This is a genomic window from Staphylococcus sp. HMSC62B09 (assembly GCF_001839115.1).
In the GTDB taxonomy this organism is placed as follows: domain Bacteria; phylum Bacillota; class Bacilli; order Staphylococcales; family Staphylococcaceae; genus Staphylococcus; species Staphylococcus haemolyticus.
Genome location: NZ_KV840121.1, coordinates 6,913 through 64,583, shown reverse-complemented (window position 1 = coordinate 64,583; position 57,671 = coordinate 6,913). Strand labels below are relative to the sequence as shown.

Sequence of the window (57,671 nt, the reverse complement as noted above, 5' to 3'; positions counted from 1 at the left end):
TAATACGAACAGAACATTTGTTCGTATCTAGATAATAATACATCTTGGTATTATTTTCAAGTATTCATGCATTAGCATTTGAATTATGCTACTATGTATACGGTAATTTATTACAAATGAGGCGATTAACCTTGAATCCAAAAGTTAAAGGTATTATTGCAATTTTAATTTCAGCTGTCGGTTTTAGTTTTATGTCAGTCTTTTTTAGACTCGCCGGAGATTTACCTGTATTTCAAAAATCCCTAGCTCGAAATTTTGTTGCAATGTTCATACCATTATTCTTCATATTTAAATATAAACAACCTATGTTTGGGAAATTAAGTAGCCAACCCCTTTTAATTTCTCGATCTACACTAGGCCTTATAGGTGTCTTATTAAATATATACGCTATAGATCATATGGTATTAAGCGATGCGGATACACTGATGAAACTTAATCCTTTTTGGACGATACTACTCAGTTTAATTTTTCTTAATGAGAAAGTTAGAAAATATCAAATCATTGCTATGATTGTAGCAATCTTAGGTATGTTATTTATCGTTAAACCAGAGTTTTCTTCAACAATGATTACTTCTTTAGCTGGATTATTTTCAGGTATCTTTGCTGCCTCTGCGTACACATGTGTTCGTGCATTAAGTAACAGAGAAGCACCATATACTATTGTTTTTTATTTTTCATTATTTTCAGTTGTCGTTTTAATACCGTTTTCAATCGCAACTTATGAGCCAATGACGACAATACAAATAATTTATCTTTTAGGGGCAGGTCTTTCTGCTGCAGTTGGCCAAATCGGTATTACACTAGCCTATAGTTTTGCACCTGCAAAAGATATTTCTATCTTTACGTATGCTTCAATCATTTTCACGGCTATATTCGGATTTATATTATTCGGTGAAACACCTGATTTCTATGCCCTTATCGGTTATGTCATTATTATTGGTGCAAGCTATTATATGTTCGAAAAGGCACGACGACAAAACCGCTATAACTAAACAACAATCTAACACTAAGGAGTGATTCAATTGACTCAAGGACGTCAAAAAGAAGAACTACAAGATATTACTTTATTAGGTAATCAAAATAATAAATATGAATTTGACTATACACCAGAAGTTTTGGAAACATTTGATAATAAACATCAAGGACGCGATTACTTCGTAAAATTCAATTGTCCTGAATTTACATCTCTTTGCCCAATTACAGGTCAACCAGATTTCGCAACGATTTATATTTCGTACATTCCAAATATTAAAATGGTAGAATCTAAGTCATTGAAATTGTACTTATTTAGCTTTAGAAATCATGGGGATTTCCATGAGGATTGTATGAATATCATTATGAATGACTTAATTGACTTAATGGACCCACATTATATTGAAGTTTGGGGCAAATTCACTCCACGAGGCGGTATTTCAATAGATCCATACACTAATTATGGACGCCCAAATTCTAAATATGAGAAGATGGCTGAACACCGATTAATGAATCATGATTTATATCCAGAAAAAATAGATAACAGATAAAAGATTAACTTAACCACTAAATTGTCAAACAATTTAGTGGATTTTTTCATTATTTGTGAGATTTTATTTAAATTTACTATTGCCTATTAGTGAATTAAAGCGTATTTTATTATTATCATTTAAAATTCCAAAAGAGTAAGATGATCTAAATAAAGCAACTTATTCTCATACAATTTTAAATCATCAACTCATTGACTGAAATTTCTAAAAATTTCTATTTTTAAGAAATTAATCAATTACACCTATCATATTCATGATTTTAAATTTCAGTCTTTAAAGAAAGAAAGGATTGGGATACATATGGCAACAAACAATTCCCATGAACAAGCTGTTCAAACAATACCTCAGCGAGGGTTCTTCGGACACCCTAGTGGTTTAGGAGTACTATTCTTTGTAGAATTTTGGGAAAGATTTAGTTATTATGGCATGCGTGCCATGCTTATTTTCTACATGTATGATCAAATTAAAAATGGTGGTTTAGGAATTGATCAAACGACTGCAATGTCTATCATGTCAGTCTATGGCGCATTAATTTACATGTCTTCAATTCCTGGTGCATGGGTCGCAGATAGACTATTCGGTACTAGAGGGGCAACCTTGATTGGTGCAGTACTCATTATCATCGGACATATTTGTCTAAGTTTACCATTCGCAATGTTCGGTTTATTTGCATCAATGTTCTTTATCATTATTGGTTCAGGCTTAATGAAACCAAATATTTCAAACATCGTTGGACGCTTATATCCTGAGAATGATACTCGTATGGATGCCGGTTTCGTTATATTCTACATGTCAGTTAACCTAGGTGCGCTTATCTCACCTATCATTCTGCAACATTTCCTAGACGTGAAAAACTATCATGGTGGTTTCTTAATTGCAGCGATTGGTATGGCATTAGGTTTAGTATGGTATATGATTTTCAATAAAAAGAATTTAGGTTCTATTGGTATGAATCCAACCAACCCGCTATCTTCTGAAGAAAAGAAAAAATATGGATTAATTGTAGGTATCATTGTAGCAGTCATTGCTATTGTACTATTAGTTACATATTTCACAAATACTTTATCATTCAATCTTATTAGTAATACGGTTCTAGTACTTGGTATAGCTCTACCAATCATTTACTTCACTACTATGATTCGAAGTAAAGATGTTACAGATGTAGAGCGTTCTCGTGTTAAAGCATTCATTCCGTTATTTATTTTAGGAATGTTATTCTGGGCAATACAAGAACAAGGATCAAACGTATTAAACATTTATGGTTTAGAACGTTCTGATATGAAAATGAATTTATTCGGTTGGACAACTAATTTCGGTGAAGCATGGTTCCAATCAATTAACCCATTATTTATTCTTTTATTCGCACCAATCGTATCTGCGATTTGGTTGAAAATGGGTAAAAAACAACCAAGCCTTCCAGTAAAATTTGGAATTGGTACGCTATTAGCTGGTGCTTCATACATTTTAATGGGACTTATCGGTATGAGTTATGGTGATACACACTTCTCAGTAAACTGGGTTATCCTATCATACGTTGTATGTGTGGTTGGTGAATTATGTTTATCACCTACTGGTAATAGTGCGGCTGTTAAATTAGCACCTAAAGCATTTAATGCTCAAATGATGAGTGTTTGGTTATTAACAAACGCATCTGCACAAGCACTTAATGGTACATTAGTTAAATTAATCAAGCCTTTAGGGCAAACGAATTATTTCATCTTCTTAGGAAGCGTTGCTATCGTAATTACAGTAATCATCTTAGCTTTCACTCCTAAAATTTCAAAAGCAATGAAAGGTATTCATTAATCACCTTTGTATTGTTAAAATATGACATTTAAACAAAACAAATAATTATCTTTAAGCATCTTCATAGTAATTTTATAGCTATGAAGGTGCTTTTTTTATTTAAATTATCCTTATTGAGAAGATGACAAGGCATTTAAAAAAATTCTATCTTGTCATTTCTTTGTATATCAACTAAAAAAATATAATGATAAATACTTAAGCATTTGTTTTACTCAAATTATAATTAAGCAAATAACATTTCGGGTAAATAAATGTTAAATCAGAGTAAATAAATGAAAGTAGGCATACGTATGGGTCAAAAATTTAATCATGGTGTTCTTTTTTACCATGAACATAGTGGTCTCAAAGATATATATGAAGGTTTAGGAGAAGTAACTAAATCACTTACTACTATGTGCAAACACCTATCAATTCAACTAAGTGAAAATGAAGGCGACATTATTAAGTATTGTGAAAGAATTAAAAATCAAGAATATAGTAGTGATGTTGATATCGTTTTTATCCTAGGTGGAGATGGTACAGTTAATGAATTAGTTAATGGCGTTTTAGCAAATGACCTAAATGTACCTATTGGAATTATTCCTGGAGGTACATTTAATGATTTCACTAAAACATTAAACTTGAACCCTAACTTTAGTAAAGCTAGTGAACAACTTAAAACGTCTCACTTGGAATCATATGATGTTATGAAAGTGAATGGCACTTATGTGCTTAACTTTGTGGGATTAGGACTTATAGTTCAAAACGCGGAAAACGTGCAAGAAGGTCGTAAAGATATCTTCGGTAAATTAAGCTATGTTGGTTCAACTGTTAAAACATTAATGAATCCAGAAGATTTTGATTATACATTAACTGTAGATGATAAAGAACTTAATGGTAATACCTCTATGCTAGTCGTTGCTAACGGTCCTAATATCGGTGGCAGTAGAATACCACTTATGGATTTATCACCTCAAGATGGTAAAGTGAATAGTTTCATTTTTAATAAACAAAATTTTACTATTCTCAATGATGTATTCAAAAAACGCGATAGTATGGATTGGAATGAAATTACAAACGGAATTGATCACATAGCCGGCAAACATATTACATTATCGACGGATCCAGTTATGAAAGTAGATGTTGACGGTGAAATTAGTCTTGAAACGCCAATTACAATTGAAGTTCTACCAAAAGCACTTCAGATTCTAACTTTTCCAGAGAATGCTGAACAATAAGAATTTATTATACTAATATAAAAGCGATTAAGGTTAATGATTGGATTATCATACCTTAATCGCTTATTTTAACTACTCCTATAGAAAGAATGCTTCTACATCTTTCCAACCGTTAACACGTTTAAAACGTTCTTCACTTACATTGTGAGACGCAGTAAAAATGATTGGTTCACCTTCAAATATTTGTAATTGACGAGGATTATCATCTATTAAATAATCAGTTTTCACTACATTTTTACGACCACAGAAGACAAATTGCTGCGGATCTAAAAATGGAAAGAATTCAAGTAACCAGTCATATTTATCATGAAATGAAGTTGGAACATCCATAGCTGCAGTAGCAATGTAAACATCATATTGCTCAGTCAATTTCTTAACGACTTCTTGTGCATGGGGCATAACAGTTAAGTTTCTAAAGAAGCCTGGCGCTCTTAAAATATCACGAACTAAACCATCATGCTCTGGTATTACATTTTTAAGCTTTTGTCCATTTAAAGACTCAACTGTAATTCCTAATTCCGTTTTTACGTTAACCGCTTCAATAATTGCACCTAACGTGTCTGCTAATACTTCATCCATATCTATTGCTATAGATTTTCTAGACATACTATCTCTCCCTTAATCATCACCTATATACTTCTAAAGTATAGCAAAAATTTAAAAGGGAGTGCTACAAGACATTTAGAATCTATTGTAGCCCCCCTTGCATAATCAACTTATGATGTACTTCTAAAACTCAACTAATCATTTTAAGTTAAAGAGCTTACGTATTTGACCAACTTAATAATCAAAATGTTTTAATACATCAATCATTCTGTCATTTTGTTCTGGGAATCCGATTGTAATACGAACGCCAGTTGGAAACGGACGTGTGATACAACCCACTTTTAGTAACGCTTCATATAATTCTTGTGCTTTTTTAGTTGCAACAAATACAAAGTTCGTCTGACTAGGTAAAAAATGTTCACTTTGTGGTATCTCAAAGAATTTTTCACGTTCTTTAGCATTTTTAGCTGTAATATCTTTCAAATAAGCTTGATCTTCTAATGCTGCAATCGCTGCGTATTCTGAAATACGAGTGACATTGAATGGTGGTCGAATGATGTTCCACTTTTCAATAGCTTCATTTGTAGCTACGACATACCCTACACGCAACCCAGCTAATCCATATGCCTTAGAAAATGTTCTTAACAAGAATGCATTATCAAAGCGTTCTTGCAATTTCAATGTATCTGGATAATCTTCTGCTGTCACAAATTCAAAGTAAGCTTCATCAATCAATACAGGCACATGACTAGGTACGCGTTCTAAAAAGTATTCCAATTCATCATGATTGAAATAGGTTCCAGTCGGATTATTCGGATTACATAACCACACTAAAGCAGTCTCTTCATCGACCTCTTTAATAATATTCTCTAAATCAAACCCACCACTTAGTAGAGGTACTTGAACAACTTCAGCAGATTCTACAATTGCATTATGATAATATTGTCCAAATGTGCCTTCACTTGTAACAATTTTATCTCCAGGCGTTAGCACTGCTCTTGAAATCATCAAGATGACTTCGTCTAACCCTGCACCAAATAGAATTCGAGAAGGATCCACGTTCAAATGTTCACTAATTGTCTTACGTAATGAAGGTGAGCCAGTCTCAGGATAATAAAATAACTCATCCAAATGTGCTTGAACTGCTTGCTTTGCTTTTGGAGAAGGACCGTATAAATTTTCATTTGAAGCAAGTTTATATAATTCTCCTTCTATACCGTGCTTTTCTTTAAGTGCTTGTGGTGATAATCCTGGTTGATATGCTGCTAATTGATTTAATTGTTGTTTCATTGCCAACCACTCCTTTTTCAAAAAATTAAAATGTTTATTTAATTATAAACCTGTTCCTCTAACATTGTTAAATTACAAGTCATTGACTAGTTAAAATTTATATTAACTTAATGTACACCATTCATCGCTCTCTTAACCATTGGAGAAATAGCTACTAAGATAACACCAATAAGCAGTGTAAACAATCCTGAGTATAAGAAGAACTCTTTCTCACTAATAATCTTAAATAATACAACGATTTGGCTATTGAGACTTTGTGCAGTGGCGTTACTGAGCATCCACAATGCCATCATTTGTGCAGAGAACTTTGCAGGTGCTAGTTTAGATGTTACAGATAACCCTACTGGTGAGATACATAATTCACCTAACGTGATTAAGAAGAAACTTAACACTAACCATATAGGGTGAATCAAATGCGCATCACTATTCAAAGGTATAATCATAACTAAATATGATAAACCTGCAAAGATGGCACCCAATGCAAATTTATATACTGTATTTGGATTATGTCTGCCTAATTTAGTCCATAAACTAGCAAAGACAGGTGCTAACATAATAATAAATACTGGATTGACAGACTGGAACCAAGCTGCTGGTATGTGGAAATCTAACACACCATTAGTCAATTTAACTAAGCTAAGTTCTGTCTTCTGGTCAGCAAAGTTAGCCAAAACGGTCGAACCTTGTTCTTGAATCATCCAAAATGCAACAGACGTAATAAACAACGGTATGTAACTATAAATTCTAGAACGCTCTTCTTTGTGCGTCTTATTACTTGATAACATATAAACAAAAATACAAATTGGTAACACGATACCTATAATCGTTACAATGACACTGAAACTAGATAAACTCAATTTTCCAATAAATTGCAAGATAAGTAGGATAATTGCGAAAATTATTACGACAGTACCAGTAATAATTGATAATTTTTTGATTTCTTCTTTTCGAAGTGGGTTAGGAACGCTTAAACCAGCCAATCCTAGATTCTTTTTATTTGTAATAAAATAAGTGACTAATCCGATGAACATCCCTATAGCTGCTACCGCAAAACCAAAGTGGAACCCTAGTCTTGTTTGTAAGTAACCTGTCGCAAATGGTGATAGAAAACTACCTAAATTGATACCCATATAGAAAATAGTAAAAGCAGCATCTAAACGTCTATCATTATGGTCATATAATTCACCAACTGTAGTTGAAATATTAGGTTTCAATAAACCTGTACCAATAATAAGAAGTAATAGTGCTATCATTACTACTGTTAAACTACCTGGTATCGTTAACATGATGTGACCAAACATAATTAATATGCCGCCATAAAATAATGCATGTCTTGTACCAATGATTCTGTCTGCTATCCAACCCCCGATGGTACCAGACATATAGATGAGTGCACCATATAATGATACGATTTGTAACGCTGTACCCTGCGGTAAGCCGAAGCCACCTTTACTAACTGAATAGTACAGATAATAAGCTAGAATCGCTTTCATACCATAGTAACTGAATCGCTCCCAAAATTCAGTAAAGAATAGTGTACTTAAACCTTTGGGATGTCCAAAGAATCCCTTTTGAGGCACACTCTTAACAATTTCTTGTCTCGAATAATTTCTAGTATTCACATTCTCCCTCCTAAAAACATACACGCTTTTTGTGTATTTATAGAATAGTGTAATTAAAAATAATTCAGATTACAATTGTATTTACAAATTTTGCTCTGTAAAAAAAGAACAAAACAACGAACTCATGATTAATTCGTTGTCTTGTTCCAACATTTTCACGTGACTATTTATTTTACTAAACCTTCTTTTTTAAGATAATGTTTCGCAACATTATATGGATCTTCATTTTTCACGGTAACTTTGTAATTCATTTCTTGCATCTCTTCATCTGAAATTTTACCCTCTAATTTGTTGAGCGGTTTTTTAATTTCTGGATGTTGTTTTAAGAATTTTTCTTTAAACATTGGTGCACCTTGATATGGTGGGAATACGTGTTTATCATCTTTTAAGACTACCATATCATATTGTTTTAATTCTGCATCTGTTGAATAAGCGTCAATTAAATTAATGTTATCTTTTTCTACTGCAGTATAGCGTAATTTAGGCTCCATTTTTTTAACATTAGATAAGTTGAGACCATAAGCTTTCGACACAGCTTTATAACCATCAGGTCGATCATTAAATTCCATAGTGAACCCTGGTTTAATTTTATCTTCAACCTTTTTTAAATCACCGATTGTTTTAATATTATTTTCTTTAGCAAAGTCTTTCTTCACCGCTAAAGCATACGTATTATTATATTTCATAGGTTTTAACATCGTCATGTCATATTTCTTCTCTAGACTTTGTTTAGCTTGTTGATATACTGCATCTTCTTTTTTGGATTTTAAATCTTCTTTAGTTAATTCACCTAAAACTGTCCCTGTAAATTCTAAATATCCATCGATGTCGTCTGATTTTAATGCATTAAATAGGAATGATGTTTTACCCATACCATCTTTAACATCAACTGTATCATCCGTTTCATCCTCAATTAAAATTTTGTACATATTCGTAATAATTGAAGGTTCTGAACCTAATTTACCTGCAAGCGTAATTGTGTCACCTTTTTTACCGAAAAGTGGTACAACAACGACTAATAGTATAATAAGAATCATTGCACCTACAGTGATTAGTAGTTTCTTATAAGATAATTTCTCCATATAACGTAGTATTAAATCAAACATAATTGCGAGTAGTGCAGCAGGAATCGCTCCGATAAGGATTAGAGACGTATTGTTACGGTCAATACCTAGTAAAATTAAATCCCCTAGTCCACCAGCACCAATTAATGCGGCTAAAGTTGCTGTACCGATAATTAGAACCATAGCAGTACGAATACCGGCCATCATCACTGGCATAGCTATTGGCAATTCTACTTTAGTCAAACGACGCATCGGTTTCATACCAATACCTTTTGCTGCTTCAATAAGAGACGGATCAACTTCTTTAATGCCAGTATATGTATTTCTCAAAATTGGCAACAGTGCATACACAACTAATGCAATAATAGCTGGCACGCGACCAATACCAAATATTGGAATCATTAACCCTAATAATGCCAATGACGGAATGGTTTGTAATATAGCAGCTATGTTCATAACGACTTCAGATAACCGCTTCGTCTTTGTTAAAGCAATCCCTAATGGCACGGCAATTAAAATTGCGATTAGCAGTGCAATAAATGAAATTTGGATATGTTCCAAGATGGTCGTAAGTACTTCGCCTTTACGATCATTGAGTGTGCTAAATAATTCGCTCATGCTTTAACCCCCTTGTCATTGTCTATCTCAGATAAATACTTAAAGATATCTTCACGTTTTAAGAGTGATTGCGTGGAGGTTGATATATCATTAACAATAACCGCTTCATGTTGGGTTAATGTAGAATAAACTGAACGTAATTGCACATCACTATTGATTTCCGGATAATCATGGTGTGTTTCTTTTTCTGTGAGTGGCGAAGTAATATTAAGATCTTTCAACTGTAATCTTTCTTTATCTTGTTCTAAATGGCTTCCCATAAACTCTTCTACAAATTTACCTTTAGGTTGATTACGGAATGCTTGTGGTGTATCTATTTGTTCAACATGTCCATTGTTAAGTAAACAAATTCGATCACCTAACTTCATAGCTTCTTGAATATCATGCGTTACAAATACAATTGTTTTTTTGATTTTAGTTTGTAATTCTATTAAATCATCTTGTAGTTTTTCGCGACTGATTGGATCCAGTGCACTAAAAGGTTCATCCATCAATATAACTGGTGGATCTACAGCTAATGCTCTTACTACACCAACCCTCTGTCTTTGACCACCTGATAATTCATCTGGTTTACGATTTCGATATTTTTCAGGTTCTAAACCAACCATTTCAAGTAATTCGTCAACACGTTGATCTATATCTTTATCTTTCCATTTTTTCATCTGTGGAACCTGTGCAATATTCTCTTTAATGGTCATATGAGGGAAAAGTGCGATTTGTTGCAACACATATCCAATATCCCATCTCATTTCATAAACAGGATAATCGCTTATTGGTTTATCTTTAAAATAAATATAACCTTCACTTAACGGAATAAGTCTATTAATCATTTTCAAAGTAGTTGTTTTACCACACCCTGATGGACCTATGATTACAAAAAACTCACCCTCATTTATTTTAAAACTTACATCATCAACTGCCACATTATCCCCATAGCGTTTTGTTACATTTTTAAATTCAATCATTTAGTCACCTTCATTTGCTCTACTTATTCAAATAGTCTGCATTCTTATTCCCTATTTAAACATGTTTAATGAGGAATTCATATTAAATTAATCTAAATATAGAAATTACATTTAAAATTAATAATGTGATAATAGAATAAAGGTAAGGTTCGCTACAGAAATAGTAACAACCTTACCTTTCACTTTATATACTCGCTTTATATGAATGTATAATTTCTAAGAATTTTGGACAATAATGTTTCAATTTATAGCTACCAACACCATCTATTGATATCATTTCTTGTTTGGATTCTGGCTTGCGTTTAGCAAACTCTTCTAACGTGTAATCAGAAAAAATACTAACCGGTGCAATATCCAATTTCTCACTTAACTTACGTCGAACTTCAACTAATTCACTGTATAATGCTCGATCTACGCCTTCAACTGTATTGATATAGACTTTTTCTTTGGATTTTTGTTTAAATGGTGTCGTAAATACTTTCTCTTTATTGTTAAGTAACTTTTTAACACTTTCATCACATATTAAGATTTCATCATTTTCGTTTAAAAACCCTTTGAAGCGCAATTCATCAATTAAATGACTTAATTCCGAAGTGGTATAATCTTTCATCAAACCATATGTCGTCAACTTATCATAATCATTATATTTAATATAATCACTTGTTTCTCCACGCAATACTTGAATGATTACGCTATAGCTTTCTTTTTGACGCATGCGTGCGATACAACTAATGATCATTTTAGCTTCTTGCGTCATATCATATGTTTTATTTTGTTGAATGCAGCTACTACATTGCCCGCACTCTTCTAATTTTTCGTTAGGTTCAAAGTAATGTACCACAGTCGCTTCAAGGCATTTTTTCGTTTTCGTGTATTGAATCATTTTAGTGAGTTTCTCACCCATTTTATCTTTATAATCTTCATCAGCCTGTGAAACTGTAATAAAATATTCATGCAATCCTTTATCACGTTCACTAAATAAAAGAATGCATTCACTTTCTAGTCCATCACGACCTGCACGGCCTGCCTCTTGATAATATGATTCTAAATCACCTGGCATATTATAGTGTATAACGTATCTAACATTTGATTTATCTATCCCCATACCAAAAGCATTTGTCGCTATAACAACCTTCACTTTATCATATACAAATTCGTTTTGAGCAGTCTCACGTTCTTTATTTGTTAAACCCGCATGATAAATTGACGAAGAAACATTGATAACATCTAATACTTCTTGTAATTCCTCAACTTGTTTACGTGTAGAGCAATAGATAATTCCTGCTTGTTCTTTATGTTTCTGCACATAATCTACAACAAATTTCTGACGTTGATAGGTAGGATTCACTTTAAAAATAAGATTCCGACGTTTCGTACTTGTTTTTACTTCATCTCGTCTATCGATGTTTAACTTTTCCATAATATCTTGTTGTACTTCTGCAGTAGCTGTTGCTGTTAGTGCAACGATTGTAAAGTTTTGAGGTAACGTGAATACTTTCTTAATTACACTTTGATAACTAGGTCTAAAGTCATGCCCCCACTTAGAAATACAATGTGCCTCATCAAATGCGATAAGATGAATATCAATTCGACTTAATAAACTTAAAAAATATTGATTATCGAAACGTTCTGGCGCAACATATAAAAACTGAATATGACCTTTCATTAAATCATCTTCGATTTCTTTTTGTTGCTTCTTAGTTAAACTACTATTTAAGAATGCTGCTTTAATCCCCATTGCTTTAAGTTGATCAACTTGGTCTTTCATTAAAGATATTAGTGGACTAATTACAATTGTCGTTCCACCTAACATTAATCCAGGAACTTGGTAGCAAATTGATTTACCACCACCTGTAGGTAATACACCTAAAACATTATGATGATCCATTATTTTAGTTATGATTTCTTTTTGACCAGGTCTGAACTTGTCATACCCAAAATAATGCGATAATGTTGCTTCCATACTTTACATTCCCCTTATTGCTCTTTTAGTTCTTCTAATTCACTCCATCTCGTGATATCTGTTTCATATGTTAGTTCTAATTGTTCTTTCTCTTCATTTAATTCTTTGATTATGGCATAATCAGCACTGGCCTCAATCATCTCTTCATCTATTTCTTCTAAGCGTGTTTCAGTTTGTTCTATACGATCCATTAAAGTTTCGTATTCTCGTTTTTCCTTATAAGACAACCCTGATTTTTTTCGCACCGTTGTTTTTTGTTTTGGTTGTTGTGCTTGTTTCTCTAGTGCAACTAATTTATCCTGCTCTTTCTTATAAGACTCATAATCTTCAAAGGCACCTACAATACGTTCCATCTTTCCGTCATGAATATACCAGTACTCTTGAGCGACTTTATTTAAAAAATAGCGATCGTGACTAACAGTTATAACTGAACCACCGAAACTACTAATATAATCTTCTAAAATAGTTAATGTTTCTGTATCTAAGTCATTTGTCGGTTCATCCAGTAACAGTACATTAGGTTGATGCACGAGTAATCTTAATAAATATAAGCGTTTTTGCTCTCCGCCTGATAATTTGTATATCTTCTTACCATGTGTTGAGCTTGGGAACAAGAAACGTTCTAGTAATTGAGTTACAGAAATTGAAGTTCCATCCTTCTCTTTAGCCACTTCACTCTCTTCTCGTAGGTAATCAATCATACGTATATCTCTATCTAACGTTTCTTCTGTTTGTTTAAAGTATGCTACTTTTACAGTTTGGCCAATTTTAAGTGTGCCTGTATAATCGTTCTCTTCTCCGCTTAAAATATTTAATAACGTGGTCTTTCCAGCTCCATTTGGCCCAACTATACCAATACGTTGTCCACTTTGAATAATTTCAGTAATATCTTCAAATAATGTTCTGCCGTTAATTTGTTTTGAAAGTTGTTCCAACTCATACACTTGTTTGCCTAATCTTGAATACGCTAGATTCAGTTGCCCTTTATCTTGAACGTGTTGAGCTTGTACTTCTGATTCCAAATCATTAAAACGATTGATTCGCGCTTGTTGCTTTGTCGTTCTTGCCTTGGCGCCAGCTCTCATCCAAGCTAATTCTTGTTTATATAAAGCCTTTTGTTTTTCTTGTTGTTTTTGTTCAATAATTTCATTTTCTGCTCGCATTGCTATGTAATCTTCATAATTACCTGGATAAGATTTTAATTTACCTCGATCTAATTCAATGATTCTACTCGCAATTTCATTTAAAAAGTAACGATCATGGGTTACGAACAATACAGTATGAGGGTACTGCTTCACATAATTAATTAGCCATGTTATGGATTCAAAGTCTAGGTGGTTTGTAGGTTCGTCTAATAATAATAAATCAGGTTGTTCAATAAGCGTTTTAGCTAGCACAACACGTTTTTGTTGACCACCTGACAGTTCGTTCACCTTTTTAGTCGTATCATTAATACCTAGTTTAGATAATATGGTTTTAATTTCAGCATTATAATCCCATGCACTATTTCGGTCCATAGCCTCTTGTGCTTCCATCATCTTTTGAAAATGCGCGTCATCTTGTTGTTGTGTATATGCATTAACTGCTTCTTCGTAAGCTTTTATAATTTGAAGAGTCGTTGTGTCTGAGCTAAGTACAGCTTGAAAAACAGTCATATCTCCATCTAGATCCTGCTTTTGAGAAGAATATCGTATACGATATTGATTAGGATGCGTAATATCAGCTGTATAATCATCATCTATATTCCCGATAACTTTAAGTAGAGTGCTTTTACCAGTACCATTTATTCCAACCAATCCTATTCTTTCATGTTCAGAAATAGATAGGTTTAAATCATCGAAAATGATTTTATCCGCATATGATTTATTTAAGTGCTCTATTTTATACGCTTCCATGCATCTACTCCCTTTTCCAAATCGAAATATCGAATTTTTTAAATATTTTTGATAAGCTTAAATCAGTTCTATATATTATACACCTTTTTAGGCTTAAATGATACAAGGAGACAAGAGTTATGATTGACTTTTTCGAAAATTTACCGCCTTATTTACAGGCGCTTTTAGCAGGTATTATTACTTGGCTACTCACAGCATTAGGTGCTGCTTCTGTATTTATATTTAAATCCGTAAATGAACGAATACTAACATCTATGCAAGGATTTGCTGCGGGCATTATGATAGCTGCCAGCTTTTGGTCTTTATTACAACCCTCTATTGACTATGGTAAAGATGGTAGTTTACCTGCTTGGTTACCTGCTGCAATTGGCTTTTTATTTGGTGGTATCTTTATACGTGTCCTCGATTCAGTTATTCCTCATTTACATCAAAGAATTGGCGATAAGAGTCAGTACCGCGAGGGTGTTAAGACTTCTTTAAGTAAGAATACATTATTAGTACTAGCTATTACGTTACATAATATTCCAGAAGGACTATCGATTGGTGTTGCTTTTGGTGGTATAGCAACTGGAAATAGTCAAGCTACATTCCTAGGTGCTTTAGGGTTAGCAATTGGTATAGGAATACAAAACATTCCGGAAGGTGCAGCATTATCTATGCCTATTAGAGCGGCAGGCGCGTCTCGTTGGAAAGCGTTTAATTACGGACAAGCTTCTGCGATTGTAGAACCTATCTTTGCTACTATTGGCGCTGCATTGATTTTAGTTATTACACCTGTTTTACCTTATGCATTAGCTTTTGCAGCTGGAGCTATGATATTCGTTGTTGTTGAAGAACTTATACCTGACTCACAATCTGGTAACAACACGGATTTAGCAACACTAAGTCTAATGTTAGGCTTTACAATTATGATGATTTTAGATGTAGCGCTTGGATAAAATTTGCAATTATCACAGATATTTAAATTAACTATTAATCAGCAATTATTTAAATTACAACATCATTTGAGACATGTATCTATAGCATCAACTATATATTGCAACTCAACATGTTGCACATAATCAAAATCATATTAAAAAAGACAATTTCTATTTATTTCAATAGAAATTGTCTTTTTTCATTAGTCTAAAAAATTTATATTATAGACTCTACTTGATTATTTTTGGTTCCCTTTAGGACCAGTTTTGTATTCATATTTAGACGGGTCAATTTTTTTGAAATCAGGATTTTTATAGAATCTGAGCAAGTCACCATTTAAGACATTGTCACTCATTTCTAAATCTTTCTCAACCTGTTTCTTATTCTTATCTAAATCTTTAGGTTCCGTTTCTAATAATTCATTAGTTTTATTAGAATATGCTTTACCGTTTACATATTTGTAATCTTTCGTAATGAAATCACCATTACGGAATGGAATTACATCATTATGATCTTTAGATAACATGTCAGTACCAAACATTAAGAAGTTTTTAGAGTCAATTCCTACTAAATGTAATATAGTAGGCATAACATCCATTTGACCAGCATATGTCTTATCTACTGTACCTTCTTTACCAGGAATTTTTAGCCAGAAACCTGTACGGTTTAAGTCCATAAATTTCGCTGGCGTAATCTTTTCACCTAATAATTTTTCCATCGCATTATTATGGTTCTCTGAAATACCATAATGGTCACCATAAATCATAATAACTGAATCGTCGTATAAACCTTTCTTCTTAAGATCTGTTACGTACTCTTCAAGTGCTTGGTCTAAATAATGCGCTGTTTGAATGTAACCATCAACAGTTGAATCACCTGTATTAGGTTTATCAATATCTGCATCTTCCTCACTCAATGTGAATGGGTAGTGGTTTGTCAATGTAATTAAGTGTGAATAGAATGGTCCTTTCATTTTAGATTGATATTCTGCTGACTCTTTAAAGAACGGTTTATCTTTTAAACCTAAATTAACAATATTATCGTCAGACATATCATAATATGTTGCATCGTAGAACTTATCAATACCAAAATGTTTATAAACTTGGTCACGGTTCCAGAATGTTTTGTAGTCACCGTGCATAACATCAGAAGTATAACCTTGCTTTTGATCTAATATAGCAGGTAATGATTGGTAAGTATTATCACCTTTTAATGAATATGCAGAACCTTGTGGTAAACCATAAAGGCTGTTATCCATTGTGAACTCAGCGTCTGATGTTTTACCTTGACCAGTTTGATGGAAGAAGTTTGGATAATATCTAAAATCTTCGTTACCTGTCGATAATTTATTTAAGAACGGTGTTACTTCTTTACCATTAACCTTTTTATTGATTAAAAAGGTTTGGAAACTTTCTAGATGTATTTTAATAATATTTTTCTTCTTAGCAGCACCAAAATACTCTGAATTTGGTGTTGTATTTTTTTGTTTCGTGTAATTCAATACTTTAGTTAGGTCATCTTCAGAAGCCAATGCTTTTTGTTGGTTATTCTGGATCGTTTTAACGCCATCATAAACTGTAAAGTTATATGGACCTAAATACTTCACTAAATATTTATGGTCAAACGTACGTGTTAATAACTCAGGACGATCTGTTTCAGCAAAAGCTAAGTTCAAGAAGAATAATGCTACTGAAGCAGCCATTACAACCGGTACAAACTTTTTACTGAAGACACGCTTATCTAACCAACTTCCTTTGAAAATAAGGATAAATAGATAAATAATAGTATCTATAAAGTAAACAAAGTCATACCATTTAAATGATGCCCCAACAGCACCACCCATAGACTCAACATTCCCCGCTTGATTAAGTGTACTAAATGTTAAAAAGTCTGAGAAGAATCTAAAATAAACTACATTTGCATATAGCAAGAATGATAGTAAAAATCCTCCAATAAAGATGAACCAATATGCTTTTTTTCCTTTAAAGAATAAGAACACACTTAAAATAAGCGCGATTAAACTATATGGATTCATCAATAGTATTAAGTTTTGAACTAGTCCTTTAACACCCAAAGAAAAATCAACATAATATGAAAAATACGTCTTCAATGTCACTGTAAAAACAGTCAGTAAGAAAAACGCAAAAAGACTTATTTTCTTTTTGTGTAAACTCATGTATGTTTCCTCCGTTTATAGTTATTCAACTTTGAAGAAATGTTAAAGACTTAACCGAAGACTTAAACACTTACTCAAATATGACCGTTATGCAATTACTTACTAATTTTTAAATTTCGCTATTTTAATTTATTAAGAATATGTCATACACATACATTAAATACAAACGATAATTCACTCTTACATATTTGTCCCATTGACGAACTATCCGTTAGTAATGCCTTATGTATACATTGTTGAATGCTATTCTATTTAATTATTAATAAAATATTAACAAATTATGAACTTTGTAATATTATTGTAATATTGCCCGTAGTTCAATATATAAATATATAGTATTTTTACTCATTTATCAAGAAAAAACATCTTTATATATCGACATCTCAATAGTTTGTCACAAATATATATAAGTATAATGATGACGCACTGATTTATTTATTATAGTTTCTTATATGATATTTTTAATCAGACTATAGACTTACTCAATCTATTTAAAAAAACGTTTAAATAAGTCGTACATTTAATTAATTATTAACAGTTATTTCATCATTTCTAATTGCATTCTGAATTCAATGCCGTGAAACAGTTGATTCATCCAATTGCTAAATTTTACAACATTTTTTTCAGCGGTTTCAATATCAATAAATTGGAATTTCAAACGTGACCCTTGTGGTTTCTGTGCAAGTTTAGTCAAATGATAACTCGCAATCGTTCCAATTTGGGGGTAACTTCCTATTGTATAATGATCGTTTAATAAGATAATCGGTGTACCATCTCTTTTAACTTGAATCGTTCCTCTTTTAACAGATTGATGTGCAGGCATATCATCGTAATATGCTTTTATCTTCTCACCATCTAATAACATACCAACACGATTTGATTTATTAGTTACTTTATATTCGCCTTTAATAAAATGGGATTGCGTTTCCTTATCAAAGTCTTCAGTACCTTTATTAGCGATAACATGAAACACGTCAGAGATATAGTTGAACGACAATGCATAACCATCAATCCCCCAATCAGTAGTACGCTTTTCTTTTAGATTTTCAAACAACTTATGATGACGTTCAGTATATTCTCTTTTCATTTCAACTTCATCGCCATTTTCAAGTTTACGCCCGTGATAGCCACCAATGTGAACATTTAAATCTGTAGAATTCGAACCTAGCCAATTGTCTAATTTAAATCCTCCACCTATAGCAAGATATACACGTGACGTTTTATTTGTTTCTTTAAAAGATAACACATCATCTTTACCTAAAAGGTATAGTTTATAAGGTTTTACTCGCAGGTTTTGTGTATAAGCTTCAAAATTTTGACCTGTTAATGCAATTAAAGTAGGTTCGGTGAATCGAATTTTCGCCATAATATGTGTCATTTCAAGTGTTGCTTCATTCTTGTCATTAGCGACAAGACGATTTGCTATTTCATGACCTAGCGTGTCTAAAGCTCCACACGGAATAACACCTGCATATTCATATCCATGACGCCCGAAATCTTGAAAGCTACTAAACAATCCGGCTTTTTCTATTATGATTGACATGGTTTAAATTCTCCTAATTCAATATCTTTGCGTTTTTCTGGTTTGAAAGTGACATTATCTCCTAATTTTAGCAGTGTAAAATCTTCTTGTTCAGGGGTAAATAACGTCATAGGCGTGTACCCTATCACTAACCAATCATTATATGTATCAGTTGTAACAATCCCACATTTTTTCCCTTCAATAATAACTGAACCTGCAGTAACAAGTTTCTTCTTATTACTTGTATGATTAACATACAATGCTTCATTCATTCCAGTTAAATATGGAAAACCAGGAGCATAGCCCATCATAGAGACAAAGTAAGCATTATCAGAATGTAATTGAATAAATTCATCTTTTGTTATTTTGTAATACTCTAGCAAGTCCTGTAAATCGGGACCAAATTCATCACCATAAATAATAGGAATTTCATAGGTCGTGCTCTCATCTTTGTTCATTTCTAATTGTTTTATTTCTTCCTGTATAGATGTTACTAATGCCTTCATATATTGAAAAGGTGAAGTAATATTATGATGTTTAATCATATCTCGAGCATCATAGCAAATCATCATATCTGATTCAGTAGGAACAATTTCAGTTATAAATGGTAAATCTTTCTTTAATAAATGATTACGTACTGCGATTAACTCAGTTGTTACATTTTTAGATACTTCTTTTTCAACCGCAATTACAATTGCTTGATCTCCCTGACTATAAATCTTCATAACTCCACCTCAAAATAATTATATTTAGTGATGATAAAATATATTTAGAAAATCAACCACATAAGGAATGATTGAATTAATTAAAAAATAAATGAATACACATTGAATTAAAACGGTAACGGTTGCCACAATACGTGCCTTAATGAGTGCATTATTATTTAAATATCGATCTGCTAAATATTTACTTATCACATTTAAAATCACAATAATTACAACCCATAATATTGCCATAATTCACTCCGTTAGTTCGTTTTTATCAATAAATACGCATATACTTCCAATATTATTTTATAGATAAATAGACACATCGGCAACCTCTCGTAAACTATTTAGTAAATAGATACGTACCTGCTGATTATTTAATTTCTCGCTGAGTTCTGTTTTAGTATAATTTTTGATTGAAAGTTTTCCTTCATCTATAAGAGATTGACGCATGCACCCCAATAAAAAGTCGTTGTCATAACTCGGCGTATAGTATGTACCATCTTCCTCTATCATGATATTACCAATATCAAATTCCAGAATTTTACCTTTTTCATCATATAATAATATTAAATCTGTCTCATGATTGTGTGCTAAATGCTGGCGTTCTGTAGTTTTGTTAATGATATATCGTTCGTTATAATGCGTTTGAACTTGCTGAAATTTAGCCGTAAACAGCGACTTTTGAGATAAAGGTTTAATTACATAATTCATATCGCCAGTTTTATCTATTTCTATTTTAAGCCGGAACGTGCCCTGTTGATGATTTTTTATAACCTCTTTTACAAGATGTAACCAGTTCTCCTTTGAAAAGGCATAACCCAAACGTCCACATGATTGTTGTATTCGATTAGTATGATATTGAAGTCTTGGAATTTCACCATTTTCCAGACGCATCGTTTCAAACAAGTTCATTTATAACATCTCCAATATCTTTGTTTTATCTCGAAACTCTTGTACTTCTTTTTCAGGTATAGAATCAATTGTAATACCTGCACCCACACCGTAATGAACTTTCTCATTTCGATACTCAAGCGTTCGAATTGGAATATTAAATATCATTTTATCATCCGGAGATAATAATCCAATTGTGCCACAATAAATATTTCTAGGATTAGGCTCAAGCGCTTTAATGTATGACATCGTATTAAGTTTCGGTGCGCCCGTAATGGAACCACATGGAAACAGCGCTTTTAAAATATCAGTCAAACTCGTTTCAGCTTCTAATCGACCCGAGACCATACTCGTCATTTGATAAACAGTCTTATAACTTTCTATAAAGAATGGCTTATTAACGTGTATAGTTCCTGGCTTAGAAATTCTAGAAATATCATTACGCAATAAATCAACAATCATTACATTTTCAGCACGATCTTTAAGAGAGTTCTTCAATATGTCATAATTCATCAAATCTTCATCTTTATTAATACTACGTGGCATTGTCCCCTTCATCGGTTTACTTACGACTACATTTTCTTGGTTATTAAATGCCCCTTTTTGAAAGAATAATTCAGGAGAAATTGAGGCAACTTTAATCTCTTCTACATCTAATAATGCAGTATAACCATCATTATTTGTCTGGGTTAAATAATAATATAAATCGGAGATTGGGTAATGGATATCACTAACTAAACGTGTTGTATAGTTCACTTGATACGTTTCTCCATCAGTGATTGCGTCTTGAACTTGTTTGATCTTATCTTGCATTTCTGCATCACTCTCCAAAAAGCGAAACTTATGTTTAGGTATGTAGCTTTGTGAAAGATTGTTAGACAGATGTTTAGCCATATTAGGATTGAAACTATATGCAAGAGCTATGACTTGATTATTATCCAATTCATGCGTAGCCATTTCTTGATTAAAAAATTTTGCCGCTTCATATGTAAGATAAAGTGCTACGTAACGTCCGTTTGATTGTTCATCTTGAGCAAAGCGAACTACTGCACCGATGTCATTCAAAGTGTAAGCCACCTTTTTAGAGGCATACGTGTCAAAATTCAATGCTACTGTTTCAAAATGGTCAGGTGTCGTATAGTATCGATAATTAAATGCGATTTTCATAGTCTATCCCCACTTTTTCTAAAAATAGTCGTATCTGTTCATGACCATATTCACTTAAAATAGATTCAGGATGATACTGAACGCCATAAATAGGATATTTATTATGTTCAAAAGCCATTATAATCCCCTCTTCGTTATAAGCTGTCATATTTAAAACGGTAGGAATATGATTTCTATCTGCAATGAGTGAATGATATCTCATTACTTCAAACGATTGAGGTAGTCCTTTAAATAGTCCAGTTCCTCTATGAGTTAATGTTGTGGTATGACCGTGAACCGGCTTTAATCCATGAATAATTGTACCTCCATAATATTCATAAATAAATTGGAAACCTAAACAGACACCTAATATAGGAATTTCACCCTCAAATTGATTCATAATTTCAGTTAAAATTGGATAGTCACTAGGTTTACCTGGACCTGGCGAGATGACAATTGCCTCTACGTTAGATGACCTTAATAAATCAACGGAAACGTCATCTACCCCGTATACAACTATCTCTTTATCAGTTTCTGTCTTAAAATAATCTATTAAATTATATGTAAATGAATCTTTATTATCTATAACTATAATCATTTATGTCGCTCCAACTCTATGTTAAATAACTTCATCTATAACCTTATTATAATTAATAATTATTTGGAAATGTAAGGGTTTACTATTTATATTGCTTTAAAATATAGCTTGATTTTAAGAAGTGAATATATTACGCTAACTAGCGTACTAAAAACTCAAAAGAGGTTCCTAGCTGAAACCCTCTATAAAAAACTAGACAATAATCGAAATATTTAGTTTGAAGGTAACATTACTTTTATATAACTAGTTGCAATGTTTCTAAGTCTATCTTTTTTATAGAGATAGACTTTTTTATGTTCTCATGGCTAGGTTAGAGACGGCATAAAGTATGATCTAATCTTTTCAAAAAAGGAGAATATTCATGACAAAGCAAAATTTAAACAAGGACAAAGCCATTGTAGTATTTAGCGGAGGGCAAGATAGCACAACGTGTTTATTTTACGCTAAAAAACATTTTAAAGATGTTGAATTGGTAACATTTAATTACGGTCAACGACATGATGCAGAAATTGAAGTTGCTACACGCATCGCAAAAGAGCAAAATTTAAAACATCATATTTTAGATATGTCACTATTATCACAATTAACTCCAAACGCCTTAACACAACATGATATGGACATTGAAACTGGTGAAGACGGTATTCCAAACACGTTTGTACCAGCACGTAATTTATTATTCTTATCATTTGCTGGTGCATTATCTTATCAACGCAATGCCAAACATATTATTACCGGGGTTTGTGAAACGGACTTTTCAGGTTATCCAGACTGTCGTGATAGCTTTATTAAATCAATGAATGTAACGCTTAGTTTATCTATGGATAAAGACTTTGTTATTCATACCCCTTTAATGTGGTTAGACAAAGCACAGACATGGGAACTTAGTGACGAATTAGGTGTTCTAGATTATATTCGACACAATACACTTACATGCTATAACGGTGTTATTGGTGATGGTTGTGGAGAATGTCCAGCATGTCAATTAAGACAACGTGGTCTACAACATTATTTAGAAATAAAAGGAGCGAATTAAAATGATTCAACAACTTTATCCATCAGTTACCCACCCCTATAGTTTTGAACTTAATAAAGATTTTAATTTTTCAGCCGCGCATTACATTCCAAGTGAAGATGCCGGTAAATGTATGAGAACACATGGACATACTTACTTTGTTAATTTAACAATTGCAGGGGATAAACTCGATCATAATGGTTTCTTAATCAATTTTAGTGATTTAAAAAAACTAATCCACGACCAATTCGATCACTACTTATTAAATGATTTAACTCAATTTAAAGATAAGAGTCCTTCAACTGAAGTTGTAGCTCAAACAATATATAAAATGGTCCAAACTCATCTACAAAACTGTGATAATCAACCTCAATGTGTTCAAGTTTATCTACGTGAAACGCCGACTAGTTATGTCGTATATCGCCCAAAGGAGTATAAATAATGGCTGCTAAAATTCCAGTACTAGAAATTTTTGGACCTACGATTCAAGGTGAAGGACGTGTTATAGGTCGCAAAACGATGTTTGTTAGAACTGCAGGCTGTGATTATCGTTGTAGTTGGTGTGACTCTGCTTTCACTTGGGATGGAAGTGCTAAAGAAGACATTCAGTTAATGACAGCTGAAGAAATATATAATCAACTGAAAAAAATCGGTGGTGACCGTTTTGATCACGTTACGATATCTGGAGGTAACCCAGCACTAATTAAAGGTATACAAGATTTAGTGGATTTATTTGAAGAAAAACAGATATACACTGCTTTAGAAACTCAAGGAAGTAAATTCCAACCATGGATGAGACAAATTAACGATTTAACTATAAGTCCTAAACCACCAAGCTCCAATATGAAAACTAACATTGACATATTAGATAGTGTAATCGAACAATGCATTGAATCAACACTTAATTTAAAGGTTGTTATTTTTGATGATGATGATTACGAATTCGCCAAAATGATACATCATCGATACCCAAACATTCCTTTTTACTTACAAGTAGGTAACCCCTACCTAGATGATGATGTTGACAACCATACAGAGAAACTTTTGAGTCGATATGAAGCATTAGTTGATAGAGTGATGGCTAGTAATGATATGAACCAAGTTTATGTTTTACCACAGTTGCATACGTTACTGTGGAGTAACAAAAAAGGTGTTTAATAATTACTTTATAAATGAAAAATATTTTTTAAGTGTTTTGAAATGATTAAGTTTGTTTTAATTGGTATAATGTTCTAATGAACTATGTGAGATAGGAGTACAGCATGATTATATATGTATTGATTAATATCGCCGTAGTGCTTGGTGTACTCGGCTTTGACTTATATAAGCACCAATTCAAGCAACTTAAATTTAGCTCCGTATTAATAGCAATAACGATTAACGCTTTAATTAATGCTATCGTCATCGACAAATTTAATTTTATAACATTATGCTCAATCGCTTTTTTTATATGTTGGTTGGGACTTCAATATTACTTGAATCATCAACACTATACACTTATTATTTATGAGTATAAATCGATTGCCTTGATATTTTCTATCATAATAAGTTGCTCATTATTTATTACCTATGGATCAAGTGATCAATCCATTTACATGTCTGTTCCATACTTAGCGCCAACAATATTCTTAATAGGTGCTAGTGCGATATTTTTAGGTACTTTCTCTAGAGGAGAACTTGGAATTTTTAAATTTATAAAAAAGCTTAAATTTCCAATTACTATAGGCTATATGCTTATTATAATTTCGATTGTATTATTAACTATTTTGACACCATTCTGGTATATCTTCTTAATCATTTATATTCTTTTAGGTATCTATCTAGCATGGCAACTTAAAAATACTAATTTAAAACATCATATAGAAAATAATTAAACGCTTGAAGTTTCATCATTTAAAACTTCAAGCGTTTATTTTGATTTTTATTAATGTACTTTTTCTTTCTCTTGCTCTACTACTTTGAGATCGTGCGTTGGTTCTTTTAAATTTGATGCTTGCACAATATATTTAGGTCGTTGCTTAACTTCATAGTAAATTCGTCCAATATATTCACCTACTACACCAATAGAAATCAATTGAATTCCGCCAATAAGTAATACCGCAGCTATCGTTGTAAAATAACCAGGATTATTAATGCCATTGACCATTATACCTATCAGCAGATACAAGATATAAACGATACTTAAACTGAATATCGTCATTCCTAGATAAATCATCGCACGTAAAGGTTTATTATTAAATGAAATTAGCCCATCAATACCATAATTTAATAATTTAGTGAATGTCCATTTAGAATGACCCGCTTCTCGTTCTACATTTTGATATGTAAAGATTTTAGTATTATAACCAATCCATTCAAATAAACCTTTTGAAAAGCGATTATATTCTTTAAGAGAAGCCATTGCTTTAACTGCACGCTGACTCAATAATCTAAAGTCACCGACACCATCTATGAATTCAATGTCTTCGACAAAGCTATTTATCAATTTATAATATAACTTAGTCATTGACTTACGGGCTATGTTCTCTCCTGTTCGATCTCGCTTAGCAATAACTTGGTCATACCCTTCTTGGAATTCTTCTATCATTTGTGGAATGAATTCTGGTGGATGCTGTAAATCTCCATCTACCATCACCACAGCGTCACATTTCACACTATGTTGAAAACCAGCTATCATTGCTGATTCTTTACCAAAATTTCGGCTGAAAGAAATATATTTAACATGCAGATCTAAGCTTGCTAAATGTTGAACATGGTCGATTGTGTTATCTTTACTACCATCGTCGACAAATAAAAGGTCATAATCATACCCTTTGTCCAAGCTATCTTTCATCAAAATTTCAGTCAATTTGTCGTAAGTTTTTGTTACGACTTCACCTTCGTTAAAACAAGGCACAATGACTCTGATTTTCATTAAATTACATCCTTTTCATCATTCTTAGTACTATTTTATCAATAAAATAAATAACTATTCTACTAAAAACTATGTAATTAACAAATAATTAATAAAAATTAAATAAAAAAATATACAATCATTCTATAATTTTCAATGTCTGATTCCATTTAATAGAAACCAATTTATTTTAAATCACCTATACTCACTTCATCAGGATCTTTACCTTGACGCGCATTGCGATTTAAACTATCTATTTCAGCTATTTCTGTTAGTTCTAGGTTGAAATCAAATATATCATGATTTTCTCTTATACGTGATGGTGTTTTAGATTTTGGAATGACAACACGATTATGTGCCACGTGCCAACGTAATACGATTTGCGCTGGTGTTTTATCATACGCTTTTGCTAGTTTTGTTATAGTAGGATCGTCTAACAATCCTCTGTTTCTCATTAATGGCATCCATGCAGTAACTACTATATCATGCTTATCACAGAAATCTTGGACTTCTTGTTGATTAAAGTAAGGATGTACTTCAATTTGATTAACTTGAGGTACAATATTAGTTTCACGCATTAATTTTTCTAAGTGATGCACTTTGAAGTTACATACTCCAATTGCTTTTATTTTACCTTCTTCATATAATTTTTCTAATGCCTTATATGTTTCAATATAAAGTTCATTTTTTTCGCAAGGCCAGTGAATTAAATATAAATCGATATATTCTAAACCTAAATTATTTAATGAGCGATTAAAATATTCAAGTGTACTATCATAACCTTGATGGTCGTTCCATAGTTTAGTTGTAATAAACAAGTCTTCACGAGGCACTCCACTATTTTTTAGTGCTTTACCGAGTGCTTTTTCATTGTTATAAAAATATGCTGTATCAAATGCACGATAACCATCATCTAATGCAGCTTGAATCGCTGTTTCCATTTCTTCATCTGTAACCTTATAGACACCTAAGCCAAGTCTCGGCATCGGATAACCATTGTTTAAAATTTGTGTGTCATTTACCATAATATATTCTCCTAACGTTCTTGATAATTTTTAATCTATTAATAATTAGGATAACTCTAATCGAGTGTATTGAACAATTAAAAGGACTGGGACTGAATTCTTTAGAATTCGTTGTCCCAGCCCTCAAAATTGAAAAGAACTGAGAAACACTTCATTTAGAGCGCCTTCTCAGCTCAGTCAGCTTATGCAAATTTGCGATATAGCTTTGTATAATATTAATTCATCCAATACTCTTTAAATTATTCACGACTTTCATCGCTATTATCTTTTTTATCTTCACTTTCATCTTCGACTTTACCGAATGTTAGTCTATTATCGATGAACTCATATTTAAGTACAACCCAAACTAGTTGATGATTGTCCATTTCAGACACAATCCAACGATCATATTGCGTATCGATATGATCTTCAACTTGTAAATTAGTGTTGTGGGCTTGGAGCCAACCACCTATTGTATCAATGTCTTCTGAATCTTCAAATTCAATGTTGAATTTTTCATTGAGGTCATCAAGAAGGACACGTCCATTAATCTGATACGTATCTTCACCAAGTTTAACGATGTCATTTACTTCATCATCATCAAACTCATCACGTATTTCACCGACAATTTCTTCAAGAATATCTTCCATTGTTAAAATACCAGCTGTGCCACCGTACTCATCAATAATTAAACTGATATGTACGTGTTCACGTTGCATTCTAACTAACGCATCACTAATGGGAGTTGTCTCTGAAATCATTGGTAATTCATGGATATAATTATTGATTTTGATAGGTTTCCCAGAAGCATACTCTGTTAAGAATTCTTTAACGTTAATGAAACCTTTAATATGGTCTTTGTCTCCATCCTCAGTAATGGGGTAACGTGTAAATTGATGTTCTTTAATCGTCTCTAATAATTCGTCAACATTAAATGGTTCATTTAAAGTCACCATCTGAGTACGTGGTACCATGATATCTTTTGCATGTCTCTCATCAAATGAAAAGATATTTTGCATATAGTTTAATTCTGTTTGGTTGATTTCTCCACCATTATAACTGTTGTTAATAATGATCTTAATTTCCTCTTCTGACATAGCATCAGTTTGAGCGTCTGGATCAACACCCAACATTCTAATTATCACACGTGCTGAACCATTCATTAACCAAATCAAAGGTTTCATTATATTACCGAAATAGTACAATGGTCTAGCGTAAGTTAGGGCTAATTTTTCTGTATGTTGAATTGCTATAGATTTCGGTGCTAATTCACCTAATACTACGTGTAAGTAAGTCACTACGATGAATGAAATTACAAATGAGATTGTTGTAGTTAATGCATCAGGTAACTGTAATAAGTTAAATAGAGGATGCAACAATTTTTCAAATGTTGGTTCCCCTAACCAACCTAATCCTAATGAAGTAACTGTAATACCTAATTGACAGGCTGATAAATAATAGTCAAGATTCGCAATCATCTTTTTGACAATTTTAGCGCTACGATTACCTTCTTCAGCTAATTGTTCAATACGCGTTGAACGTACTTTAACTAATGCAAATTCTGAACCTACGAATACTGTTGTTAATGCTATTAATAGAAAAAATATTACTAAATTTATTAAGGTCACTGTATCCAATTAATTCCCTATTCCTAGGGATTCACCTCCAAATAAATGTGTCCCATATGGGTAACACGAATTTAATTCGTAATGTACTTTGACGATATAAACACATGTTAAGACCTTCCCATTGCGACACCCCCGAAAAAATGTATTACTTTTATTTTATCATATATTAATTACCAATAGTTGATTGTAACGCTTTTGATTAAAAAGTTACAACTTATCATTTAAAACTAATATTGCGTAATAGTCAAGAGAGGACTACACTAAAGCGCTTGGAAGTCACAAAGCATAAATTCTTTATCACTAAAACGCTTTTCTTCCTATGACATACTCTCATATGTCTACCCATTTTTACATATTTTAATGACTCTATATCAATTTGAAATGATAATGTTTTATTATCACTGTAATTTATGACTAAGACAAAAATGAAGTAAGACATAATTCATAATGAATTCATTATCTTGTCTTAATCTTGATAATATAGACTCCTCGTCTAGTTATGAAGAATAAATTAAAGTATTAAAAAATCTCTTGCCCAATTATTAGGGCAAGAGATTTTTATTTCTATTCATCCATAGCTTTTGAAGCTTCAATTTCGTTTTTAGTTACTTTTGGTTTCAATAAACCATACATAATTGCTGAAACAAGAGTACCTACAATTAAAGCAATTAATGTTTGTAAGATATGACTAAAGTCAGTCGCTGCAATAACAATGATACCACCGTGTGGTGCATTGATTCTTGAACCTAATGCTAATGCAATTGCACCACCTACACCTGAACCTACCATCATTGATGGGATCACACGTAATGGGTCAGCTGCAGCAAATGGAATTGCACCCTCAGTGATGAATGATAAGCCCATCACATAGTTTGGCACGATAGAACCACGTTGTTCTTTAGTGAATTTACGTTTAAAGAATATCATTGCTGTTGCGATTGCTAATGGTGGAATCATACCGCCTACCATTGCTGCTGTAATTGGTGCGGCATTTCCTTCTGTCAATGCTGCTGTGGCGAATACATATGCTGCTTTGTTAAATGGTCCACCCATATCGATAGCCATCATTGCACCGATAACTAAACCAAGTAATACAATATTTGAACCTGATAAGCTATTTAATCCATTTAATAATAAGTTATTTAACCATGCTGCTGGCGGGTTAAATGCATAAATCATTAATAAACCAGTGATAGTTACACTTAATAATGGATAAATTAACGTTGGTTTTAAACCTTCAACTGCTTGTGGTAAGCCACGTGTAATATATTTAATACCTTGTGTTAAGTAACCTGCTAAGAAACCTGCAATAATACCACCGATAAATCCAGAACCACCAGAAATTGCTAACATACCGCCAACTAAACCAGCTGCGAAACTTGGTTTATCTGCAATACTACGAGCGATGAAACCTGATAAGATTGGAATGATTAAGGCAAAGGCACTCTTATTACCTATATTCCATAATTGTTCTGCAAAAGCGTTGTGCTCAGAGCTTTTAGGGTCAAATGAGTTAGCCCCGAATAAGAATACAATAGCCATCAAGATACCACCAGCAATTACTAAAGGTAGCATATTTGATACACCGTTCATTAAGTGTTTATAGAACGCTTTACCAAAGCTTTGTTTCTCATTACTTTCACTATCTGTAGATTTAGAGTTACCACCACGTGCTACAAATGGTTTACGACTTGTATCAAGTGCTGTGTTAATAAGTTCTTCTGGTCGTTTGATACCATCAGCAACTGGTACTTCAACTACGTTTTTACCGTCGAAACGATCTGTTTCAACATGAACATCTGCAGCTACGATAACACCTGTCGCACGTTCGATGTCTTGTTGAGTTAAATGGTTTTTAATACCGCCTGAACCATTTGTTTCAACTTTCATTTTAACGCCCATTTTATCGGCTTGTTTTTTCAATGCATCGCGAGCCATATAAGTATGTGCGATACCTGTAGGACATGCTGTAACAGCTAATACATAAGGCTCATTAGTATCTGTCGTATTTGCAGAACCACTTGTCGCACCAGCGGTCGCTGCCTCTTGTTCTTGTACTTCTTTTTCCTCTTCTTTAGTTGCTTCATCATCCGCATTATCAATAATTTGAAGCACTTCTTCAGGAGAGTTAGCATGTAGTAAGCTTTCTCTCACTTTATCATCCATTAAAATACCAGATAATTTAGCTAGTGCATCTAAGTGTGTTTGTGCGCCACCTTCTGGAGCAGCAATCATAAAGAATAAGTGTGCTGGTTGACCGTCTAAACTTTGGTAATCCACACCTTCCTTAGATTTACCAAAAGCAATGGCTGGAGATTTTACTGCTGCTACTTTTGCATGAGGAATAGCAATTCCTTCTCCAATACCTGTTGTACTTTGTGATTCACGATTATGGATTGCTTCTTTAAATTTAGCAATATCACTTAACTTGCCAGCTTTATCTAATTGATTCACTAATTTATCAATGACACCATTTTTATCAGACGCTGATAAATCCATAGCAATTGTATCTTTTGTTAGTAATTCTGTTATTCTCATTAATTTTACTCCCCATCAAGTACTGTAATAGTAACCTGTGATTTAATTTTTTCTATATCTTCTATTGTCGCTAAATCTTCAGTAAATGCTGTTGCTGTCCCAGAAGCAACAGCTTGTTGAAATGCATCTTCAAGTGATAATCCGGATTCAAGACCTGCCACCATACCAGCAACAGTGCTATCTCCTGAACCAACCGTATTAACAACTTGTCCTTTAGGATTTTGAGCTTTTATACTACGTGCTTTATCTATATAAATTGCACCATCTCCACCTAAAGATATAATGACTGATTGTGCACCTTCTTTTAATATTTCACGACCATACTTAACAACATCTTGGTCGCTCTCAACAGTCATATCAAACATTTCTTCTAATTCATCTTTATTAGGTTTAATAAATAATGGTTGATATTTTAGCACTGTGTTAACTAAATCTTTTTCAGCATCAACCACCAATTTTGCACCTGTGCTTTGAGTTATTTCTGCAATTTGAGCATACGCATCACTTGGAATACTCTTAGGTACACTACCAGCAACAATGACTGTATCTTCCTTTGTTGTCTGTTTAATTTGATTTAATAATGCTAGGAATTGGTCATCAGTAATAGACGGTCCAGGTGCATTAATTTCAGTTTCGTCACCAGATTTAAGTTTTACATTAATACGTGTATCATCATCAACTTTAATAAAGTCCGTTTTAATTTGACTTTCTTCTAATGTCTGAGCTATAAATTCTCCAGGAAAACCTCCAGCAAATCCTAATGCTGTAGATGATACACCTAGTGTTTTTAAAACACGAGATACATTGATACCTTTTCCACCTGCAAATTTATAAGTAGATGTCGCTCTATTTAACCCTTTTATTTCAAATCCATTAGTAAACATAATGTAGTCAATAGATGGATTGAATGTTACTGTATAAATCATGATTAACCTCCTATAAACACGTACTTCTCTTTATATTGTTCAAAATGTGAAAGTTCTATTGTTTGCTTTGAAACCACCATTTCAACATGGTTTTGACTAATTGGCACATGTGCAAAATAAACTTCATCTATTTTTGAATGATCAAGTAAAACATATGATTGATTTGCTTGTTCCATGGCCTTCTCTTTTATTAGTGCCTCTTTTTCATCTGGTGTCGTAAGACCATATTTTAAATCTAAACCATTCATTCCTAAAAAAGCCTTATCAAAACAATAACGACTCAAGGTATCAAGTGCACTAGCACCTACTGTGGCAAATGTTGTTTCTTTAACCTGTCCACCTATCATCAGAGTTTTGATGCCTTGGTTAAGTAACTTTTCAACATGTGTTAATCCATTTGTAACCACTACAATATTTTGTGCTTTAATGAATGGAATCATTTCAATCGTTGATGAACCAGCATCCATAAAAATGCAGTCATTATCTTCGATGAGTTTTGCAGCAAATTGACCAATTACTCTTTTTTCTTTTAAATTTTGCGACAATTTATCCGACAGAATTGGTTCATTATTTCTATTACTATTTAATGTTGCTCCTCCATGAACTCTTTGAAGTCGACCTTGTTGTTGCAATTTCGATAAATCTCTTCTAACAGTTGAAGCGCTGCAACCTGTTCGCTCTATTAATTCTTGGAGTGTGAGAAAATCTTTTTTCTTTAATTCCTGAAGTATTAAGTCATGTCTTTTTTCAGAAATCATTTAACCACCCCGCTTCAACTCACATTATAATGTGTACGATTACATTTTTCAATCACAAATTGTCAAAATCAATCAAAAACATTCATTTCGGTTTAAAAATTAACAGATATTACACAATTTGTCATCCCATTTGTAATATCTGTCACTATATTGCTATTTTTGAGTAATGTCTTCTACTTGTGCATTTGTCATTGAAACAAGCTCCTCAAGTTGTAACACAATTTGAATTCCTCGTTGTCCACCACTCACGATAATTTTTTCGCGTAAAGAAGCAGATTGATCAATCGTAGTTGGAAATAAATGTTTCATACCTACTGGAGAACAACCACCTCGTATATAACCTGTTACTTGTTTCAAATTATCTAATGGCATTAGCTGTAATTTCTTTTCATTAACGACACTTGCCGCTGCTTTCATATCTAATGACTCACTGACTGGAACTACAAATACGAAATGATCATGTTCAGCATTTTCTAATACAAGTGTTTTAAAAACATCATGGACATTTTCACCGACTAATTCTGCAACGCGTTCACCATCCATATGCCCATCTTCCAATTCAAATGTTTTGACTTCATAATCTATTTTGGCTCTGTCTAACATACGCATCGCATTTGTTTTCTTATGTTTCATACACGTTCACCTCAAATTCATCTTTAACTATAATCTTACTACGTTTTCTATGAAAAATAAAAAGAGCGCTCTTCTCTATTATAAGAAAAGGCGCGCTCATTGTGCGTTATTAGATAAGGCTTCTATTTTACCCGTTTTATTTACTGCAATATTACTACTTTGTGATTGATGGTTTGGATTCAATTGATACGTAATATCTTGATTCGTTTCACCACTACGTTCTAAATTGACCACTTTACCATATTGATGATTCGTATAATTTTGAGCAATTATTCTACATTCTTCAGAAGAATATTCATGCTTATTACTATTTGCATTGTCATGGGAAGTGGAATCTATTTTATTATAGTGTGTTTCCATTTTGCGTTCATCGGCATTTTTCTCTGATGCTTTAGCTGTGTGACTTGTAGTAATATCTAACATTTTTTCAGTTGCAGAGACACTACTCACCTTTGAAAATGTAGAAATTGTCTGATGCACTCTAGCTAAGGCATTTTGGTTTGTAGCTATAAATAATAAGAAAGCTAGACATAACGATAAAATTACAGCCACCATACCTAAAAGTATGTTTTTTAAATTCATCTCCTTACCCACATTTCTCTCTAAATTTTTATTTATCTTAACATATATATAGAGTAAAAATAATTATGTAGACTGCAATTTAAAATAACTGTAATCTTTGTAATACTTCTATTAATAATCGACGCTATATTGTTACAATTTAACAACATAAATGTAAAAACAAGCAATGACATCGTCAATTTTTCAATTAAAACCGAATGATGTCATTGCCTATTCCATTTAATATTCATATTATCTCTTACTTATCTATTCTATGGTCTTTACTTCGTTGTGTGTTTTCGACGTCTCGTTGCTTGCAGTGCTTTTTCAACAAAAATAATCACGATACCGAACAACATAACTATGATTGCCATATATAAAGGAAATTCCACGTTAACATCAAATAAAGCGCCTGCTACTAATGGACCTACAAAGTTCCCCATACTAGTAAATGTGGAGTTTAATCCACCCGCAAAACCTTGACGATTACCTGCAATGTTAGAGAAGTAGTTCGTAAGTGCTGGACGAATCAAATCGAATCCAATGAACACGATAAAACTAATAAACATGATCGTCCAATAACTATGCGACAAGATTAATAAACCAAGTACAATCGCTGAATAGAGTAATGACCAGATAATAAAGGTTAATTCAGTCATGTATTTCATAAATTTGTCGAAGAAAAAGACTTGGAATACCGCTCCTGCTACGCCACCACCAACAATTGCGATTGAAATATCACGTGGTGTATAGTTGGCTTTCTCAGATGTATAAAGTGAGAATAATGTTTCAAATGCTGATAGACCAAATGCCAGTACTAATGTCAAAATAATTGGCGTAATAAATACTTTCCAGTTAATTTTTGTAAATACTTCCGGTTCGATTGAATGGAATCCTTCAGTTGTTTCTTTGCGTGGGTTATGAATTAATAATAAAGACATGATAAATGCTAATACACTTAAAGTTCCCGCAAAGTAAAATGGAGCTCGATGAGAGAATTCCGCTAAAAATCCGCCAATTCCTGGACCTAGAATAAAGCCTGAATTGATAATAGCTGACATGTACCCAAAGTTCTTGGCTTTGTCTTTAGCTGGTGAAATATCTGCAATCATACCAGTTACACCAGGCATTACCATTCCTGCACTAAAACCACCTAATATACGAGAAGCGATTAATACAGGAAAATGATGACCGATAGCGAATAGAAACTCCGATATGGCAAATAGAACTAGACCAATGCAAATAATTAATTTTTTTCCAAGTTTATCAGCCATCGTACCACCGAATGGTGAAATAATCATTTGAGATAAGGCAAACACTGCTACCAATATGCCTAAGTCGCTACCTTTTAGACCTAAATCTTTCAAGTAAACGGGGAGTACAGGTATTACCAATCCGATACCTACAAAGATTAAGAAAATATTGAAGTACAATGTAAATAATTGTTTTTTCATGATGACACCTCATTTCATTTTTTGTTCGGTAAATTTCATCATTTCATTGAAGATCAATTTTATTCACGCTTCTGTTTAAATATAAATGAGCTACGTCTAATAATATAGTTGAAAATTACATAATATTAGGACATTGTATACTATTTAACTTCTATATTACAATAGTAAGATTTAAATTCTAAGCAATAAAACTTACTGGCTAGTATAATGTAGGTAACTTATCAAATTGAGGTGACGATGATGAAATATAATAAAGATGGTCAAACGTTTCTTTTAGTGCTAGACAAAGGCGAAGATCTTGTAGAAGTCCTAACACAATTTGCTGTGGAGCAAGAAATGAAATTCGGTTCAGTTAGTGGTATAGGCGCATGTGACAACGTAACGTTGAATTTTTACAATTTAGACACTCAAAAATATGAAGCACGTGAAGTTAATGAAGCTTTAGAACTAACAAGTTTACTTGGCAATATTTCACATATTGATGATAAACCATTTGCGCATTTACATGGAACATTCGGAACACGTGATTTCCAAACATTGAGTGGTCATTTAACGAAAGCTATTGTATCAGCTACGGCTGAAATAGTAATTCAAATGACTAACTTAGATGTTAATCGTACACATGATGAAGAAACTGGATTGAACTTATTAAGACCTTAATGCAATGTATAAATTAAATTAGCCCATAGATGACATATTTAGATATGCATCTATGGGTTATTATATGTATTCCTCATTTATTACATTAAAATAGCGTTTTATATCTTTAAATTTCTTTTGACTAGATAAACATAATGCTTAAATATTTGATTACCATTTAGGTAACCTTTATTATTAATCATTGACTAACTAAAATAAACTCTTATTTTTTCAAAGAAAGTAGTGTATAACATGACTTCGCGTTATATTGCCAGAATATATTTCATAATACTTTTCACATTCTCACTATTTGAAACACGTGTTTTTAATTTTATGAGTTTAAACCTCTTTTTAGCTTATATACCATTTGAGTTATGTTTACTATTAAGATTATTTAAGCCAAGAAAAAAATATGAATGGCCACTATTTTTAATATTTGGTTTAATTTTTGTATTGCTAGTGCCTAATACGTTTTATATGCTAACGGATTTAATTCATTTAAATCAATTTACATTTGATTTTTATGTTCAATTAAATATTATGGAATGGCTGTATTTTACTTACCTATTATTAGGCGTCTTTTTAGCAATGTATTGTATGATTCTTATATTTATAAATTTGATGCATTTCACTTCAAACTTATGGCTAAATCGTACTCTAATTGTAGTGCTTATGTTCTTAAATGGTTTGGGTATTTATATGGGTCGTTTTTTGAGATTCCATACTGTTCATTTAATCACTGAACCTTTCACTATTATTCATCAGGTGATTGCATCTTTAAATACACAATCCATAACATTTATTTTACTTATGGTATTACTACAAACCGTAATCATTATATTCGTGAAAGGAGTGAGAGTGGCAAAATGATTTGGCACATTATGATTCTTCTAATCATTATTATTGCTTTACAACTCATTATTGGACATTTCTTTCATAAAAATGGTTTTAGTATGACACATAGTATTATCCTTATGTTATTACCACTTGGTATTGGTTTGTATCTCGTTCAAATTTTTTATTATGAACGCCGTTATCCTAAATGGGAAGTGCCATTAAATGTCAAACTACGATTAAAATATATGTATTTGGTTACTTTCTTAGAATACGTAGCCGTATATATATGCTTATTTGCCTTAAAATAACACTCAAAACCTTGGTGAAAGTAAGTGTTCACACACTTACGTAAGTAGTTCTAATATAGGTAATGAAACGTAGTTGAGTGCGGGGCCCCAACAAAGAGAATTTCTTAAAGAAATTCCACGAGCTAAGCAAGTTGGGGTGCGGGGCCCCAGCAAAGAGATTTTCAACAAGAAAATCTACAAGCTAAGCAAGCTGGGGTGTAATAAATTTTGGAAAATATTATTTCTGCCCCACTCCCTTCTAACAAAAGTAAATTGGAGTGAGACAACATTTAATTTGATTGCTGTCTCACTCCAATTATTTTTTATATTTGTTTAAATACTGACATAACATGATCTCTTGCTTCTTTATGATCGACTAGTGGTTTTGGATAATCCTGACCTAGTTTAATACCTTCTTGTTCTAACTCCGCTTCATGTTTAATAGGTTCATGTAATAATTTAGGAGTAACATCATTTAACTGTGGTATAAACGTTTTAATGTATAAAGCATCTTTATCAAATCGTTCACTCTGACGACTTGGATTAAACATTCTAAAGTAAGGAACAGCATCTGTTCCTGTAGATGCAGACCATTGCCAACCATGTACATTTGATGCGGAATCAAAATCGATTAATTTTCTTCTAAAATAATCCTCACCCCAAGTCCAATCAATGAACAAATCTTTCGTTAAAAACTGTGAAACAACCATTCTCATACGATTATGCATAAATCCAGTTTGATTTAGTTCAGTCATTGCTGCGTCAACTATTGGAAAACCAGTATGTCCTTCACACCAACTTTTAAATTCATCCTTATTATACTCCCATTTAATGTCACGATATTTTTCATTAAATGCCTCATGAGCTGTGTTTGGATATTGTGTCATTAACACATAATAGAACTCTCTGAACATCAATTCTCGTATAAACTGTTCAATATTATGTTCGTCCTCTTCATAACGCTCTAACAATTGAGTAACAATTTGTTTAATGTCTATTATGCCATAAGCTAAAATGATACTTAACTGACTCGTTAAAACTTCAGGCAAATATTCACGATTGGTTTCATAATTTTGTATGTCTTGATCTATGTAATCATTCCATTTTTTAATTGCTTTTGATTCTGAAAGGCCAAACTTCGAATAATCTTGGTTTAACTTTTGCTGAGATTTCACGAATAAATCGGACAAGTCCTTTAATTTATAGGCATAAGAGTCATGCTTTCTTAGTTTGGAACGATGTGCCTTATAAAAGCTGGTAAACACTTTGTATGGTTCCCCTTGTTTGTTCATCGTAGCGCTTGGTTTGAAATAGTGATTGGCACGCACTGTGGTAACTGTAATATTGTGCTTGTTAAAAGCCTTTTTTAAATGACGAATATCATAACTTTCTTGATGATAACTCATAATATCGCCAGCAACAATAACTTCATTGATAGATTTATCTTCACAAAAATCTCCTAAATCACTATAGTCTAACAAGAAGGGTTCAATATCATACTGTCTTAAGTCATTTAGAAATGATTGCATTACACCAAAATAATAATTTGCTTTCATGTCTGTGTCATCTTCTTCGAATATTTCCTGTGGAATAATGAGGTAGCATTTCTCAATATCCTCTTTATTTTGATGAATATATTCAAATAATGGATTATTATTAATTCGGAAAACGCGATTTAGTATTACACCTATAGTCATCATTTCACTCCTGTTATTAAAGGTTCATTAACTTTACCCTTTTCCCAATAATTAAAATCAAAAACTTTATGTTTCGACCTAATGGAAAACCAAAGTCTTTAAACCAATCCTAACCATTTCCAATACGTCAAACTAAATATAATCACTAAGATATAGGCAATAACCGTTAGTGGTACACCTGTCTTTAGGAAGTCTTTAACTGTGAATGTACCCGTACCATAAGCAAGCATGTTTTGTGGTGCGCTAACGGGTAATAAGAAACCAAAGCTAATTACAAATTGTTGAATTAGAACAAATCCAATCGATTGATCACCTAAATGTAATGTAGCTGTAAGTGATATAAATACTCGTATAAGCGCCGAAGATAAACTTGTTGCACTCGCAAACCCAAGATGAATCAAGATATTAAATAGTGTTATAAGAGCAATAGTAGCTATGAGTGGCATATGTTGTAACCCCATAAGCCCGAAGGTTTGGTCACTCAGCCACTGTGCAGCGCCTGTTTTTAATAGTACATTCCCTAGTGAAATCCCTACTCCAAATACTATAATTGTTCCCCAAGGTATTGTTTTTTCTACACCTTTCCATGTAATAACACCAACTTTAGGTGTTAACATAATTGCCAAAGCAATTAAAGTAATGGACGCAGAGTCTATAGGATGTAGAATCTTTTCAGTAGACCAGAAGAAAAGTAATAACACAGATATCATTATCAGACGCCATTCTCTAAAAGAGACTGGTCCTAATTTATCTAATTCTTCTTTGATCAATTCTTTACCGCCTTCAATTTCTTTATGTTCAGGCGGCATCACTTTCATCATGATAAAGAATAACGCGATTGACATAAGGATAGACCATGGTGCAGCATATAAGAACCATTCTCCCCATGACACATCGTGTCCTAAGTTCTGATTAATAAAATTAGTAGCTACAATATTTTGAGCAGCCGCTGTTTTTATACCAATGTTCCAAATCGAAACAGCTTGGACTGCTGTAATAATTAAAAGTGATGCAAGTTTACTTTCCTTTGATACTTTGAATGCGGCAATCACACCTAATAAGATTGGTACAACTGCACCCGCTCTTGCAGTTGCTGAAGGAACAAAGAAAGCTAGTAAAATTGAAACTAAGATTGCACCGATAACAATATTACGTGTTTTATTACCTACAATTGATAGCACTAGTAAAGCCAAACGTTTATGTAATTGCGTCTCTTGCATCGCTGCTGCCAAAAATAATGCCGCTGCTACTAATGCAACCGCAGATGTCGAAAATCCACTAAAGGCATGCGTTAATGCATTTCCCGTGCCTAACCAATCTGTGCCAGATAATATTTTATCTCCCTCTTTTGGATTACCTAGTTTCTCTGACAGTTGTTGGACTGGACTAAATCCACAAATTAAAATGATTAAACCTAAAATCATTGTTGCTGATACTGGATACGTCACAGCTTCGGTTACCCACATAATAACGGCAAACGCTAAGATGGCAAGTGCTCCTTTTGCCATTATTGGTAACCCTGCTGGTGTTGGTAATAACAAGATAATTAATAAAATGGTAAAGCTTATAATAATCCAAAATGGCTTATAACCACTTTTACTCTTTTTTTCCTTTTTATTTTTTAAAAGGTTGTTATTCTCCTGTGTAGCCTGCACTTTTCCATAGTTACCACTCCCTTAATTCGTCAAATTCAGTATATCAAGAAAGCGCTTCAATGATGATGGAATGTGACAAAATACACAAAATATTCACTTTTCATATTATTTTAAGCATAAAAAAACTTTGTGATAACGTCTTACTGACTATCACAAAGTCTATGTCATTCTTAACAAAATTATTTAACCAAAAATTTCACGATTTAAGCCAAACACATATAATAGCGTAAAGAATGTAGCCGCACTCAAAACAGTCAAAATTAAAGATAAAATAAGTGTTCGTTTGAAGCGATTAATAAAAGCTATGAATAAAATACCTAAATTGTATGCAAAAAAGAGTCCGAATAAAGCCATTGTCACTTTAATGTTAGTATAAAATATATTAAACAATAGTACGATAATAGCAAAAACTGTATAAGGAATCGTAATACATCTAAATTCAAAACGAATTTGCTTCGTACGTTTATCCTCGTTATTCATGGTCAAACCCTCCTATTTTTATTATAAAACATAAAAAAGTAAACGCCTATGTCATAACTGTGACAAAACGATATTATGTGAATTGAATCATATCAAGTTGATTACGTAATCTATCTGTATCTAATGACTCTCCAATGATAACGATAGTCATCGGTACGTCTTTATCGATAATGCCATAATCAGGTAAGCCCATTGCATATTGAAATTCATATGTTACTTCTGGTAGATCTCTAAACTTCACAAATCCTTTTAAGCGAAGTACACTATCTGGCAAACGCATAATAAATTGATAAAATAACTGACGGTCTATTGCTGCTGTAAATGTATACTGCATCGACTGAATCCCATGATGATGTGTATGTTTATGTTGAATTTCATTATGTTGAATCACTTTACCGTTGATTTGTTCATCATTAAATTGACTATAAGTGGTAATAATTATAGGCGCTTGTGGATTGAGTTTATTTAAATTTTCTTTAACGTCGTTAAGTGCTTCTTCACCTATTAAATCAGTTTTATTTAGTATTATCGTATCACTATAACGTAATTGTTCTTCTAATAATTGAGTTGTTGAAGGACTATAGACTTCTTTTTTAGTGAATCTTTGTGCATCTACAATACCAATAATTGTTGGTTCATGAATATTTTTTATTATTGTAGGGTCTTGGCAAGCCGAATAAATCTCAAGGGGATGCGCTAAACCAGTTGCTTCTATAAGAATATGACTCGTATCTGTTTGATCAATCAACTGTTTCAATTGGTTAACTAAATCGTTATTTAAATCACAGCATACGCAGCCATTAATTAATGAATGAATAGAAACATCATTTCCAAGTAATAAACTATCAACGTCAAAAGATCCAAATTCATTCATTATAATTGTTATTTTCTCATCTTTTTTTAATAATTGCTCTATATAATGTTTTAGAAATGTAGTTTTACCACTTCCTAAAAAGCCATTTACGATTGTAATTGATATTTTTTCATTTTTATTATTTCTCATTTTAAAATCTCTTTTCTTTTTAAAATTAATTTGAATATGATAATATATGTATTTATTTTAGATTACACTTGATTAAAATAGAAATATCTTCTAGAATTTAAACATACTTTAATTTTAGCATGGCATTGAGACGAAGTGTGTTGCAAGTTATATTTTATACAACATAGACGAAATTTAATCCGAAACATAGAGAGACGGATAGAATGTCTGGAGGAGAACTTTAATGTCTGAACAACATAATTTGAAAGAGCAACTCTGCTTTAGTTTGTACAATGCACAAAGACAAGTTAATCGCTACTATTCAAATAAAGTCTTTAAAAAGTACAATCTTACGTACCCACAATTTTTAGTGCTAAGTATTTTATGGGATGAATCTCCTGTAAATGTTAAAAAGGTAGTTACAGAACTAGCTTTAGATACTGGTACTGTATCACCTTTATTAAAAAGAATGGAACAAGTTGACCTCATCAAACGCGAACGATCTGAAGTTGATCAACGTGAAGTATTTATTCATCTTACTGAGAAAAGCGAAAAAATCAAACCTGAATTAAGCGATGCATCTCAAAGTGTCGCGAATGCTTCTTCTTTAAGTAATGATGAAGTACATGAACTCAATCGTCTATTGGGAAAAGTCATCGATGCTTTTACCGAGTCAAAGTAAAATGACATGCTAATACTAAGCCAATTAAAGTTATTCGTTTCGAATCAAATTACTATATATTTATCAATAACGAAAAACCTGAGTTATCTATAACAGATACCTCAGGTTTTTCGTTTTAAGACAAGGTATGCGTATATTTAAACATTGTCTAATTCATTTTTAATAAACGACTTAAATAATGGTTGCCATGACTTAGTTCATCATAACTCCCTTGTTCTTTAATCTGTCCATCAATAAGAACAACTATCTTGTCGAAATATGGCAGTAATTTTAAATCATGCGTTGCAATAACCAATGTTTCAACTTGTTCATCAATCAATTGCATCACTTGTTTAGTATTATCCTCATCTAATGCAGTCGTTGGTTCATCTAATAACCATATTGGGGAACCTTTTAGAAAAAGTCGACCTAATGCAATACGTTGCATCTCACCACCTGATAATGTATTTCCATCTAAAGTGATTGTTTTTTCTAAATCTAGATAGCCTAAATTGAGGCTCGTTAAGACACGTTGAATAACATTATCATTTTTACTAGAGAACATATTGTAACGTAACGTACCATCAAATAATTGTTGTGATTGTAAAAGAACATTAAGCTTTTCAAAGCGAATGTCTTCATCTAGTTGTGATATGTTCTGACCATCGAGAGAAACTTGTCCTTCATCGATATCGTACAAACCACTCATAATTTGTAACAATGTACTTTTACCTGAACCAGATGGTCCAACAATCGCTACTTTTTCCCCTTTCCCAACAGTTAAATTAATATTGGATAACGTTGGTAATTCTTGATGTTCATAACTAAAGGATACATTCCTAATATTGTAGACGTTACTCTGTTTTGTTACAAATGATTGCTTAGATTGATCTACTGGATATGATAGAACATCATTTAAACTATTTAACGCTTCATCTGTATCTGCTTTATAATATGCAAAGTTACTCATAGGCACTGTTTGTTCGAATAGAGTTAACATCATCAAAACAATACTCGTTAAATACACAACATTTAATTGTCCTTCTTTAACTTGAATAAATCCCAATGCTAAGGTAGCAAATATAGCGATCATTGCGATTATATTTAGCATATAATCATATAAAGTTAAAAATCTCGTTTCTTTCGATTGCATTTTGTCATACGATTCTAATGCGTTCATTAAATCTTCACGATAGGCTTCTGCATTGTTAAAACGATTTAACTCGGCATAGCCTTCTTTATAATCATAAAATTGGGTAATCGTAGTTTGTTGCTGTTGTTCAACTTGTTGCTTCAATTTACCTGCACGTTTGGCACTCAACCACGGTACAAGCCAAAGTGAACACAACATACTTATAATGATAACTATAGCATGCATAACACTAAAATATACCAATGTTACTGCTGCAATAATTGCTGTGAAACCAATGACAACCGGTGGATAATAGACTCTTAAATAGATGTTTTGTAAAGCTTCGACTTTGCTTATCATTTTAGTCAATAAATCAGCAGATGAATATTGGCGATATAAATTAGGTACTCTAGGGATTAATGTTTCTAAAAATTGAACCCGAACATCTCGTAACATTGTAAATGTCGTTTTATGTGATAGTAAACGCTCCTCGTATCTTGCAATCGCACGTATAAACCCGAATAACTTAACTGATACAACTAACACCATTAATGCATATAAAGGTGCGCCTAAAGCACTTTGAGTTACCATGTACCCACTTAAGAAGAACATTGCTAATGCAACGACACTCCCAATAACACCCGTCAATATTGCTAATATTAAATATTTGTCAGGTCGAAATCGAATTTGTGGTTTCACACTAAGTCACCACCCTTTTCAAGTCTTACAGAAATCGTTTGATCATCTTCAACTAAGTAACCATCTTTTATAAACAATCGTCGCGTTGCTTGACGAATCGTTGAATCGCGATGCGCAATCATAATCATCGTTACCCCTTCAAAATGTTGTGCGATAACTTGTTGAATAACAGTTTCAGTCTCTATATCCAGGCCAGTCGTAGGTTCATCAAAAACAACAATATCAGGATTCATCAATAATACCCTTGATAACTCAATACGACGCATTTGTCCGCCTGATAGCATTTCTCCACCTTCACCTATTCTGCTATGAATACCATTTTTTAGAGACATAACCTTTTCTTTTAGCCCAACCATCTCTAACACATGAAGAATTTGGTCGTCATCAACTTTTTTAAACATTGCTATGTTGTCTTTAATTGATGCTGAAAAAATATAAGGATTTTGACTGAGCATTCCAATTTGATTAACACATTTGTTAAAGGACACATGCCCACTCGTCGGACGTACTATTTGAGTAAGTAATTTGGATAAAGTCGTTTTACCTGCACCACTTGGTCCTACAATAGCTATATTTTCACCCTTATCTATCGTGAGCGATATATCACGAATGGCATAAGAAGGACTATTAGGATATTGATAATTGACGTTGCGCATCTTAATAAGCGATTCTTGTTGCTCTTTTACTATTTCTCGATTAGTAAGCGGTGTATTTTCAGAATCTAAAAATTCAAAAACTACATCACTAGCACCCTCACTTTGTTTACCTGTGTGGAAAGCTTGTCCTAAATCTTTTATAGCATTATAAAATTCAGGAGCTAATATAATTGCAATAGCTGCTGTTTTAAAATCAATATTATGAAAAACAACAAGACTTAATGCTGCTTCTAATGCAACCAATCCAATACCAAGCATACTTATGAATTCGAGCATCAAACTTGATAAAAATGCACTCTTTAATATGCGCATCGTTAAATCTCGAAATTGTGTACTATCTTCGTATACTTGTTTTTTCGTGTGGGCTGTCTGTCTAAAAAGTTTAAGTGTAATCAGTCCCTTAGACACATTAAGAAAACGTTGGCTAAACTGATTTAAATACGTCATTTGATCTTTTGATTCATCACGTGTTTTAAGTCCAAAAATGATATAAAAAAGTGGAATAAACGGTGCTGTAACTATCATTATTAATGCAGTATTTAAATGAATAAAACACATTGCTATGATAATCATTAAAGGGATCATCATAGATTTAAAGACCTGTGGCAAATAATTTTTAAAAAACGGGGATAGTCCGTCTATTGTCTCTGTTAAAATATTAATTTGCGTTCCTGTAGCAATAGTTGATTCTTTCAAAACAACTTCTCGACGCAATTGATGTTTAACTTTGCCAGCTAACGTATCACCTAATCTTAAGTTAATCATATTCAATGTTGCTCTAAGAATTAAAACGATTAAGATGATAATCAATAATGAATTTACAGAACTCAAATGATTGTAAAGCACTCGATTTAAAAAACTCGCAATACTTATATTCTGAACCACTACTGTTATTGCTAAGAACATACTCACAATTCCCATAAATAATGGAAATACTTTATAATTAAAGACTAAATTTATTAGTTTTTTCACTTTATCTTCACCTAATTTATTATTATAAAAGGTTCTCAAATGTTTATCATTTAATATCTTTTAAAAAACAGTGACAATATAATGAACATAACATCTCATCCTTAAGTCCGTTGCGGTAAGTTACGTTATATCAGTAAATTAATAAAGGTACTGCGATATATTGTATATAAAATCAATTATTAGTTATCTCATTATTATTAGCGTTGATTTGATGCGTTATGATATTATAGAAAAGTGAATTTTGACAACAATATATTGAAAGACAACAATATTTTAAATTTTTAATAAAAGAAAGAGGTTACTTATGATTATTATCGAGTTTATCAAGGGCCTTATCTTAGGTATTGTCGAAGGTTTAACTGAATTTGCTCCAGTTTCATCTACAGGTCATATGATTCTAGTGGATGATATGTGGTTAAAATCGACTGAATTTCTAGGTCCTCATTCAGCTTTTACATTTAAAGTCGTAATTCAATTAGGTTCTGTTTTTGCTGCGGCATGGGTATTCCGTGAGCGTTATTTCGAAATGTTACATATTGGCAAATATAGAAACACTTCAATAAATGAAGAATTCCGTTCTAAACCACGTCGATTAAATTTACTACACGTATTAGTTGGTATGATTCCAGCTGGTATATTAGGTGTGTTATTCGACGATTTTATTGAAGCGCATTTATTTAGTGTTCCTACTGTAATGATTGGTTTATTCTTAGGTGCAATTTATATGATTATTGCAGACAAATATAGTAAAAAAGTTCAAAATCCTAAGTCAGTTGACCAAATCAATTATGTTCAAGCATTCGTTATTGGTATCTCTCAAGCGGTAGCAATGTGGCCTGGTTTCAGTAGATCTGGCTCTACGATTTCAACAGGTGTCTTGATGAAGTTAGATCATAAGTCTGCTTCTGACTTTACCTTCATTATGGCTGTACCTATTATGCTAGCTGCAAGTGCACTATCATTAGTTAAAAACTATCAATATATTGAACTTGCACATATTCCATTTTACTTAATTGGATTCTTGGCTGCCTTTATTGTTGGCTTGATTGCAATCAAAACATTCTTACACTTAATTAATAAGGTTAAGTTAGTACCATTTGCAATTTATCGAATCGTATTGGTAATAATTATAGCCATTCTTTACTTCGGCTTTGGAATTGGTCAAGGCATTTCAGGTTAATTATAAATCAATCTAATAGTGGCTTTACGTCACATAACATCGTCAAAGATTTAATCTTTGGCGATTTTTTTAGTCAATTAGCTGACTAAGACACTCTCTTAACCTACCTAGTTTTACTTAAGTTAATATAAGGGTTCTAGCTAGTTCCTTCGTTTAGTATGATGTATCATAGGGTAATGAAGATAAATAGTAAATCTAATGGAGGCAACGAGTATGGACAAAAAGAAAATCATTAAAACGGCGATTAATGTTTTACCGATCATTATTGTGCCACTAGTAGTAGAACGTAAGCGTATTAAATCTCATCCTGAGGTACAAAAAGCAACTCATGCAACGTCAAATGCAGGACAAGCGATTGCGAATAAAGCAACAGGTGCAAAAGAGTATTTAGGAGATAAAAAACAAGAATTCGACAACAAACGTGAATTAAAGAAAATTGCAAAAGAAAATGACCCTGAATACATTCAGAAAAAAGGCGAAAAGTTAGCTAAGAAAAACTATAAAGAAGCTGACAAAATGAATAAAAAACTTCAAAAAAATATCGAACAACGTCATAAAGCAGAAGAAAAAGAGCGTGAAAAAAACGAAAAACAACGCATTAAAGACATGAAGAAAACTCAAAAATATCAAGAAAAAGTTGGTTTAACTCCTGGTAAACTTGATGATGAGACAGAGAAAAAAGGCGAAAAACTCGAGAAAGATAATAAAAAAGACGTTAATAAGCTAGATAAAAAGCTCCAAAAAAATATTGATAAACGTCATAAAGAAGCAGAGAAATTACAAAAGCAAGAAGAAAAAGCACGCATCAAAGAAATGAAAAAGTTCAAAGATCATGAGGCTGAAAGTGTTGTTACACAAAATAAAAATGAAGATAACAATAAGGCGTAACGCTTTATGACACGTGTAATCATTGATGGAGATGCTTGTCCAGTAGTTGATTCAGTAATTGAATTAACTAATGGGACAGGCATTTTTGTTACCATTTTACGCAGCTTTAGCCATTACTCAAATAAAGTGCTCCCGAATCACGTTGAAACAATTTATATTGATGATGGACCTGATGCTGTTGACTATAAAATTGTAAAGCTAGCTACACTAGAAGACATTGTAATAACTCAAGATTATGGACTTGCCAGTTTATTACTATCTAGAGTTAAGATTGTAATGCATCATAAAGGGTATTTGTATCGTTCAAGTAACATAGATATGTTATTACAACAACGTTATAATAATGCACAGATAAGAAAGCAAGGCGGTCGTCATAAAGGGCCTCCCCCTTTTTCAAAAGAAGATAAAAAACAATTTGAGCGTGCATTTAAATCAGTTATCAAAAAACTATAGGAGGAAGAATAATGAAGCGAATTGCAGTATATTGCGGTGCTAGTAAAGGTAAAGACCCCATTTATGTTAAAGAAGCATACGAACTTGGTAAATATATGGCAGAGCAAGGTTATGAATTAGTTTTTGGTGCAGGTTCTGTAGGTATTATGGGTGCAATTCAAGATGGTGTATTAGATCACGGTGGACATGCTATTGGTGTAATGCCTAAGATGTTAGATGAAAAAGAAATCACTAGTCAAAAAGTGAGCGAACTTATTCTTGTAGATTCAATGCATGAACGCAAGCAAAAAATGGCGGAACTTGCAGATGCTTTTGTAATGGCCCCTGGTGGCGCTGGATCTCTTGAGGAATTTTTCGAGACTTATAGTTGGGCGCAAATTGGCATTCATGAAAAACCAATTGCCGTTTATAATTTAAATGGATTCTTCAATCCACTTCAACAACTTATAAATAGTATGATTGAAGAAGGATTTATTGATGAAAAATATAAACAATTAGCACCTTTATATAATTCTAAAGAAGATTTAATTAATGGGTTACTTAATTTTAAACCCTTAGGTATACGTACATACGATTAATTATAAAGCGACATGTTTTGGACTATTATATTTATAAAAGTGATTATTTATCACATAATATAACCATCCAATCTCATGTCGCTTTTAATCTTATATTGATAATTGTTTATAATAACGTACTTGTCTTTTTAACATATGATATTTGTTTAACTCTGGTAATTCAAAATGGTCATATAATGTCATGCCAATTTTTTCCATTACTTTTCTAGAAGGCAAATTATTTTCTGCAGTAAAGCTATAAATAGCTTCAATCCCCTTTTCTTTGGCAAATGCTAACACAGCTGTTGCACCTTCAGTGGCAAGTCCGTTACCCCATACTTCTGGAATAAGACGCCATCCAATTTCATATAGTGGTAATTCCTCAAATGGGTATTGGCTATCTTGAGGTATATAATTAACCCCAATAAAACCAAGCCATTCGCCAGTCTCTTTAAGTTCAACTGCAAATAAGCCTATACCGTTTTCTTTAATAATGTCATCCATTTTTTTCATATCTAATTCAGAACGTCGATAACTTAATAAACTTGGAAAATAGCGTCGCACTTGAGGATTAGCATTCATCTTTTGAAATGGCAATAAATCTTCTTGCTTCCAGTCTCGTAATTTAAGTCTTTCTGTTTCTACATATGTAGCCATTTTCAACACCCCATTTTAAAGAAATACATGAGTAAAAAAGTGCGATATGGATATAGACCATAGCACACTTTATCCGTCTTTAAATTTGATTGAGTAACTAATTAACCTCTAGATATATAACTAACGAGTTCAATGTGTACTGGAATCTCTTTTAAACGATCACGTTGATCTTTAGGTGCAACAAAAGTTGCATCTACAAAGTCATTACGATGGTTAAGTTTAAATGTAGCTACAAATGTGTCGGTATCAGATTCAAAGTTTGGTAAGTGTGCAACCACACGTTTGATTTCACCAGTAGAATCAACAATTGTACGTCCAGTAATATTTTCAATTTCACGTCCTAATTCAGGTAATGTGATTTCGCGACCTTCTAAAATGTGAAAATCTTGTTCATGCATGTGTCATCTCTCCAATATTATAGTTTATGATTAAACGTTTTATTATGTAGTTAAGCTTAATTTATACAATGATTAAAATGTGAATTGTAAATGATTTAAATTTAGTTTACCCTACATCCGTACATGTCAAACTTGACGTATGAGGCCGGCTAAATTGCCTTCATTATTTAAGTAATTTTATTAACGGCTACTTGATGATGTATCGTCTGAGCTACTTTGTTCACTTGTAGTATTTTCACCGCTATTTGATTGACCCTCTTGAGTATTACTAGATGGGTTAGATTGCTGTGAATCACTACCACCATTTGTCTTAGAAGTATTCATTTCGTTACTTGACGTGCTATTTTCAGTGGTACTTTGGCTCTTAGACTGTTTGTATGTATCACTATCTGATGATTGATTCGAGTCACTACTATCACTTTCATCACTTTCCGAATCATCTTTAGCTGATTCTGTCGCAACTGAATCATCCACTTCTTTTTGAAGCTTTTCACGTTGGTCGTTAAGTTTCTCTTTTTGCTTTTCTAAGTCTTTCTTTTGATTTTTCAAATCATCATTTTCTTTTTGAAGTTCTTTAACATCTTTCTCCAATGATGCTCTTTCATCACTTTTACCACAAGCAGACAACATAAGTGTCGCAGAAAGTAGAAGTATCAACCATTTTTTCATGCTTTTCTCCTTTATTACGAATGAGTAATATTATTTTAACATGAATTAAGAACCTATTCATTTGTTTACCTTTGGTCTTTACGCATTTTTACATGACTTATCGCATAACCATTCGCTTTATTGAACTCAATCATTGCATCATTTGTAGCATCAACCATACCTTCAATTGATTTAGCACCCATTTCAATCGCCCAATTTTCTAAAGCAATCTTTAGACGCTTAGCATGACCCAGTCCTCGAAAATGAGGGGCAGTGTATATCATCTCAGTGATTACTTTTTCTTGAACTGCCTCAAAATGACCCCAAACAAACGAAATTAAGCGCCGTGTGTCTTCGCTCAATTCAATTAAAATTATATCATTACTGTGCTTTAATCGTTGAATAATCATATCTTGACGTAATCCAATTGATAGATGTGTCGCATTGTAATGTATTTCTCGCTTTTCAATATAATATTCTTGTATCTTTGCGATGGATTCAATCCATTCCATATCTTTAACAGTTAGTTTTCGCATAATGACTTCCTTTATGTTATACATTATATTCTATATTTATCTATGGTATGATTATCCATATTTAACATATAATAATCTATTATTTTTAAAAATAAAATAAGTTTAGACGTTAAGGAGCTTAGTCAATGAAATCCACTGCGAAATTAGCACGTGAAAATAATGTAAAATCATTGCGCCTAAATAATACAGATAGAGAAATCTTTGAAAATTATATGACATACATCCGCGCTGATTTACGCGTCAATCCGCATGACAGTGAGGTAATGCTAAGTCGTATATTAAAAAGATTATTAGAAGCTGAGAATGAAGGTACGTTAGCATTAGAGTTTTTCGAACATAATCCAAAAGCACATGCTAAAAAAGAAATTAAATCATTGCCTAATGAAACGTTTCAAAATATATTTAAGTATATTTTCAGGAATTTTATTTTTTTAATTGGTATTTTTTGTTTCTTTAAAGGCTTTATTGGCTTTTTTATTGGTGGAGATAATAATGAAGTTTACTTGTATACATTTCCGATTAGTGTCATAGCAGGTTTATTTATTATTTTTATGTTTGTATTAGTCATATTTAAGACGGTTCAACTTCAAAGTTTCAATAATTCACATTGGGTGTGGTTATTGAATTACACTATTATCGCTTTACTGTTAGTCGCTCTATTTTATGTCTTTTTTATTCCTCAATCATTTTTAGCTTTTGGTCCTTACATTCTTATTAGTAATTGGTCATTTATTATAATTTCAGCCATCATTACGCCGATTGCTTTTTATATACAACATCATTTTGTTAACAAGGATTCAAATACTATCTTATAATACGTTGTCACGATGAACTAAGACTTGTAAAGTAGCATTTTATAAAAATTAAAAAGGTTAAGCATCTATATCGTACGTGCGCAATGATGTTCTCAAAAGACGAATTGAAAATTCAAAGCCACTATGATATGAATGACTTAACCTTTTTTTAATTATCCTACTAAAAACACATCTATAAAGAACCAAATGATCATAATGAACATAATTAACGCTTGTGCAACCGAACTCGCTAAAAATGCTACTACAGATCCAATGCTTGCTTTAAGTGCTTTTCCAAAATCAAAATCTTGCACTAATTCTACAATGAGGACTGCTATAAAAGGTACGATGATAATACCGAATGGTGGAAGGACGAAGCACCCAACAATCACACCTATTAACGCAGCATATTCACCCAGTTTAGAACCGCCAAAGCGATTTACAAAGTATTTATTCATTAAAAAGTCAGATACTAAAATAAATACAGTGAACAAAATCATAGCTACATAAAATATCCATGATAACCCATCTTGAGAGAATCCAAATTGATAAATTAAGAATCCTACCCATAGCACAAGTACAGATGGAATAATAGGTTTAATTAAACCTACAAATGCTAAAACAAATGATAATAGTATTAATATCCATAAAACAACTTCCATTACTTAACTTTCACATCCGCTTCCGTATATTTTTGATCTTTCGTAAAGAATATCAATATCATTCCTATGAAAATAGATGTTGCTGAAACGAAGAAAACATTCTCCAATCCAACCCAATGGCTCATTGCACCACCTAATAAATTTCCTAACAACTGTCCAATCACCATTGCATTCGCAAATAATGTTGAAGCATAACCTGGGAAATCAGGTAAAATATCTTGGAAATAGCTAATACCTAATCCGAGTAAGATAGCTAAAAATAGTGCTAAGAAGATTTGTCCGATCATCATAGCATAGATATTTTCAAAAACACCAATACTAAAATAGAAGGCACCACCACTAACTCCACCTAAGATTAACAACGTTCGAGTAGCTAACTTAGCAGATAACATACCTAATATAACCATAAAGGGAACTTCTAAGCCGGCACATAAACTTGCTAGCGTTCCTACATATCCCTCTTGCTCCTTAAGATAATCTGTGACAAATAGCGGCATATTCATTGTGTACATCCATTGACCTATATGTAATAAAATAAATGCTATAAATGGAATAAATAGTGTTTTATCTTTAAGCATATTAGGCGCAGTCTTCTCAATATTGGCTGTACCACCAACTTGCTCTTTTGCTGATAAATTTAAATCTTTATAGAAGAAGATTTGTAAAACAAGTGTGAATAATAAAATAAAGACGGTGCCACCAAAAAGTCCAGCATATCCCATAAATTGAATTAAATACGCTCCGATTAACGGACCAAATAAGAAACCAAAAGAAAACATAGAGCGTAAAACAGTATTGGCAAATTTGGCATTATTTCTTGAAGATGAAACGTTAATGGATTCACGTGCAGATGCATATAATTGTGGCATTGCTGGAGCGAATAACCCTTGAAAAATAGCGTATACAATAATAAACAACCAAATATTATGAATATAAAAATAAATCGAGAAACTAATAGCCCCCATCATTAGTGCACTAATGATGAGTACTTTTCTATTAATGCTATGCGTATCTGAAAAGCGAGCGACAATAGAATTGACTGTAAATTGACTTACTGCTGCTAGGGCAAGTAGAATACCGAATTGGTTAGTTGTCATCCCTAGCTCTTTAGTCGCGAATAAGACGAAGTAAGGTACTGTGATGGCAATCCCCATACCTAATAGCATCATATTCACAACGAATAATTTGTAGTTTTTTATATGCAACAATGCTGCAAACATTTTTCTACCTCTATTCTTATTTAATTACACGTTATCCTAATGATTAGCGAATAAAGTTAAGCATCAAAGTAACAAATGACTCAACTTGAGGGAGTTGTAACATGCTACTGTCATAACTCATAAATGTTGAGCGAATAAGTGGTTGATTGTCGATGTTTACCTTTTCAAATTCGAACATATTTTTATCTATATTTTTCATCATGATTTCCGGAAGAATCGTAACCCCTACACCACTTACTAACATTTCTTTGCATGTAGCAACTTGATCCACTGTTATCGTTGCGTGATAGTCTTGTCCAAGATTCTCATTATACCATTCTTTAATTTGATTAATATAGATAGGATCAGCTTGAAACTCTATGAAAGGTAATTTAGAAACCTCGCTCTTTCTTTCTTTTGGGTAGATAAAATAATGATCATCGTCAAAGAGGTGTGTATTAGTCAAGTTCATTACTTTATTTCCTCGAGTTATCATCACATGATAGTCTCTATGATTTGCTTTAATTTGTTCTGTAGAACCTACTTGAACTTGTATCTCAACATTTGGAAATTGTGAATTATATAAACTTAATACTTCTGGTAATAACGTTTGACCAATCAATGATGAGCAGCCAATTGAAATGGTACCATTCACTTCTCCAATATGGGCTTGCATTTTATCAAAAAATACACGCTCTCGTTTTAACATGTCACGAGCGTGCTCAATAATCATAGCACCCTCAGTGGTAGTGATTAATTGTTTCTTTGTACGGATAAATATGTCTACACCAAATGAATGCTCTATTGCTTTAAGTCGTTGTGTTACAGCTGGTTGAGAAATATATAATATTTCTGCTGCTTTACGTAACGTCTTGGTTTCATCTAATGTAATTAATAATCGATAGTCTTCTATTTTCATAGCTTCCCCCTACTAATGTTTATTCATGAACATGGCTATGAGCAACAAAAAAAGTTTAAGACCGAAACGAAAACTATATAAACAATGCTTCACATTTACTTATCATTCCGCTTCGCTCCTAATATTAAAGGCTTAGAGTTCCATCATTTCCCTTTGTTTACATGTGGCTTATGATGTTGAATATGTTTTTTATACGTCTTATTATAATTTGGCTTATTCAACTTACCAACCATCTTGTTATAGCAATACATAATTCGATTATTAACATCATCAAAATTTTCATTGATTTCAATCATCAATTGATGCGCAATCATATAAGCTTCATGATATTGTTTTTTAGTGATTTGTTCATTTTTTAATGCTAATTTCAAATCATTTTCATCAACGAGCTCATATTCTCCAGTTGATGGTAACACAAGCACATCCAAGAATAAATCGAGTGTTCTAGCATTGCCCTTTTGAGTAATATTCTTAATATTGATATCGAAGTAATACTCCAATGGATTTCCTTTATCATCAAACATTGCAGTAATACTATATCGTTTCTTTTCCGGCAAAATCTGCAACCATTGATAATTGTCATCAGCAACAATTATATTCTGGCCTACTACCGTCACCTCTAAAGGTTCACGAACCCTCTTCATCGTGACCAAGCCAATAATACCCTTAAATCTATTATTATTTACCTTAACTTCTATGTAATCACGTTCTAATAGGCGACGCCAGTGACGTTTATCTATATATTTAATTTTCATAAAGCCACCAACTCCTTGTCATTATTATATTAAACTAACTAATTGATGTCATCTTTGGTCGTTTTTAATTGAATTACGCACATAAACATATAAAAATTTTCAATTTTATTTTACTACAACTAATTAATTTTTAGGGAAAATTGACAAAAATACTCGTATTTGATAGTTTATATTTATATTATCTGAAAATTCTAAATAAATTGATAAAGGAGGAACTGCTATTGACTTACAGACCTTTTAAAGCAGACCATGTTGGAAGTTTGTTACGACCTCAAAGATTAAAGGACGCTCGCGCTAAATATAATCAAAATGAAATCAGTGGTGCAGAGCTAAAACAAATAGAAGATGAGGAAATCGACCGTATTATAGAGAAGCAATTAGAAATAGGTTTACATAGTATTACTGATGGTGAATTTCGAAGAAGTTGGTGGCACTTTGATTTCTTAGAAAATCTAGATGGTGTCGAAGGTTACACTCCTGATCACGGGCTAGAATTTGAAGGGCTAGAAACGCGTGCCCATAATGTAAGAGTAGTTGATAAAGTTAGATATAATCCTAATCACCCCCATTTTGACCATTTCAAATTCTTATATGACAGAGTTAATGGACGTGCTACCGCAAAAGTATCAATTCCGAGTCCAAACCAATTATTCCACCCTAACATATTGAATGAAGATATTTATCCAAATATTGAAGACTTTGCTCATGATATTTCTGAAGCTTATCGCCAATCATTGCAACATTTTTATGATTTAGGTGCAAGGTACATACAAATAGACGATGTATATTGGGCTGGTCTGACTGACGGTACACATAAAGTTCGAGGACGTCAACGTACAGATGAAGAAAAAGTTCAAGCTCGTAAATTAGCATATAAGGTAGTAAATGATGCTGTCGAAGGTCTTCCAAAGGATTTAATTTTAACTACACACATTTGTCGTGGTAACTATCAATCAACATGGGCAATTTCAGGTGGTTACGAAGCGATTGCTCCGTATTTATTTAAAGAGCACCTGCATGGATTTTTCTTAGAATATGATGATGAGCGTTCTGGCGACTTTGAGCCTTTACGCTATTTTGATAAGGATGCTTATGCCGTACTAGGTTTAATTACTTCTAAGACACCCGAACTTGAAGATAAAGAATTAATTAAACAACGTATTAAAGAGGCACAACAATACATCTCTCTAGATCAAATATGTTTGAGCCCTCAATGTGGATTCGCTTCAACTGAAGAAGGTAATCAGCTCACAGAAGAAGAACAATGGACTAAATTAAAATATGTTGTAGAGCTATCTAATGAGTTATTAGGCAGCGCTAATTAGCACCTTATTGAATTCTACAAAGAGCCTGAGCATAATTCAATGACTCAGGCTATAAATATATATTGGCAGAAGTTTACTGATTTAAAAATGCGCTTGTAACAAGCTTTTTTTAATTCTAGTCAACCT

General features: G+C 32.6%; 56 protein-coding genes and 1 riboswitch. Of the genes, 19 read left to right on the top strand and 37 right to left on the bottom strand.

From position 1 onward, the window contains the following. Positions 1–131: 131 nt before the first annotated feature. From HMPREF3265_RS03715 to HMPREF3265_RS03700, 4 genes are all read left to right on the top strand, one after another. The gene (locus HMPREF3265_RS03715; protein ID WP_037548523.1) at positions 132–992 is read left to right on the top strand and encodes a DMT family transporter; all 861 of its coding nucleotides are present in this window, start codon (positions 132–134) and stop codon (positions 990–992) included. Between the two features lie 30 nt (positions 993–1,022). Beyond that, positions 1,023–1,523: a preQ(1) synthase gene (gene queF / locus HMPREF3265_RS03710; protein ID WP_011276427.1), complete on the top strand. Its 501-nt coding sequence runs from the start codon at positions 1,023–1,025 to the stop codon at positions 1,521–1,523. Between the two features lie 300 nt (positions 1,524–1,823). Beyond that, complete coding sequence (locus HMPREF3265_RS03705) at positions 1,824–3,329, top strand: S-Cys-Gly-3M3SH uptake peptide MFS transporter (RefSeq protein WP_037548522.1); 1,506 nt, start codon at positions 1,824–1,826, stop codon at positions 3,327–3,329. Positions 3,330–3,619: 290 nt separating this feature from the next. Continuing rightward, positions 3,620–4,546 carry a diacylglycerol/lipid kinase family protein gene (locus tag HMPREF3265_RS03700; protein ID WP_037548518.1) on the top strand — a complete coding sequence of 309 codons (927 nt, stop codon included), beginning with the start codon at positions 3,620–3,622 and terminating at the stop codon, positions 4,544–4,546. Positions 4,547–4,624: 78 nt separating this feature from the next. Here HMPREF3265_RS03700 and HMPREF3265_RS03695 read toward each other — a convergent pair whose 3' ends face one another. The 7 genes from HMPREF3265_RS03695 to HMPREF3265_RS03665 all read right to left on the bottom strand — a co-directional run bounded on the left by HMPREF3265_RS03695 (position 4,625) and on the right by HMPREF3265_RS03665 (position 14,509). Further along, on the bottom strand, positions 4,625–5,152 hold the full coding sequence (locus HMPREF3265_RS03695) for a 5' nucleotidase, NT5C type (protein WP_037548514.1): 528 nt from the start codon (positions 5,150–5,152) through the stop codon (positions 4,625–4,627). 174 nt (positions 5,153–5,326) lie between these two features. Further along, positions 5,327–6,382, bottom strand: coding sequence for a histidinol-phosphate transaminase (gene hisC / locus HMPREF3265_RS03690; RefSeq protein WP_070861051.1), 1,056 nt, complete (start codon positions 6,380–6,382; stop codon positions 5,327–5,329). Positions 6,383–6,489: 107 nt separating this feature from the next. Then, entirely contained in the window at positions 6,490–8,004 is a 1,515-nt protein-coding gene (locus HMPREF3265_RS03685) for a peptide MFS transporter (RefSeq protein WP_037548502.1), read from the bottom strand. A gap of 167 nt (positions 8,005–8,171) precedes the next feature. Then, positions 8,172–9,686 (bottom strand): ABC transporter permease/substrate-binding protein, encoded by a 1,515-nt coding sequence (locus HMPREF3265_RS03680; protein ID WP_070861050.1) that lies wholly within the window; start codon positions 9,684–9,686, stop codon positions 8,172–8,174. Then, positions 9,683–10,651, bottom strand: coding sequence for an ABC transporter ATP-binding protein (locus HMPREF3265_RS03675; protein ID WP_070861049.1), 969 nt, complete (start codon positions 10,649–10,651; stop codon positions 9,683–9,685). Before HMPREF3265_RS03675 ends, HMPREF3265_RS03680 begins: the two co-directional genes overlap by 4 nt. Positions 10,652–10,835: 184 nt before the next feature. Next, the gene (gene recQ, locus HMPREF3265_RS03670; protein WP_070839894.1) at positions 10,836–12,614 is read right to left on the bottom strand and encodes a DNA helicase RecQ; all 1,779 of its coding nucleotides are present in this window, start codon (positions 12,612–12,614) and stop codon (positions 10,836–10,838) included. Between the two features lie 14 nt (positions 12,615–12,628). Continuing rightward, positions 12,629–14,509 carry an ABC-F family ATP-binding cassette domain-containing protein gene (locus tag HMPREF3265_RS03665; protein ID WP_070441819.1) on the bottom strand — a complete coding sequence of 627 codons (1,881 nt, stop codon included), beginning with the start codon at positions 14,507–14,509 and terminating at the stop codon, positions 12,629–12,631. Between the two features lie 119 nt (positions 14,510–14,628). On the opposite strand from HMPREF3265_RS03665, the gene HMPREF3265_RS03660 reads away from it, so the two are divergent. Continuing rightward, entirely contained in the window at positions 14,629–15,447 is an 819-nt protein-coding gene (locus HMPREF3265_RS03660; protein WP_070441822.1) for a ZIP family metal transporter, read from the top strand. A 218-nt stretch (positions 15,448–15,665) separates the two neighbouring features. Here the strand turns inward: HMPREF3265_RS03660 and ltaS are convergent, their stop codons facing one another. The 7 genes from ltaS to HMPREF3265_RS03625 all read right to left on the bottom strand — a co-directional run bounded on the left by ltaS (position 15,666) and on the right by HMPREF3265_RS03625 (position 22,470). Beyond that, positions 15,666–17,603, bottom strand: coding sequence for a polyglycerol-phosphate lipoteichoic acid synthase LtaS (ltaS, locus tag HMPREF3265_RS03655; RefSeq protein ID WP_037548486.1), 1,938 nt, complete (start codon positions 17,601–17,603; stop codon positions 15,666–15,668). Positions 17,604–18,141: 538 nt separating this feature from the next. After that, the gene (locus tag HMPREF3265_RS03650) at positions 18,142–19,146 is read right to left on the bottom strand and encodes a 5-oxoprolinase subunit C family protein (protein WP_070581427.1); all 1,005 of its coding nucleotides are present in this window, start codon (positions 19,144–19,146) and stop codon (positions 18,142–18,144) included. Then, positions 19,134–19,850 (bottom strand): 5-oxoprolinase subunit B family protein, encoded by a 717-nt coding sequence (locus HMPREF3265_RS03645; RefSeq protein WP_070581428.1) that lies wholly within the window; start codon positions 19,848–19,850, stop codon positions 19,134–19,136. Before HMPREF3265_RS03645 ends, HMPREF3265_RS03650 begins: the two co-directional genes overlap by 13 nt. A 24-nt stretch (positions 19,851–19,874) precedes the next feature. Next, the gene (locus tag HMPREF3265_RS03640) at positions 19,875–20,081 is read right to left on the bottom strand and encodes a hypothetical protein (protein ID WP_037548483.1); all 207 of its coding nucleotides are present in this window, start codon (positions 20,079–20,081) and stop codon (positions 19,875–19,877) included. 57 nt (positions 20,082–20,138) lie between these two features. Then, entirely contained in the window at positions 20,139–20,747 is a 609-nt protein-coding gene (locus HMPREF3265_RS03635) for an aminotransferase class IV (RefSeq protein ID WP_070839897.1), read from the bottom strand. Then, complete coding sequence (locus HMPREF3265_RS03630; protein ID WP_070861048.1) at positions 20,748–21,893, bottom strand: chorismate-binding protein; 1,146 nt, start codon at positions 21,891–21,893, stop codon at positions 20,748–20,750. After that, entirely contained in the window at positions 21,877–22,470 is a 594-nt protein-coding gene (locus HMPREF3265_RS03625) for an anthranilate synthase component II (protein WP_070861047.1), read from the bottom strand. Before HMPREF3265_RS03625 ends, HMPREF3265_RS03630 begins: the two co-directional genes overlap by 17 nt. A gap of 155 nt (positions 22,471–22,625) precedes the next feature. Beyond that, a riboswitch (PreQ1 riboswitch) is annotated at positions 22,626–22,672 on the top strand. A gap of 159 nt (positions 22,673–22,831) precedes the next feature. Here HMPREF3265_RS03625 and queC point away from each other — a divergent pair. The 4 genes from queC to HMPREF3265_RS03605 all read left to right on the top strand — a co-directional run bounded on the left by queC (position 22,832) and on the right by HMPREF3265_RS03605 (position 25,356). Next, positions 22,832–23,503 carry a 7-cyano-7-deazaguanine synthase QueC gene (gene queC, locus HMPREF3265_RS03620; RefSeq protein WP_070581432.1) on the top strand — a complete coding sequence of 224 codons (672 nt, stop codon included), beginning with the start codon at positions 22,832–22,834 and terminating at the stop codon, positions 23,501–23,503. Between the two features lies 1 nt (position 23,504). Continuing rightward, positions 23,505–23,924 carry a 6-carboxytetrahydropterin synthase QueD gene (gene queD, locus HMPREF3265_RS03615; RefSeq protein WP_070678475.1) on the top strand — a complete coding sequence of 140 codons (420 nt, stop codon included), beginning with the start codon at positions 23,505–23,507 and terminating at the stop codon, positions 23,922–23,924. After that, positions 23,924–24,640 carry a 7-carboxy-7-deazaguanine synthase QueE gene (gene queE, locus HMPREF3265_RS03610; protein WP_070441847.1) on the top strand — a complete coding sequence of 239 codons (717 nt, stop codon included), beginning with the start codon at positions 23,924–23,926 and terminating at the stop codon, positions 24,638–24,640. The genes queD and queE overlap by 1 nt, the downstream gene beginning before the upstream one ends. A 104-nt stretch (positions 24,641–24,744) precedes the next feature. Next, positions 24,745–25,356 (top strand): DUF2273 domain-containing protein, encoded by a 612-nt coding sequence (locus HMPREF3265_RS03605; RefSeq protein ID WP_070581435.1) that lies wholly within the window; start codon positions 24,745–24,747, stop codon positions 25,354–25,356. 50 nt (positions 25,357–25,406) lie between these two features. Here HMPREF3265_RS03605 and HMPREF3265_RS03600 read toward each other — a convergent pair whose 3' ends face one another. The 9 genes from HMPREF3265_RS03600 to norA all read right to left on the bottom strand — a co-directional run bounded on the left by HMPREF3265_RS03600 (position 25,407) and on the right by norA (position 35,877). Further along, on the bottom strand, positions 25,407–26,396 hold the full coding sequence (locus HMPREF3265_RS03600) for a glycosyltransferase family 2 protein (RefSeq protein ID WP_070861046.1): 990 nt from the start codon (positions 26,394–26,396) through the stop codon (positions 25,407–25,409). A 164-nt stretch (positions 26,397–26,560) separates the two neighbouring features. Then, a complete protein-coding gene (locus tag HMPREF3265_RS03595) occupies positions 26,561–27,400 on the bottom strand; it encodes an aldo/keto reductase (RefSeq protein ID WP_070441856.1) in 840 nt (279 codons plus the stop codon). 239 nt (positions 27,401–27,639) lie between these two features. After that, positions 27,640–29,016, bottom strand: coding sequence for a hemolysin family protein (locus HMPREF3265_RS03590; RefSeq protein ID WP_070441859.1), 1,377 nt, complete (start codon positions 29,014–29,016; stop codon positions 27,640–27,642). Between the two features lie 555 nt (positions 29,017–29,571). Then, the gene (locus tag HMPREF3265_RS03585) at positions 29,572–31,545 is read right to left on the bottom strand and encodes a PTS fructose transporter subunit IIABC (protein WP_070861045.1); all 1,974 of its coding nucleotides are present in this window, start codon (positions 31,543–31,545) and stop codon (positions 29,572–29,574) included. A 5-nt stretch (positions 31,546–31,550) separates the two neighbouring features. Beyond that, positions 31,551–32,471 (bottom strand): 1-phosphofructokinase, encoded by a 921-nt coding sequence (gene pfkB / locus HMPREF3265_RS03580; protein WP_070441865.1) that lies wholly within the window; start codon positions 32,469–32,471, stop codon positions 31,551–31,553. Positions 32,472–32,473: 2 nt separating this feature from the next. After that, on the bottom strand, positions 32,474–33,229 hold the full coding sequence (locus HMPREF3265_RS03575; protein ID WP_070441868.1) for a DeoR/GlpR family DNA-binding transcription regulator: 756 nt from the start codon (positions 33,227–33,229) through the stop codon (positions 32,474–32,476). A gap of 153 nt (positions 33,230–33,382) precedes the next feature. Continuing rightward, entirely contained in the window at positions 33,383–33,862 is a 480-nt protein-coding gene (gene ybaK / locus HMPREF3265_RS03570) for a Cys-tRNA(Pro) deacylase (RefSeq protein ID WP_070861044.1), read from the bottom strand. Positions 33,863–33,958: 96 nt separating this feature from the next. Continuing rightward, positions 33,959–34,444, bottom strand: coding sequence for a hypothetical protein (locus tag HMPREF3265_RS03565; protein ID WP_070441871.1), 486 nt, complete (start codon positions 34,442–34,444; stop codon positions 33,959–33,961). A 260-nt stretch (positions 34,445–34,704) separates the two neighbouring features. Further along, positions 34,705–35,877, bottom strand: a complete 1,173-nt coding sequence (gene norA, locus HMPREF3265_RS03560; protein WP_070861043.1) for a multidrug efflux MFS transporter NorA — start codon at positions 35,875–35,877, stop codon at positions 34,705–34,707. 240 nt (positions 35,878–36,117) lie between these two features. Between norA and HMPREF3265_RS03555 the strand changes: the two genes are divergently transcribed. The 3 genes from HMPREF3265_RS03555 (at position 36,118) to HMPREF3265_RS03545 (ending at position 37,661) form a co-directional block, all read left to right on the top strand. Continuing rightward, positions 36,118–36,537: a PPC domain-containing DNA-binding protein gene (locus tag HMPREF3265_RS03555; protein WP_070861042.1), complete on the top strand. Its 420-nt coding sequence runs from the start codon at positions 36,118–36,120 to the stop codon at positions 36,535–36,537. 231 nt (positions 36,538–36,768) lie between these two features. Continuing rightward, positions 36,769–37,386: a DUF1361 domain-containing protein gene (locus tag HMPREF3265_RS03550; protein ID WP_070441877.1), complete on the top strand. Its 618-nt coding sequence runs from the start codon at positions 36,769–36,771 to the stop codon at positions 37,384–37,386. Further along, entirely contained in the window at positions 37,383–37,661 is a 279-nt protein-coding gene (locus tag HMPREF3265_RS03545; RefSeq protein WP_011276462.1) for a hypothetical protein, read from the top strand. Before HMPREF3265_RS03550 ends, HMPREF3265_RS03545 begins: the two co-directional genes overlap by 4 nt. Positions 37,662–37,963: 302 nt before the next feature. On the opposite strand, the gene HMPREF3265_RS03535 is transcribed toward HMPREF3265_RS03545, so the two are convergent. The 4 genes from HMPREF3265_RS03535 to HMPREF3265_RS03520 form a co-directional block, all read right to left on the bottom strand. Then, entirely contained in the window at positions 37,964–39,337 is a 1,374-nt protein-coding gene (locus HMPREF3265_RS03535) for a cryptochrome/photolyase family protein (protein WP_070861040.1), read from the bottom strand. 98 nt (positions 39,338–39,435) lie between these two features. Next, positions 39,436–40,992, bottom strand: coding sequence for an SLC13 family permease (locus HMPREF3265_RS03530; RefSeq protein ID WP_070861039.1), 1,557 nt, complete (start codon positions 40,990–40,992; stop codon positions 39,436–39,438). Positions 40,993–41,175: 183 nt separating this feature from the next. Further along, positions 41,176–41,472, bottom strand: coding sequence for a hypothetical protein (locus tag HMPREF3265_RS03525; protein WP_037536459.1), 297 nt, complete (start codon positions 41,470–41,472; stop codon positions 41,176–41,178). 73 nt (positions 41,473–41,545) lie between these two features. After that, the gene (locus HMPREF3265_RS03520) at positions 41,546–42,475 is read right to left on the bottom strand and encodes a CobW family GTP-binding protein (RefSeq protein WP_070861038.1); all 930 of its coding nucleotides are present in this window, start codon (positions 42,473–42,475) and stop codon (positions 41,546–41,548) included. A 223-nt stretch (positions 42,476–42,698) separates the two neighbouring features. Between HMPREF3265_RS03520 and HMPREF3265_RS03515 the strand changes: the two genes are divergently transcribed. Further along, the gene (locus tag HMPREF3265_RS03515) at positions 42,699–43,136 is read left to right on the top strand and encodes a global transcriptional regulator MgrA (RefSeq protein ID WP_070861037.1); all 438 of its coding nucleotides are present in this window, start codon (positions 42,699–42,701) and stop codon (positions 43,134–43,136) included. Between the two features lie 148 nt (positions 43,137–43,284). On the opposite strand, the gene HMPREF3265_RS03510 is transcribed toward HMPREF3265_RS03515, so the two are convergent. Then, a complete protein-coding gene (locus HMPREF3265_RS03510; RefSeq protein ID WP_053022736.1) occupies positions 43,285–44,946 on the bottom strand; it encodes an amino acid ABC transporter ATP-binding/permease protein in 1,662 nt (553 codons plus the stop codon). Next, complete coding sequence (locus HMPREF3265_RS03505) at positions 44,943–46,574, bottom strand: ABC transporter ATP-binding protein/permease (protein WP_070861036.1); 1,632 nt, start codon at positions 46,572–46,574, stop codon at positions 44,943–44,945. Before HMPREF3265_RS03505 ends, HMPREF3265_RS03510 begins: the two co-directional genes overlap by 4 nt. Before the next feature lie 304 nt (positions 46,575–46,878). Here HMPREF3265_RS03505 and HMPREF3265_RS03500 point away from each other — a divergent pair, with 304 nt between their 5' ends. The 4 genes from HMPREF3265_RS03500 to HMPREF3265_RS03485 all read left to right on the top strand — a co-directional run bounded on the left by HMPREF3265_RS03500 (position 46,879) and on the right by HMPREF3265_RS03485 (position 49,673). Further along, positions 46,879–47,754 (top strand): undecaprenyl-diphosphate phosphatase, encoded by an 876-nt coding sequence (locus HMPREF3265_RS03500; RefSeq protein ID WP_037536471.1) that lies wholly within the window; start codon positions 46,879–46,881, stop codon positions 47,752–47,754. A gap of 213 nt (positions 47,755–47,967) precedes the next feature. Next, positions 47,968–48,642, top strand: coding sequence for a hypothetical protein (locus tag HMPREF3265_RS03495; RefSeq protein ID WP_070861035.1), 675 nt, complete (start codon positions 47,968–47,970; stop codon positions 48,640–48,642). A gap of 6 nt (positions 48,643–48,648) precedes the next feature. Beyond that, positions 48,649–49,095: a YaiI/YqxD family protein gene (locus HMPREF3265_RS03490; RefSeq protein WP_070861034.1), complete on the top strand. Its 447-nt coding sequence runs from the start codon at positions 48,649–48,651 to the stop codon at positions 49,093–49,095. An 11-nt stretch (positions 49,096–49,106) separates the two neighbouring features. Further along, on the top strand, positions 49,107–49,673 hold the full coding sequence (locus tag HMPREF3265_RS03485) for an LOG family protein (RefSeq protein WP_037549149.1): 567 nt from the start codon (positions 49,107–49,109) through the stop codon (positions 49,671–49,673). A gap of 90 nt (positions 49,674–49,763) precedes the next feature. Here the strand turns inward: HMPREF3265_RS03485 and HMPREF3265_RS03480 are convergent, their stop codons facing one another. The 4 genes from HMPREF3265_RS03480 to HMPREF3265_RS03465 form a co-directional block, all read right to left on the bottom strand. Next, positions 49,764–50,309 (bottom strand): GNAT family N-acetyltransferase, encoded by a 546-nt coding sequence (locus tag HMPREF3265_RS03480; RefSeq protein WP_070861033.1) that lies wholly within the window; start codon positions 50,307–50,309, stop codon positions 49,764–49,766. A gap of 101 nt (positions 50,310–50,410) precedes the next feature. Then, positions 50,411–50,707: a hypothetical protein gene (locus HMPREF3265_RS03475; RefSeq protein ID WP_011276475.1), complete on the bottom strand. Its 297-nt coding sequence runs from the start codon at positions 50,705–50,707 to the stop codon at positions 50,411–50,413. A 180-nt stretch (positions 50,708–50,887) separates the two neighbouring features. Beyond that, positions 50,888–51,376: an SA0632 family lipoprotein gene (locus HMPREF3265_RS03470; RefSeq protein WP_070861032.1), complete on the bottom strand. Its 489-nt coding sequence runs from the start codon at positions 51,374–51,376 to the stop codon at positions 50,888–50,890. Between the two features lie 65 nt (positions 51,377–51,441). Then, complete coding sequence (locus HMPREF3265_RS03465; protein WP_070861031.1) at positions 51,442–51,891, bottom strand: GNAT family N-acetyltransferase; 450 nt, start codon at positions 51,889–51,891, stop codon at positions 51,442–51,444. A 125-nt stretch (positions 51,892–52,016) separates the two neighbouring features. Between HMPREF3265_RS03465 and HMPREF3265_RS03460 the strand changes: the two genes are divergently transcribed. Continuing rightward, positions 52,017–52,706 (top strand): DUF1129 family protein, encoded by a 690-nt coding sequence (locus tag HMPREF3265_RS03460; protein WP_070861030.1) that lies wholly within the window; start codon positions 52,017–52,019, stop codon positions 52,704–52,706. A 152-nt stretch (positions 52,707–52,858) separates the two neighbouring features. Here HMPREF3265_RS03460 and HMPREF3265_RS03455 read toward each other — a convergent pair whose 3' ends face one another. From HMPREF3265_RS03455 to HMPREF3265_RS03440, 4 genes are all read right to left on the bottom strand, one after another. Beyond that, positions 52,859–53,347 carry a DUF456 domain-containing protein gene (locus HMPREF3265_RS03455; protein WP_070441907.1) on the bottom strand — a complete coding sequence of 163 codons (489 nt, stop codon included), beginning with the start codon at positions 53,345–53,347 and terminating at the stop codon, positions 52,859–52,861. Next, entirely contained in the window at positions 53,347–54,567 is a 1,221-nt protein-coding gene (locus HMPREF3265_RS03450) for an MFS transporter (RefSeq protein ID WP_070861029.1), read from the bottom strand. Before HMPREF3265_RS03450 ends, HMPREF3265_RS03455 begins: the two co-directional genes overlap by 1 nt. Before the next feature lie 43 nt (positions 54,568–54,610). After that, positions 54,611–55,465, bottom strand: coding sequence for a LysR family transcriptional regulator (locus HMPREF3265_RS03445; protein ID WP_011276481.1), 855 nt, complete (start codon positions 55,463–55,465; stop codon positions 54,611–54,613). A 143-nt stretch (positions 55,466–55,608) separates the two neighbouring features. Further along, a complete protein-coding gene (locus HMPREF3265_RS03440) occupies positions 55,609–56,220 on the bottom strand; it encodes a ribonuclease FAU-1 family protein (RefSeq protein WP_070861028.1) in 612 nt (203 codons plus the stop codon). A 221-nt stretch (positions 56,221–56,441) separates the two neighbouring features. Here HMPREF3265_RS03440 and HMPREF3265_RS03435 point away from each other — a divergent pair, with 221 nt between their 5' ends. Then, the gene (locus tag HMPREF3265_RS03435; RefSeq protein ID WP_070861027.1) at positions 56,442–57,545 is read left to right on the top strand and encodes a 5-methyltetrahydropteroyltriglutamate--homocysteine S-methyltransferase; all 1,104 of its coding nucleotides are present in this window, start codon (positions 56,442–56,444) and stop codon (positions 57,543–57,545) included. Positions 57,546–57,671 lie beyond the last annotated feature (126 nt).

Excerpts from the sequence above, each read along its gene's own strand:
- HMPREF3265_RS03705 (WP_037548522.1), top strand. The coding sequence starts at position 1,824 with ATGGCAACAAACAATTCCCATGAACAAGCTGTTCAAACAATACCTCAG.
- HMPREF3265_RS03700 (WP_037548518.1), top strand. The coding sequence starts at position 3,620 with ATGGGTCAAAAATTTAATCATGGTGTTCTTTTTTACCATGAACATAGT.
- HMPREF3265_RS03695 (WP_037548514.1), bottom strand. The coding sequence starts at position 5,152 with ATGTCTAGAAAATCTATAGCAATAGATATGGATGAAGTATTAGCAGAC.
- hisC (WP_070861051.1), bottom strand. The coding sequence starts at position 6,382 with ATGAAACAACAATTAAATCAATTAGCAGCATATCAACCAGGATTATCA.
- HMPREF3265_RS03680 (WP_070861050.1), bottom strand. The coding sequence starts at position 9,686 with ATGAGCGAATTATTTAGCACACTCAATGATCGTAAAGGCGAAGTACTT.
- HMPREF3265_RS03675 (WP_070861049.1), bottom strand. The coding sequence starts at position 10,651 with ATGATTGAATTTAAAAATGTAACAAAACGCTATGGGGATAATGTGGCA.
- recQ (WP_070839894.1), bottom strand. The coding sequence starts at position 12,614 with ATGGAAGCAACATTATCGCATTATTTTGGGTATGACAAGTTCAGACCT.
- HMPREF3265_RS03665 (WP_070441819.1), bottom strand. The coding sequence starts at position 14,509 with ATGGAAGCGTATAAAATAGAGCACTTAAATAAATCATATGCGGATAAA.
- HMPREF3265_RS03660 (WP_070441822.1), top strand. The coding sequence starts at position 14,629 with ATGATTGACTTTTTCGAAAATTTACCGCCTTATTTACAGGCGCTTTTA.
- ltaS (WP_037548486.1), bottom strand. The coding sequence starts at position 17,603 with ATGAGTTTACACAAAAAGAAAATAAGTCTTTTTGCGTTTTTCTTACTG.
- HMPREF3265_RS03650 (WP_070581427.1), bottom strand. The coding sequence starts at position 19,146 with ATGTCAATCATAATAGAAAAAGCCGGATTGTTTAGTAGCTTTCAAGAT.
- HMPREF3265_RS03645 (WP_070581428.1), bottom strand. The coding sequence starts at position 19,850 with ATGAAGATTTATAGTCAGGGAGATCAAGCAATTGTAATTGCGGTTGAA.
- HMPREF3265_RS03640 (WP_037548483.1), bottom strand. The coding sequence starts at position 20,081 with ATGGCAATATTATGGGTTGTAATTATTGTGATTTTAAATGTGATAAGT.
- HMPREF3265_RS03635 (WP_070839897.1), bottom strand. The coding sequence starts at position 20,747 with ATGAACTTGTTTGAAACGATGCGTCTGGAAAATGGTGAAATTCCAAGA.
- HMPREF3265_RS03630 (WP_070861048.1), bottom strand. The coding sequence starts at position 21,893 with ATGAAAATCGCATTTAATTATCGATACTATACGACACCTGACCATTTT.
- HMPREF3265_RS03625 (WP_070861047.1), bottom strand. The coding sequence starts at position 22,470 with ATGATTATAGTTATAGATAATAAAGATTCATTTACATATAATTTAATA.
- queC (WP_070581432.1), top strand. The coding sequence starts at position 22,832 with ATGACAAAGCAAAATTTAAACAAGGACAAAGCCATTGTAGTATTTAGC.
- queD (WP_070678475.1), top strand. The coding sequence starts at position 23,505 with ATGATTCAACAACTTTATCCATCAGTTACCCACCCCTATAGTTTTGAA.
- queE (WP_070441847.1), top strand. The coding sequence starts at position 23,924 with ATGGCTGCTAAAATTCCAGTACTAGAAATTTTTGGACCTACGATTCAA.
- HMPREF3265_RS03605 (WP_070581435.1), top strand. The coding sequence starts at position 24,745 with ATGATTATATATGTATTGATTAATATCGCCGTAGTGCTTGGTGTACTC.
- HMPREF3265_RS03600 (WP_070861046.1), bottom strand. The coding sequence starts at position 26,396 with ATGAAAATCAGAGTCATTGTGCCTTGTTTTAACGAAGGTGAAGTCGTA.
- HMPREF3265_RS03595 (WP_070441856.1), bottom strand. The coding sequence starts at position 27,400 with ATGGTAAATGACACACAAATTTTAAACAATGGTTATCCGATGCCGAGA.
- HMPREF3265_RS03585 (WP_070861045.1), bottom strand. The coding sequence starts at position 31,545 with ATGAGAATAACAGAATTACTAACAAAAGATACAATTGCTATGGATTTA.
- pfkB (WP_070441865.1), bottom strand. The coding sequence starts at position 32,471 with ATGATTTATACAGTAACATTCAATCCATCTATTGACTACATTATGTTT.
- HMPREF3265_RS03575 (WP_070441868.1), bottom strand. The coding sequence starts at position 33,229 with ATGATTTCTGAAAAAAGACATGACTTAATACTTCAGGAATTAAAGAAA.
- ybaK (WP_070861044.1), bottom strand. The coding sequence starts at position 33,862 with ATGAAACATAAGAAAACAAATGCGATGCGTATGTTAGACAGAGCCAAA.
- HMPREF3265_RS03565 (WP_070441871.1), bottom strand. The coding sequence starts at position 34,444 with ATGAATTTAAAAAACATACTTTTAGGTATGGTGGCTGTAATTTTATCG.
- norA (WP_070861043.1), bottom strand. The coding sequence starts at position 35,877 with ATGAAAAAACAATTATTTACATTGTACTTCAATATTTTCTTAATCTTT.
- HMPREF3265_RS03555 (WP_070861042.1), top strand. The coding sequence starts at position 36,118 with ATGAAATATAATAAAGATGGTCAAACGTTTCTTTTAGTGCTAGACAAA.
- HMPREF3265_RS03550 (WP_070441877.1), top strand. The coding sequence starts at position 36,769 with ATGACTTCGCGTTATATTGCCAGAATATATTTCATAATACTTTTCACA.
- HMPREF3265_RS03545 (WP_011276462.1), top strand. The coding sequence starts at position 37,383 with ATGATTTGGCACATTATGATTCTTCTAATCATTATTATTGCTTTACAA.
- HMPREF3265_RS03535 (WP_070861040.1), bottom strand. The coding sequence starts at position 39,337 with ATGACTATAGGTGTAATACTAAATCGCGTTTTCCGAATTAATAATAAT.
- HMPREF3265_RS03525 (WP_037536459.1), bottom strand. The coding sequence starts at position 41,472 with ATGAATAACGAGGATAAACGTACGAAGCAAATTCGTTTTGAATTTAGA.
- HMPREF3265_RS03520 (WP_070861038.1), bottom strand. The coding sequence starts at position 42,475 with ATGAGAAATAATAAAAATGAAAAAATATCAATTACAATCGTAAATGGC.
- HMPREF3265_RS03515 (WP_070861037.1), top strand. The coding sequence starts at position 42,699 with ATGTCTGAACAACATAATTTGAAAGAGCAACTCTGCTTTAGTTTGTAC.
- HMPREF3265_RS03500 (WP_037536471.1), top strand. The coding sequence starts at position 46,879 with ATGATTATTATCGAGTTTATCAAGGGCCTTATCTTAGGTATTGTCGAA.
- HMPREF3265_RS03495 (WP_070861035.1), top strand. The coding sequence starts at position 47,968 with ATGGACAAAAAGAAAATCATTAAAACGGCGATTAATGTTTTACCGATC.
- HMPREF3265_RS03490 (WP_070861034.1), top strand. The coding sequence starts at position 48,649 with ATGACACGTGTAATCATTGATGGAGATGCTTGTCCAGTAGTTGATTCA.
- HMPREF3265_RS03485 (WP_037549149.1), top strand. The coding sequence starts at position 49,107 with ATGAAGCGAATTGCAGTATATTGCGGTGCTAGTAAAGGTAAAGACCCC.
- HMPREF3265_RS03480 (WP_070861033.1), bottom strand. The coding sequence starts at position 50,309 with ATGGCTACATATGTAGAAACAGAAAGACTTAAATTACGAGACTGGAAG.
- HMPREF3265_RS03475 (WP_011276475.1), bottom strand. The coding sequence starts at position 50,707 with ATGCATGAACAAGATTTTCACATTTTAGAAGGTCGCGAAATCACATTA.
- HMPREF3265_RS03470 (WP_070861032.1), bottom strand. The coding sequence starts at position 51,376 with ATGAAAAAATGGTTGATACTTCTACTTTCTGCGACACTTATGTTGTCT.
- HMPREF3265_RS03465 (WP_070861031.1), bottom strand. The coding sequence starts at position 51,891 with ATGCGAAAACTAACTGTTAAAGATATGGAATGGATTGAATCCATCGCA.
- HMPREF3265_RS03460 (WP_070861030.1), top strand. The coding sequence starts at position 52,017 with ATGAAATCCACTGCGAAATTAGCACGTGAAAATAATGTAAAATCATTG.
- HMPREF3265_RS03455 (WP_070441907.1), bottom strand. The coding sequence starts at position 53,347 with ATGGAAGTTGTTTTATGGATATTAATACTATTATCATTTGTTTTAGCA.
- HMPREF3265_RS03450 (WP_070861029.1), bottom strand. The coding sequence starts at position 54,567 with ATGTTTGCAGCATTGTTGCATATAAAAAACTACAAATTATTCGTTGTG.
- HMPREF3265_RS03445 (WP_011276481.1), bottom strand. The coding sequence starts at position 55,465 with ATGAAAATAGAAGACTATCGATTATTAATTACATTAGATGAAACCAAG.
- HMPREF3265_RS03440 (WP_070861028.1), bottom strand. The coding sequence starts at position 56,220 with ATGAAAATTAAATATATAGATAAACGTCACTGGCGTCGCCTATTAGAA.